We start from the raw sequence: 44,035 nt of genomic DNA on the forward strand, positions 1-44,035 counted from the left end.
GGAAGATTGATGATTATGAGCCCAATCGCTATAGCGATAGAACAACAAGAGCCGTATGACGGGAGACTGTCACGTACGGTTCTGTGAGGGCCTTGGGGTGAAATTCCCCTTGGCTACTCGACTACTTACTGAAATCATGCACCAATTAAAGCATTTTGAGCGGTTCTTTTATCTCGATGAACCTTCGGAAAGGCGAATAAATCCCCAATTTGTGCTACGAAGCACTCCTTCGCGGAAAGCTTTGGTGCGTAAACCTCGCGCGAAGTAGCTGTGATTTTTTAGATTCATTTTTTATCGTTAAAAAAATGAATACCCCTCATGAGAATAAAGATTGGGAAGGGAGGCCATGCTGCTCTCTAAGACAAATAGGCTTTAATAAAAAAAGTGCGAAAACAAATGGAAGACGACATACTCTTTTTTGAAACGCCATCCGATTTTCGGGACTGGTTGGCAGAGCATCACGATAAACGAGAAGTGCAATGGCTGGGTCTCTACAAAGTGAATTCCGGGAAGCCGAGCATCAGGTGGGAAGAGTCTGTGCGCGCGGCACTCTGTTTTGGCTGGATCGACGGGCTGAGAAAGTCGATCGATGAGGAAAGTTATAAGATACGTTTTACGCCGCGCAATCCTGACAGCCACTGGAGCAAGAAAAATATTGAGATGGCAGAGGAGCTAATTGACGAAGGAAAGATGCATCCAGCAGGATTAAAAGCTTTTGAGAACCGCGATGAAAAGAATAGCGGTAGGGCATCATTCGAGCAGGACCACGTGGAGTTGAAACCGGAATATCTGGAGCAGATCAAGCGGAATGAAAAGGCATGGCAGTTTTTTGAAGCCCTGGCACCCTCATACACCAAAAGCTCCATTCACTGGGTGATGAGTGCCAAGAAGGAGGAGACCCGCCAGCGCCGTCTTCGGATATTAATAGAATCATCGGAAAAAGAGGAGAAAATTCCACTTTTGCAGTGGGGAGACCAGTGATATACCTGGACTTATGTTTTACTAGGCTATAACTTGGTTCGACATAAAAACTGTCATTGAGAAGGATTCGGTAACCATCGGTATCCCGACAGTGGTAGGCAATCTCCTAATAGTATGAACAAAAAATCGGAAAGGGAGATCGCCACGTCGACTTCAAGATGGAGCCCACTACTATCAAAGACGCCTCCTCGCGATGACAGCTATAATAATTGTGATCCTTATATCGAACTAACGTTAACTATACTTTACGAACGCTTTTTTTAAGAAGTTGTTCAATGGAATGACTTCCTTGAAGTGATCGATAATGATGTTGGAAAGATGATTCGAATTGAGATAGTTCACCAGGGGTAAATCCGCCATTACATAAAACTGCTTATTCGCGATAGTGGGTACCTTTTCCACCTTGGATTGAAAAGCTTTACCAAGCCGCTTTGCCTTTTCACCTTTTATTTCTTTGAATTTATCCCTGAATGATGGAAGATCTATGATTGCCAGGAACTCTTCGCTCTCTTCTGCAATCAACCTCCTGATACGCTTTAGACTTTGAGTATCAATATTGAGCATGCCTCCGCCAACATGGATCGTATCCGCACTGATACCCAGGTAATAGGCGGGCAGTATCGATTTTTTTCCACCCATAGCAAATCCAGCTTTCATCAGGGTGTTATATGGTGTTTTGTCTTTGGTAAACCGCAAGTCCCTGTTAATGCGGAATAAAGAATCCCTGGGATTAGTAGGAATACCCGGCTCAAACTCTTCTACTTCAGGAATTAGTTCTTGCAGTAGTTGAAAAAAGGGCTCTTTTACATATTTTTCATAGTCATTCTTGTGGAGATGAAACCACTCGCGGTTGTTGTTCTCTTCGAGCTCTGTAAAAAAAGTTTTGTATTCAGCAGTTATCATATTTCACTCCTAACTGTCTCAAATGCTTTTTTTGCCAGTACTTCCCATTCATCCTTGTTTGAAAAATCAATTTCAAACCATCCATTTAGTGTCCCTTTATTTTTAAAGGGATTGAACACATTAATATTTAGATTAGCATTTTGTTGATTAAAGTCCGTTCCAAGTTTCAATACCATTTTTTGTTGTGGAAAGATAAAAGCAAATACCTTTCCATTGTAACTAATCGCTTCCGAACTCATCATTTTACCTCTCATTATTCCTGGATGTTCAATACATAAACGATCACATAGCTGTTTAAAAAAGATTTCTTCCATCTTTATCCTAATTGGTTAGTTCCCATATACCTACAAATACTCAACGCTATCAATATTTTAAGTATTATTTGTAAGCACATGCTGCTAAGTAATTTACTAGAATTAATATGAAGTACAATGGGTGATGTTTTTTTCCTTACAAATAGTCGACCTGTTTACTTATTGAGAAGAATTCATAAATAAGACTCCAAAATAAATATTTGCGTAACTATATGGTTACGTATATATTTGTGTAACCAATCAGTTACTTAAATGATTTGATATGGCACACGATGTATTCCAGGCAATAGCGGACCCCACGCGAAGGGAAATTATCGATCTGTTGGCAACGCAATCCCTGACTGTAAACGAGGTGGCGGAAAATTTTGATATTAGCCGCCCGGCTGTTTCAAAGCATATCAAAATTTTAAACAAATGTGGCCTGCTTGTAGTCCGCCCAAAAGGACGCAAGCGTTTTTGCCGGACCGATCCCCGAAAATTGCAAGAGGTGTTTGAATGGGCACAGCGTTATCGAAAATTCTGGAATCAAAAGCTGGATGCGCTTGAAGCGGCACTTGATGAGGATGAAAAACAATAATGAATAAATGGCAACTGGGAAATGAATAAAATGAATGAAAATCAATTGTTGGCAACCTCCCAAATGATGATATACAGACCGCCAGAGGTAGTTTTTGAGGCCTTGGTAGATCCGGTTATTACCTCTGATTTTTGGTTTACCCACGGCACTGGACGACTGGAGTCAGGCAAAAAAGTGACTTGGAGATGGGACCAATTCGGAGTTGAAGCTTCCATCGAAGTGGAAAAGGTAACGCCGGGCCAGCTCATACGGTTTCGCTGGCCATCAGATGAAGAGAATACCTCTTGGCGAACAGTGGAAATAACGTTCAGCTCTCAGGCAGACGACAGCACGTTCGTTGAGGTATCAGAAAAAGGGTTCGATAAAAGTGATGAACACCTGATCCAAACCATAACCGGTCAAACTGAGGGATGGGCACTGGTCTTATCGGCCTTAAAAGCCTACCTGGAACATGATATAATTCTAAGTGTAATTAGCGATCACCACCCACATGAATAAAAAGAGGGACCTCCCGGTTAAGGTAAGAATTGTCAAAGAGTTTAAGGCATCCCCGCAAAAAGTGTTTGATGCATGGCTGGATCCTGAAATGATCAGTAAATGGATGTTTGGTCCCGATGTGCGTGAAGAGGAGATCCTGAAGCTGAAAAATGACCCGAAGGAGGGAGGCTCATTTTCATATGTGGTAAAGCGCGGGAAAGAGGAGATTGATCACATGGGGACCTACTTTGAGATAGATCGTCCGAATAGGTTGGTATTTAGCTGGGGAGCTGGTACTGATCCTGCCGGTGAAAGCGTGGTTACGATTGAGATCGAGCCTACAGGACAGGGTTGCCGTTTGACCCTGGTTCATGAACTGGCCGAAAAATGGGCGGAATATGCCGACCGGACCAAAGAGGGCTGGAGCTATATGATGGGAAAGCTCAAAGAAATTTTGGCATAGATAAATACAGCAGTAGCAATACAAAATGGATAAAGAACTTATCGTTAGAGATCGGATTAAAATCAACTCTACAGTTGAAAACGTCTGGGAGGTTTTGACCAAAAGCAAATACTACAAACAGTGGGATGATCTTCCCGAAAACTTTTCAGAAGACAGCTTGAGACTTGGAAGTATTATCGAATGGGAAGGGTATTCCAGAATGAAGGTGACCAAATTTGAGGTTTATAAGCATCTTGAAATGGAACTTTATCTACCAAAGGTTGAGTTGGATTCAACCGATTATGATATCTCGTATGTCTATTCATTAACGCCTTTAAATAGAAATACACTTTTAACAATTGAGATTGGAGATTTTTCTCCACTACCGAAGGGGAAAGATTATTTCGATGCAACGATTGAGTTTGTTCAGTCTTCAAAACAGAAAATAAAAGATTTGTCTGAGGGAATAATTGACTCATCAATTTAATCTTCTAAAAAGACCTAATAAAACAGACTATGAAAATATCACTTACCAGCATTCATGTAGATGATCCGATAGAGGCGTTCAAATTTTATACTGAAATCCTGGGTTTCAAAGAGCAGGTATTTATGCCGGAAGCGAGCCTGGCCATTGTGGTTTCTCCCGAGGAGCCCGAGGGAACCGGTTTGCTCCTTGAACCCAGTGACAATCCTGTTGCTCAACAATACAAGGAGGGTTTGTACGAGCAAGGGCTCCCGGCGATCGTTTTCGGGGTGGAAGATATTGAGGCCGAATATGAGCGGTTAAAAAATGCCGGTGTGGCTTTTACCAAAGAGCCTACTAAAACCGATTGGGGTTATGAAGCTATTTTTGATGACAGCTGTGGAAACTACATTCAAATGGCGCAAACTTAAATTCAATCCTGGACTTTCCAGGATTTTTGAAACCTTGCAGGTATCCCTGTAGACAATTATAAAAGGAGTACTCTATGAGTGATTATGGCCAATTCATCGAAACAGGTACCATCCGGTTTGAGCGACTGCTGCCAGGACCTATCGAACGGGTATGGGCCTTCCTGACCGAATCCGATAAGAAAGCTCAATGGCTGGCAGCCGGTGATGTTGAACCCCGGGTGGGTGGCAAAGTGGAATTGAATTTTAAGCACAAAAATCTCTCTCCCAACGACGATCCCATTCCAGAAAAATACAAGCATATGGAAGAAGGCACCGGCTTTACGGGGCGGGTAACACAGTGGGATCCGCCACGACTGTTAAGCTATACCTGGGGTGAGGAGACCGGGGAAGAGTCGGAAGTAACGTTTGAACTAAAGCCTAAAGAAGGTGGTAAGGTGCTTTTAGTGCTAACCCATCGGCGACTGGGTGATGATACCGATATGCTTATAAGTGTAGCTGGCGGTTGGCATACGCATCTCGGCATTCTTTCTGATCGTTTGAGCGGGTGTGAGCCACAGGGGTTCTGGAAAGTACACACTCGGTTGGAGCAGGAATATTCAGAGCGAATTGGAAATTGAGTTTACCCCTAGATCCCCTAAAGGGGACTTGATTCGTGCCTATTTTATAGTTTGTTACCTTTATGCAAGGTAGTAGGCTTTAGTAAAATTTGTAGTTTAAATGTTATGCGAAAACCACATTCATCATGGAAAAACCGAGAATGTTCTACGGAGCGCCTCCATATATTTTCGAAAAGGCCCGCGAGTTGCGTAAATCAATGACAAAAGCAGAAACAAAATTATGGAATCAACTAAACAAAAAGCAGCTTGGTTACAAATTCAGAAGACAGCATCCAATATCAGAATTCATTGCTGATTTTTATTGCCACTCCTCTAAACTGGTCATTGAAGTTGACGGGGGAATTCACTCAAAGAAAGAGCATCAAGAGTACGATATAAAAAGAAGTAACAAACTGAACCGTTTTGGAATAACTGTAATTAGATTTAAAAACCAAGAAATACTGAGGAATGTGCAAACAGTGTTGAAAAGAATAACTACATATTTGGAATGATAAAATCTGTTAACTTTTCTTATACAGTAAGTTACAGAGTTGCTTCTTCATGATAATCTGCCTCATATGTAAGTCCCCTTTAGGGGATTTAGGGATAAACCTGAAAAAAGTACTTATGACCTCGTCCACCCATATACCCCAAAGCCCACTGGCCAACTACATAAAGTTTATGTGGCATAGCGAGGGATATCAGCCGGGGTATGTTAAAGAGCGGGTATTGCCAACCGGTTCGTCGCAGCTCATAATCAACCTGGAAGATACCCGGTTCAGGCACTTTGAGGGGGTCCAACAGGACAAGACACAAGAATATGATCGTGCGATCATTGCCGGCATCCATTCTCATCCTGTATTTTTAGACAGCCGGACCCGCGCCTCAACGATGGGTGTTGTGTTAAAACCGGGTGCACTCCAGGCACTATTTGGATATCCTGCCGATGAATTCCGAGATCAGGTTATCTCATTCGCCAATGTTACCACTGCTGATATCCCGGCACTGCGTCAACAACTGGATGAAGCCACGACATCGAAATTAAAATTCAGCCTGCTCGAATCGTTTCTGAACAATCACCTGGACCGGGAATTCCAGCCAAATCCAGCTGTACTATTTTCCGCCCGCCAGCTGGCACATCCTAACGGACTGCACTCGGTTTCTGAGATATCAGATAAAACAGGGTATAGCCGTCGCAGGTTAACAGAACTGTTTCGCAACGCTGCCGGCTTTACTCCCAAAGAGTTTGCCCGGGTACAACGCTTTCAACGTGCGCTTAAAAAGATCCGTAAACCCCATTTCCCGGACTTACCAGATATAGCTCTGTCAAGCGGATACTATGACCAGGCCCATTTCAATCGGGATTTCAAGGCCCTTTCTGGGTTGACACCCACTCAATACCTTCAAAATCAGACGGATGAAATTAATCACCTGCCTGCTTAATTAGGCGTGCTAAAATGTTGAAATGTTGAGGCGTTGAATTGTTTAAGGGCATCCTACTCACATTGCTTGGTACCGTTTGTTCTGCGGCTGTACCCCAGACTGACGCTCTGCGTCCAACACTTCTAATGTTGTGAGACGCGTTGCGAAAAGAAATCATTATTTGGGATCCGTGTTTGTTGCGGATCGAGTTTCAATGATTTTAGCAGAATTTTCTTCCCATTTTTACAATACCCCGCCTACAGTGTTTTTTAAATTGGGATGAAGTTAAATTGAAATCTATTACCACATCAATCCAAAAGAAGTTACCAATGTCTGATTTAGCAAAAAATACTACTTCAACAGTTGTGCCCGGACTTCGATACCGGGATGCACCAGAAGCCATAGAATGGCTTTGCGACGTATTCGGATTTAAAAAGCACCTCTTGGTGCCGGATGATACCGGCGGTATTGCCCATGCCCAGCTTACGTTTGGCAACGGGATGATCATGCTTGGATCGGTCCGCGGCAACGAGTTTGGTAAGCGCATAAAGCAGCCGGATGAAATCGGGGATGCTGAAACCCAGACTGCCTACGTGATTGTATCTGATGCGGATGCCATTTATGAGCGGGCTAAAGAAGCCGGTGCCAAAATATTGTTGGATATCAAGGATCAGGACTATGGCGGACGTGGGTTTACCTGTCGTGACCTTGAGGGGCACATCTGGAACTTTGGCACTTATGATCCATGGAAGGAGACTAAAGATGAGTGACATTAACGTACGCTATATTGTGGATGATGTAGACGAAGCAATTGAATTTTACACAGGGTTGCTGGACTTCACCGTTCAGATGCACCCGGCGCCCGGGTTTGCTGCGTTGAGACGGGATAAGCTAACATTATACCTAAATGCGCCCGGCACCGGCGGCGGTGGACAAGCCCTGGATGGGAACCATCCCAAACCGGGGGATGGAACCGATTCCAGCTCGAGGTCAAAAACCTGGCGGATGTGATTGAGAAGTTGAAAGGGCAGGGAGCCCAGTTCCGCGGTGAGATGGTGACAGGAAAGGGTGGCAAACAGGTCTTGCTGGAGGACCCGTCCGGGAATCCCATCGAACTTTTTGAGCCGTATGCCAACGGTTGACGTCATTGGTTATCGGTTTATTTGTTAATTGGGATCTGCTGCGGATAACAAATAAACACTTACCCAGTAACAACACTAGTTCGCTTTATGCAGAATCTTCGGCGGTTTCAGGCCCGTATTAATCCTCTTGTTTAGCTCATTAATAAAATGTGCTGACAGCGCTGGCGATTCCCGCTCCTCGTTTTGGTGCACAAAAAAGTGGATATTCCCAAGTTCCTTCTCTGTCCAGTCTGCTAGTCGCTCCGCCCATTCCTCAAGTCGCGTGTAGTCAGTGGGATGGTTGGCACCCACATACCGGATAAATGCCTCATTGCTGGTTAAACGCATATGCAGCAGGTCCCGCCGACCGGCGGTATCCACAATGATGTTTGCGACATTGTGTTTTTCCAGCAGCTGGTACAAATCGTTGGCGGTCTTGGGATCGTTAAACCAGTCGGTATGGCGAAACTCGATCGCCAGCGGCACGGTGTCGGGCCAGGCTTCAATAAAGGCTGCCACCCGATCAAAGTTTTTGGGACTAAAGTTATCTCGCAGTTGCAGAAAAACAGTGCACAGTTTCTCCATAAAGTTGGAGACGCTGTTTAAGAATGCTTCCATGTCCTCCTCTATGTTGGATAACCATTTACGGTGGCTTATCTGTCCATTTACTTTTGGAAAAAAACGGAAATGTGCGGGCACTTTCTCATACCAGCCAGTGATTTGCCGTGGAGAAAAGAAGCGATAAAAAGTGGCGTTGAGTTCAATAGCATTAAACTGGGAGGCATAATATTCCAGCTCATCTTTTGTTCCTCTGGGATATAAATTCTTGAGGTCTTGTTTGTTCCATTTGGCGCATCCAACGTACACTGTCGGTGTTCCTGAAACTGGTTTTTGGGAAAGAATGCCAGCAGTTTCGGGATGGTCTTTCGGCAGGGAAAAATCGATTTCATCCGGATTATCTACACTTCCAAAATTCATGGCGTTACCTCTCTTATTATGTTGGTTTACCAGGAATGGATTTACAAACTGCAATAATCCAGGCTGGTACATATGTCGCAATCGGCCTGTGATATTGCCGTATTTACACCACGCAATAATTCTTCTCAAGCAATATACTTCCTTTGAAATGATTAAACTAGAAGTAGATATAGTAAAAACAGGGATTTACAATAACACTCTTTAATTATTAATGGAGAAATAGAGTATGATGAATGCGAAAATGAAACTCCCACCCGTCGTATCGCATGAAGAGTGGCAGGAAGCTCGAAATGAACTACTCAAAAAGGAAAAAGAGCTCACACGGCAGCGCGACAAGCTCAATGCCGAGCGCCGAAGATTACCAATGGTTGAGATAGAAAAGGAATACCAGTTTGAAGGTCCGGAAGGCCAGGTTTCATTGAAAGATCTTTTTAACGGGCGACGCCAGCTTATTCTCTATCACTTTATGTTTGGTCCCGATGATGAGCAGGGATGCAGCGGGTGCTCAATGATTGTTGATAATATGGGGCACCCGGCGCACTTGCTTGCCAGGGATACTTTCAGGATGCTCGTCTCGCGTGCACCGTTGAATAAACTGCTCACTTACAAAAAGCGGATGGGCTGGGAAATCCCTTGGTACTCCTCGTTTGAAAGTGATTTTAATTATGATTTTGGAGTTACAACAGACCGGGGGGAAACTTTCAAATTGAGTGTTTTCTTTAAAGATGGAGATCGCATATTCCATACCTACTCTGCTGACGGACGTGGTGTGGAATATTACGGCAGCAACTGGAGCTATCTCGATTTGACACCGCTGGGACGACAGGAGGATTGGGAGGATTCACCTAAAGGATATCCACAGTCTCCGCCATATGTGTGGTGGCGCCGTCATGACCAATATGAATAGGCGTTCAGTTGGTGAAACGTTCAGTGGCCAAAAGGTCTTGAAGGTTAAAGGTCAAAAGTCGAAGGGCAAAGGTTAAGAGGGGTCGAGTCCTTTGAATGAATAGCGACCCCCTTGAACAACTGTAACACAAGGTAGGTACAGAGTGTGCGCGAAGATTGAGTCATTTTGCTCGTGGTTCTCTTTGTACTTAGCAATAAGTGATAACTGGAAAGGAGATTTATCATGTTTAAAGAGACAAAAGCATTCAGCAGTTTTTCTGTTGATGACATAGAGAAGGCCAAAGACTTTTACGGGAAAACGCTGGGTTTAAAAGTGATGGAAGAGGAAATGGGGATCATTGCACTGCATCTTTCAGGCGGGGTCCGTATTATCATTTATCCCAAGCCAAATCACACGCCGGCCACGTTTACCGTTCTAAATTTCCAGGTCGAGAATATAGAGTCTGCCGTGGATCAGCTTATTGATAAGGGCATCACCTTTGAGCAATATGACGGTGAGCTTCAAACCGATGAAAAGGGCATTTCCCGTGGAGAAGGACCGCTTATTGCATGGTTTAAAGATCCAGCCGGCAATATCTTGTCAGTCATAGAGGCGGAGTAGGTATGCCCGAGATCGGAGTATACCGGACGACTGTAGATGACGATCGGAAAGCGAAGGCTATTTTGGATACTATTTGCCGGGAGCTGGAGGCCATGGATGCAAGCTTTGACCTTGAGGACTGCGACAATGTTCTACGCGTGGAAATGGGTAACAGAAGGATAGGTGAAGTGCAAATAAGTCAGATTCTCCAGCTTCACGGATACCAGATGGAGGCCTTGCCGGTAGATGAGATGTAACTATTTGCCAAACCTGTGGAATTATTTCCCTGTATAGCATTGATCTAATCAATAATCTATTTCAATCTAAACCAATTACCATGAGAAAAGTAATTTTGTCAATGATGACTTCTGTGGACGGGTTCATTGAGGGACCAGGCTGTGATATCAGCTGGCACGTTTGGGATGAGGAGATGTCGGAATATATGATGGACTTTTTCCAAAGGGTGGACACCTTTTTGTATGGGCGTAAATCCTATGAGCTGATGATTGATTACTGGCCCTCCGAAACGGGTCCCTTTACCGATGTTATGAACATTACGTCCAAAGTGGTGTTTTCTCGGACCCTGGAAAAGGTGACCTGGAAGGAATCCCGGAAATCCTTTAATCCTGCCCATCCCGGTTCCAAGTGTGAAATGTGAAATTCGCTGATTATACATACAGGATAATCGGCCACCACAGAAGCTTTCTGAAGGTGGCGAGATTACCATGCCGCTGGACGATGCCTTTTGGGATGCCTATTTTGACATGCTGAAAGATAAATTCGGCATACAGTGGATGGTCAACTATGCTTATGATGAGGAGCGGTAGGTTATTTATAGGAAAGCACAAAGTGCTTACCAGTTTTTAAGTTGTTAGCTAAATTAGCTTACAGAAGCGGCAATAGCTCAGCGGTAGTCCCGAAGGCTTTCGGGATCCCAAGGAGGGGGTCGCGGGTTCAAATCCCGTTTGCCGCTCAAATCTATTCAAATAAACCTATGAGAGAAGGGGATACCCACGCTCCTGTCGAACCAAACTCAAGCAAGGGAGGAGCCGATATCACTCCACAATCGAACCACAAATATAATCAGGAATGATACCCGTGGCGCTGATTTGCAGCTCAGCGTTTTCCTTGCGGGTGTTACCAGAGAAGACAAGCATCGTTTTAAGTCCAAACTTGTTACCGCCAAGAATGTCCGTGTGAAGCGTATCGCCCACCATCAGAATTTCATAGCGGTGGATGTCCGGCTCTTCTTCCAGCAAGTGCTCATAGGCGTGCATGAACATCTGGGAGTCCGGCTTTCCGAACTCGATAAACTCCTTCTCCAGCATATTCTGCACTAATTCGGCAATGCCGCCCGTGGCCACCGCCACATCATTCTTGGAGACAGGGTAGTATTTGTCGGTGTTGGCAACGATGACCGGCACATTTTTGCGACGCAAAAAGTTGACCGTGGTATTGATATCAAAATTCCAGTCAAAGCCCTCGTCATCCAGGAATACAAAAGCAGTGATATCATCAGCATCATCCAGGTTGATATCGCGGGCCGGAATCTTCTGAAGTCCCGACTGCAGGATATACTCGGCAGAGTTCTCCGTGCCAAGATATCCGATTTTTCCCTCTGTGATCTTGTTCTCCAGGAACTGCCGCGCCAGCATGCCGGAGGTGATAATTTCCTCCTTCTTGATATTGGTTAGCCCCAAGTCGGCAAACACCTCTGCCTGCTGGGCCTGGCTGCGGGAGGCGTCGTTGGTCAGCACCCGTAGCAGGATCCCCTCATCCCGCAAAAATGAAATAGTATCCTCGACGCCCTCAATCAATCCTTTGTGGTTTTTAAGAACGCCGTAGGAGTCAAGAAAAACGGCTTTATACTGTTTGGCTATGGAGTTGAAATGTCGCATGGTCAAAATTAAAGGTTTAATGTAGTAAGAAGGGGTTCGGGATCAAACTTGTCCTCTATGTTGGGCAGGTACTCCTCATATGCTTCCTTCTGGAGCTTGGTGGCAAACAGGTCGTGAAAGAAATATTTCCCGTATTTCACTACATAATTCAGGATGAAGAAGCGGTATATTTCTTTTAGCAGCCTAATTTCCAGTTCTGTAAGGGGAAACTCCTCGTGGTAGCTCTTAAGGAAAATCTGGAACCGTTTCTCCATCAAAGGGTCCAGGTTGTAGCTGAATATCGTCCGGTCTCCCACGTCAGAGACGATACGGGCAAAGAAATAGAAATCCATCATCCGGGAGCTCATGCGGAACCAGTCGTAGTCCCAGCGGGAGAACAGCTCAAAATCGGCTGTAACCGAGAAGTTGCCGATGTTCCAATCCACAAATACCGGGATTGTATCCAATTCATCGTTGGCCCCAAGCTCGTCCAGGTTTTGCAGGAAGATGTTGCAGTGTTTCCTGATCAGGTCTTGCTGCATCCGGTACTCATATTGTCCCTCTTCGGTCTCCAGGATTTCCAACAGGTGCTCAATATCAACCTCCAGCGTCTTAGAAGAGGGGGGCAGTGTATTGCGGATGGTATGGCAGGCTTTGTGGAATTTGGCAAACTGCCTGGCCAGCTTCCGTATCTGATCCTCATTAAGTCTCTTTGGAAGCTTCTCCCTGATCTGTATCGGGCGGTAAAAGACGACCCATACGTCGATTACATCATCCACGTGGCGGTGCACATAAAGAGAGTTCTCCTTCATCAACGAACGCGAGAGGAAGTGGTCGAACGGCACCGGCAGATTGTTGGAAAGGGAGTTGATAATCGTATGATCTTCAACAAAGTGCTCATACTTGCCAAAATAGGAGAGCTTGCCGATGATATGGTTACCGTCCTCAAACGTAATCTGGTAGACGTGGTTCGTTGATACCTTGGCGCTGATGTCAGTGATATCCTTAATCTCCCGTGTATCGTCATACTCCTGCCAGGCTTCCCGCACAAAATCATCAAAATCAATAAACTTCATATGTATACTGCATTAAATGATTTCAAAATATCGTTTCAGCTCCCAGTCGGTAACCGCCCTGGCAAACTGTCGTTGTTCCCATTCCCGGGTTTTAATAAAGTGATCTGTAAAAGCTTCCCCAAATAATTCTTTGGGTATGTCTGATGACTTCATTGCGGCGGTTGCCTCTGGCAGCGTTGTGGGCAGTGGGAGGGAGGTTTCATTGTCATACTCATTACCCCGTGTAGGTTCCACATGCAGCGAAAGTTCATTTTTGATGCCATACAGGCCGGAAGCCAGGCAGGCTGCCATGGTGAGATAGGGATTCGCATCGGCGCCCGGCACCCTCGTCTCCAGGCGCATACCACCGGGAGCATGATTGATGACCCTCAGTGCGGTGGTCCTGTTTTCTACGCCCCAACTTACTGTGGTGGAGGCCCAGGAGCCCTCCACAAACCGTTTGTAGCTGTTGACGGTTGGGGCATACATCGGCAGGATGTAGGGAAGGCAGTGCAGCTGTCCCGCCAGGTAGTGCTCCAAAAGGGAGCTCATTTTGTGGCGTGCGCTGTCGTCATAAAAAAGGTTGTTCTTTTGGGGTTCGTCCCACAGACTCTGGTGAATGTGCCCTCCGCATCCCGGGAACTTCGTGCTCCATTTGGCCATGAAAGTAGCCAGAATTTCATGGCGGTAGGCGATCTCTTTGACCCCGGTCTTGAAGAGAACAGCCCGGTCGGCAGCTTCCAGTATATCGGAATACTCAATGCATGCTTCGTAGACGCCGTCGCCGGTTTCGGTGTGGATCGCTTCGATGGGAACGTCAAACTGGTGGAGAAGGTCGTAGAGATCGTTAAAGAACTCCTGGTTCTGGGAAGACCGCAACACAGAGTAGCCGAACATACCGGGCGTCAGTGGGGTGGGATTTGTATAGTTTTTGTCCTTGAGTGACTGGGGGGTCTCCCGGAAGTTGAACCATTCAAACTCATTGGCAAACTGGGGATTATACCCCAACTGCAGGGCCTGCTCCCTGACATTCTTCAGCAGCGTACGTGGACAGACGCCACTCATATTATCCGAGTTGCTGAAATCCGCCAGGAAGAAGGGGACCTCCTCGTTCCATGGGATCTTGCGGAAGGTGCCGAGATCGATTGTGGCCATGGCATCCGGGTAGCCGGTGTGCCAGCCGGTGACTTCGGAATTGTCGTAAACCGCATCGTTCATGTCCCACCCAAACACGACGTTGCAGAACCCAACGTTTTCGTCCAGTCCTTTCTGGAACTTGGATTTGGTGATTGTTTTGCCGCGTAGCACCCCGTCGATGTCGGTGACGACGAACTTAATTTTGTTTGACTCCGAGAACTTGACCGCTTTCAGGACCTCTTCTTCTCTCATTACAGTACGTTGATAAAAATTGATTTGAAATAAATTAGGCTGTTAAATGTAAAAAAAGGAGGGGACTAATGAGATAACGAATTGGTTCTGCGAAGTAAAATGTACATTCTTACTCAATGTTGGGGACGTGCCCAAAAATAATCGTCTATTTGAGCTAAGTTGAAGTAATGAAGTAGTTCACTGATTTTTGTACTACCAAAAACTTTGGATCACAGTAGGTTCTGGCCTTAAGTCGGACCTTGATGATCATAGCTCAGTACCGTTTTTAATTTCCATGTATCCTCTACAAGGAGCCACACATGAGTAAATTTTGCCGTACTGGTCAAGTATAAATCCTTATTGGGCTCTTTAATATAGAATCGGTGAGTACCTTTTTGAATTGCTCCATATACCTGGCCCATATTCTTCAGGGGGAAAACTGTTAAACTACCAGAAACTAATTTTCGGATAGGTTTTCGTTTTGGGTTGGAACAAATATTCTCCCTTGTAGCCTTGAAAAAATCCGTTCTGTTTTGCACTCCACTTACATCATGATAGAACTCAAAATCTTTTGAAATTATATTTTCTAATACCTTATAGTTGCAACGGTTAAATCCCTGGTTAAATAAAAGGCTATCCTTATCAGCCAGCGTTTTGAACAATTCAGATGATTCCTTCACCTGGGCTCGGATAGGTTGAATGCAAGCAGCTGTTATTAAGATTATGAATAAAACAACGTTTGTATATGAGATGGAAAAAGACGTAAATATCCTCATGGTGACAACCGATAATGAAATTTGAGTTTGCCACCGTGGATACGGTTAATGCTCCCATTGGGTTACAGCATGAATAATCAATTTACTATGGACTCCAGGCTGGTGGCCATAAGTAGCGATTTCATTCATCAAGTGAAACTTCTCTTAGCGGATTACCTCATCGATGTAAAAAGCTCCGTCTTTGACCAGAGCTCTGCGAATCCGCTGTATAACTATTTTCCCGGCTCCGGATGACGTGATCATACACGAAAGCAAACGTAATGCCTAAGGCTTTTCAGCGTGCTTGGATATCGAGTCACTCGTTATCAAGTAGATTTCGCTCCAGCGGTATCTTGACTTTGGCTGCTCATGATTTCAAACCAATTTATATTTCTGGTTAAATACATAACTATCGCCAGGACGACGAATAATCCAACACTACCCAAAAGTAACGCGTAGTCCTGCATTTGCAGTAATATATAGAGATATCCATACAGGATACTTAAGGTCCCGCAAATGATTCCTGTTTTGAGCTTGTCTGATAATACGCTGTAGGAATAGACGGTAATCAACACGATAATGGCAGCCGATGCAATGAGATATGCGAGTCCGAAAACGAGATATTCTGTGATAGATAGCAAGAGGGTGTAAAAGATTAGCAACGCAAAACCAATCAAGAGATATTGCAGTGGATGAATGATTTTTTTACTAAGCAATTCAATCATGAAAAACGTTAAAAAGGTCAATGAAATGAACATAATGGCATATTTGGCTGTGCGCATGGTTTTCTGATACTCATCCACCGAAAGCAGTAGGTCAACTCCAAAAGTGACGTTGGATACCTCCAGGTTTGGTCCCAGCCATTGTTGTGGGAAATTTCGGTTAAGGTGCAGCACATTCCATTTCGCATTAAATCCGGATTCGTTTACTTCTCTGTCAATGGGCAGGAAATTACCAGTGAAACTTGGGTTGGACCAGCCGGAAGAAAGCTGAACATTTGTTTGTTTCCCGACAGGAGAGAAGAGTAGTCCTGAGCTTCCATTTAAATTCAGTTCGAGATCAAAATGATATTCTTTTCCGGCTTCAAGGTCGGGTGAAATGGATATGCCGGATTCCAGCACATCATTTATTTCTATGCCAGGATTTGCAAGGTACTCTTTGTTGCTCAAGTTTATGTTCACGAACTCTTTGATGCCCGTCATATCAGAAATTCCTATAGAGACGAGAGCTTCCTCAAGTAAAAAATCTTCCGAGGGTACATTGAAACCACCCAGATCAATGGACGGGAAATTCCCGGAAATTGACAAAATACTGTTATATACAATGACTTTATAAATGCCCCGATAACGTACTTCAGGGATTATTGATCCTTTTATATTCAAATTTTCAGGCAAAAAATGAGCGTATCGTATGGTCTGTTCAGCTCTATCATCACTTTTGTAATAATATTTGTAAGGAACACTTATCACCGGACCTGTAATGGTCTGTTCATCCCCCCATTTTTCACTGATTTCATCCACTACTGAATCTCTTCGATTTTCTCGTTCCGAAATTAGATCCTGTATCAAAAATGAGGGGATAAGCAGGACAAGCGTCAGGAATGCGATGATGAATAACCGGGTACCTATTGAGTTTTTTAGATTTTTCATAATAAGCAATTGTTAGCAAGGTGATTTATTATCATAAAGTACTTTGTAGTTCAAAGTATAGGGGTAAAAAAATTCCGAACTGTTAATATTCTACTTTTGTGAGTTTATTATTTCTTCCAGCACCTTAAGATGCTGATCGAACGCTTTTTTCCCCTCCTTAGTCATATAATACTTCGTGTTGGGTTTTCGGTCGATAAAAGACTTTTCCACACCAATAAATTCTTCCTTTTCCAATGTTTTCAAGTGGCTTGCCAGGTTCCCGTCGGTCACATCCAGGTACTCCTTCAGTGAAGTAAAATCGAGACTGTCATTTACAGCCAAAGCCGACATGATGCCAAGTCGCACTCGACTTTCAAACGCTTTATGTAAATCGTCGATAGATATTTTCACCTTTTATCACCGCTCGTACCTGAAATGCATGAAAATTCCATAAACAATATGAACCGCTCCAAAACCAATAGCCCACAAAAGTAAGCCATATTCGATAAACCAAGCCCCCATCAACCCCAGTCCCATCTGGGTCAAACCCAAAAACTTCATTTCATCATAGGTAAACTTGCTGGCATTATATATTGCAAGGCCATAAAACAGCAGCGTTAAGGGTGCAATTAATCCGATAAGTCCATTTGACAATAATATGACTATCAAAACTCCACCTGCCAATAAAGGAATGGCCATATTAACCAAGAGCCTCCGTGATGTAGCGTTCCATAGTTTTTCGCCCCTTTTGCCGGCCTTTTTGTAGGAAAGAAAAATTGCGGTGCCTATAGCCAGTATCAATACTGAAATGGCTAAAACAACGACGTTCAGTAAGTTGGATGGAAAACCGCCTGATGGTATTATGGCATCCGGGTTAAACCCCAAAAAGTGATAGGCGATCCAGGCACCTGCCAATGCGTAGATACCAGCCATGATGCCTGCCCAACCAGAGAGCGACAGAAACTTGGAGGAACGCTCCATCATTGAGCGAATCTCAGCGATATCCCGAATATAATCCTGTTCTTCTTTCATACAAAGTACTTTTTATTTCAAAGTTAAGTTAAAAAGTATAACCATACAATAGGTGCCAGAATTATTTATTTAATTTCAAAGAGGTGCCTGGAAAGTTTCCCTGCTGCCCGATGTTTAAGCTTTGGACAGGTCCTTAGCCGAATTCATTCAGCCATTGCTGAGCGGTAAGTTGATCTACTTCATCAAAATAATTTTGGGAAAAATCCTCTGAAGTGTTTTCACCGCTGCCGACTTCCCAGAGATACTTTATTAATACACTGCCAATTGCATGGATGGCATCGTGGCGATCTAATCCTTCTTGGACTAATCGATTTAACGTCTTTTTAACAGGGTATCCATCACCAAGAGCAATTTGATTTTCTACTACGGCATGAATGGTTGAATGAAGATACACATTTGGCATTTCTTCTCCAGCCTGGTCGTGATAGTCTAAAACCAAATCTATACGTTCCGACTCGTAAATAGCCAACCATTCGTCGGGGTCAGGTGAGTGCATAGGGTTATACTTGGTAATCATAATGGCTAAGTTATGTTTGGAATATAACTACCTTGTGCTTAACGGGCAGTAATTGTTTGTAAGTAACGAACTTTAAAGCGAGGCTTTTCCGGTTGAAGCGTTGGTCATTCAGTCCGGCAACAAATTACGATACCCGTTGCCCACGCTAAGCGGCACATCTTAAGATGTGAACACCGATTGAATTTACCCAAAAGGTGTTTTGCTTTATCTGCATGGCCCTCGGGCCAGTTTGGTTGGGGGGACATATCATCAATCACATAGATACCACCCACCTTAAGCAATGCAAGTGTCTCATCAAGCAGGCTATATTTACCTGGCCAGGCATCGGCGAAGATCAGGTCGTATGTGTCGGGTTGCTCTCGCGTGATGAAGTCTCCACCATCACAGTTGTGGAACGTGACACGTTTGTCCCGGTCAAAATGACGTCGGGCAATTTCAAGGACCTCCTGGTCATTATCAACTGAGTCGAGCAAAGCTGACTGATTCATACCTAAAAGAAGCCAAGATGTGGCAAGTCCCGTACCTGTTCCCAATTCAAGAAAATGCCCATCAGGTTTGGCGGCAGCAAGTGTTGACAATAATGACCCAATCTTCCGGTCAGAGGACATAGAAAAACCACTATTCTCGGTGTCAAGCTCAATGGCCTCGAGATTCTCAGGGATTGTATGGAACGTATTATCATTCATATTTATAGCTTTATTACCGGATTGAAAGATCGTAATCTAAGTGATTTTGAGATGTATATTTACTCAGCCCGGTTGCAACCAGATGTTGCACTGCCCGAATGAAACATTCTGCCAGCTAATATAGAACGTAGCATTCTCACTGATATTCAGGGTGCCTTGTCCCGATGCACTGCATCCCCCGATAGCGGGACAGTTAATTTGTCCCTGTATACTATATTTTTGTGTCCCCAGCGGGATGCCGCTGACTTCAAAGGAATTGTTATTGGGGGTAAAGGTTTTATTTCCAATTGTTATTTGTATAGGCAGACCGCAACCATAATTATCACCTGTGTATATAATTCGGGCCGTAGTGGTTGTATTGCTTATGACATTTTCCTTCTCATTGGAACTCTCCCTTACAGGTTCTGGTTCGGAAGGGGGCTTGCTGCCACTATTTCCTTGATTCCATCCAATGGCAATAGCTTCAAGGCGCGCACTTTTGGGAGGATGAGTTGAACTTCCGCTTTTGGAGCTGAACTTACTAATGGCAGCCTGGGCATCGGACAATGAAGCTCCCAATTTTGCTGCAACGAACCCAGAAAATTTATCTGCTTGTAACTCCAGGTTAGGACGGCTGCCGCCGGAAATGATGGTATGTCCATTCAGATGATGACCGATCTCGTGAGCCAATATGCTTATCCCCGACCAGTCGGTTCCGGTAGCATTTTTTATGTTGAGGATAAAGTTCTGGCTGTAGAGGATAAGCCGGCTCCCATTTTTTATCGTTGCAAGCGCATTGGGAACATTTGCTGATTTAATATCAAAATTTTGTTCAAGACCAACAATCTTTACGATTCTCCCAACTATTTCTTCGGCTTCATCGGTAGAATTAAAACTATAAACATCGTCTACAATTTTTTCCCCATAGTAACTGCATGAATTGTCAAGTGAAATGTTCAATTTCTCTTGTGCAGATATAGTTGAAGGGTATATAAACAGTATAAGTATCGTTATTTGGATTATTGATTTCATAACAGCGCAAATTTGATGAATTTTCGAAAAAGCCTCATGAATACTTAATGCTTCTGTAATATTTAGTATTCTCAATTTAATCCAATCTTGAAAAATTGCAACCCCTGGATGACATTGACCAATTTTTTTGTAAAAAAATTAAGGTACTTATATTGAATGATTTATATAATAAATATGCGCTTGAAGCCTCCGATTGTCTGTTTTTTAAAACGTACAACCGACAAGAGGATTTATTGCTTTTTAATGGGTGTCATTAATAGTGTTGAAGTCGCAAAAGAAAGTTGGCTATGCCTCTTTTGTACCTATTATTACAGGTTGATAAAAATCTGACTCCACACGTTTCACCTTTGTAAATCCCACCTCTTTCATGAGCTTAATTATTTTTGAGATGGTTACCGCATAGTATTTTGTACGAAATATGTGGGTTTTGGCCTCATCTTTCCCGTCATCTATGGTTAAATAGAGGGATAGATCGTAAATATCGCCCGCAAACTCCCATAGTTGAAACAGGATATATTTTACGCCCTGAACAATATGAACCTTATAGGGCTTGATTAGGAGACTGGTTGTATCCTCTTTCTCATAATCTCTAACGGTGAAGAGGCAGCCACCGCCAGGCTTTAAGCAGTGATAAAACTCATTGAGAGCTTGTTTGATCTTGTGATCGGAAAGAAGGTGCGGGAGTGAGTTGTCACAGCAAATCAACACATCAAACAAGGAAGAGTAATGAGAAGAGACCTCCAGCATGTTACATATGGAATAGGGGATATCCAATCCCCGCTTTTCAGCTTCCTCCCGGGCTCGTTCTATTGCTTTTGGAGAAAGGTCTGAGCCTTTAACGTCATACCCCTTTTGGGCAAGCCCGATCACCTGCGTACCGATGCCACACGCAACGTCTACTATTGATGTAACCTGACTACCCCAATTCAATTTAATAATATCGTCAAGCGCTGTTGCCTGCCGAGTAATACTTTTCTCCCAATCTGCAAATATCAAATGGTAGTAGGGAGTCAGCTCATCATAAAAAGTTTTCATCATGTCACATTTTTGCTGTAAACAAAGCGCAGGGGATAAGGTGTTAGTTAATTATAAAACAAGATTAACTATAAAATGAGAAGTCAGCAAGCATGACAGCCTTTCGTGTGCCTTCCGGCATAGCGTTCCAGAGGTTGTACTTATTCGAATTTTTGCAGGAATGGGGTGGTTACCTGGGCGATCTGTTCTGCCTGGGTGAGCCATGGAGCATGTCCACCTCCGACAACGTGAAGTTTAGCATTGGGCAATATATCTGCCATGCGTTGGCCCACCTTCGGAGAACCAAAAGGATCGCTTCTCCCCCAGAACAGCATGGTGGGTTGCTCTAATTGCTTGAGTTGCTTTGCCGTCAACCTCATGTCGGGGCGACTGCCGCCCAGTCTCAGGAGAGTGTTGAGCGTGGAGAGAAAGGTCTTCCGAAACCCGGGGAGTTGCTCTGTTGCCAACAACAGATCGGCTAGCTCGGGAGTAAACGGATACTCATTGACCATCCTACTTAACTCCTCCACCTGCTTTTCTGAGGGCGGTTGAAGCCAGGTTAATAATCTCCCGATCGGTTTGACCGAAAGTAGCCGCATCTGAAGCGGTGCTGAGGTATCAAGGACCACGGCAGGGCATCCTATATGAACCATTGCAGCCACTCGCTCCGGGCGGTCCAGGGCCAGCCAGCTGGTCCAGAGGGATCCCATCGAATTGGCTATGAATGCCGGTTGATCCAGTTTAAGTTGATCAATGACCTCTTCAAGGAAAAGGACGGCATTGCGCCGTAGATTTTCGGTAAGTTCATTGGTGGTATCGGTCAGACCATAGGCGGGCAAATCAACAGCGAACACCTGTAAACCGGTTAATTCTGCCATTAGGGGAGCCCACATTGCTGCCGGTGTTCCGATCCCGTTAACCATTACCACTGCTGGACCTTCTCCTGATACCAATACGTGGGCACGTCCACTGATAGAGGGAACTTCAATGAATCGTGATTTTGTTTCAACTTCGTAACGGTTGAGCATCCGCTGCTGAGCTTCGACAAAATTTTGTTTAGTATCCGCCATAATGGAGTATCCCCTTAAACTCGCCTCATCCCACAACTTGCATTTATGTAATGAAAAATCTATCGATTATATAAAGGTGAAGAACTAAAAGCTTCTTGGCAAGCACAAATACCAGCCTGCAGCAAACTTGAAGTACTATAATCTATGACTTAACCAAAATGTAGCAGGTTAAAACCATAAAGGTATAAGAATCTAAGGTCTACCGAACTCAACTGCGTTAATCTTCAGCTGATCGTCTTCGCTGCAAACGACGACCACGATTGCCTCACTGTATATGTCGCCCCCTATGGAAACGTAGACCCAACCAAGTTCTCCTGCCTGTTTGCTGGGCCAAGATTCCATGTATTCGCCCACGATGATTTTACCGTTATTCAAATCGGGCGTCATGATCATTTCAAACTTGTCACTCATCTCCTCTAATGTAGTACTGTGTTGATAATTCAAGGACGTCATGGCATAAGCAGAAACATAGTCTCGTGAAGCTAATTTTTTTGCAAATTTGGCGGTAAAATTTTTCTGCTGTTGTACAGTTGATTCCATAATTCTGCTGCCTTTTAGGCACCTGGCAATCCTGTGCTTCTTGGCAGGCGCCGGTGTGTTGAATATCGTTTACAAAAAGTAATCCTGATAATTATAAAGAATTTTTATGTAACTCGAGCGCAGGGGATAGATCCATGCTGTGATAACACGGCTAGATTATCCCAGAGCGTCATTGATAAATGGTACGATCATAAGATATCCTGACACCGCTCCCCAAAATTTATTGCTATATGCCCTCACATATAAGCAAAAGGCTGGGTGGGAAGAGGACGTGGGAGGGGCCCGCAGGGCGGGGGAATATAATTAACGTCAGTTCGAGATAAACAGTCATTACGATTTGCTTTTGAACCACTAACCTTCCAGCTGCCAAAAAATCAGTCGCTGACCGGTATTTAGCAACATCTGGTAGTCCGGCTACTCTTCCACCCATTGCTCGCTTCCGTCCGCTCAGCGGCGGAAGCCCCTCTGACGCTCCGAGTCTCTGTGGCCACCATAGGTATACTGGACGCGGAGCGTCCCAACAGGTCCCAACGCAGAGCATAGGGACCAAGCCTGGGGTTATTAATAAGAAATCTTATATCGAACTAATGATAAGTTAAAAAGCGCTACTCGATACGTTAGACGCAGGGCGTCTTCTCGGTACTGCCACGGAGTGAAAGTACTGAACACTTTGGTCGAAGTAATCTCATAAAAAGCATCCAGGTCAATTCATCAGCAGGAGCGGGCAGTTGATCTGGTAGAGCACGGTTTCCAGGGTGTGTTTAAGCAAAGGTTGGTTTTTGGGAATGATGAGCAGACCGGTGCGGCGACGGTTTACCGAATGTGTGAACCCCCACATATCAGGATTCTTTAACATCACAACCTCAACCTTGACCGGGGCTCTGTGCACCTGCTGTTCCAGTTCCTTAATACGCTCGTTTGCAGCTCCCGGTTTATTGCCGAGGGCCAGGATTGTTAATTTACTCTCGTTTTTTTCTGCAAGCGCAAGGGCCAGCCTGATGCACCGCTGGCTTTCTTTCGACCCGTCATAGACGGAGGTGATTGTTTTTCCCAGCGTTAGTCCCTTCTTGAGGATCAATATAGGCTTATCGGCGTTTCGAATAATGGTTTTGGCCGTAGAACCCAGCTTTCTCTTTTCCGGGAATGAGATACCGCGTCTTCCTATCGTGATAAGGTCGGCATCCTCAGCTGCCTGCAGGATTTCATCTTCAACACGCCCCTGAACCGTTCGCCAGGAATGGGAAATTTTATTTCTGTGACTAATGGCTTTAAGCTGCCGGCGGAGCCGATGTGCCAACATCTCAATTTGTTTCTGCAGGTACTGCTCCTCAAGGGTGTGGGTGTCGCCGGTAAGTTCATTCACGGTAGAGACAAAAGGCAGGCGGCTGACCTTGTGCCAGTTCTCCTCCTGTACAAAAAGACCATGAATTTGGGCCTCCATCTTTTTGGCAAGACCTGCAGCCGCTCTCAGGGCGGCACGGCTGTGGGAGGAGGGATCAATAGCTACCAGGATTCGCCTGAGTTTTATCGCATCGTTTGGATTGTGTACCATAATTATGTACGATCATTTCCTGTAGATACAAATGCTTTCCTGTTATCGGCAAGCTGATCCAGCTGTTGCCTGATCTGGTGGTTGATAGTTCCCTCGGGATAGTTATCCTGTTCATCAGCTTTACCCATCTCGAGGCCTGTCAGCAGCTCCATAGCTTCTTCAATGGTTGAAATCGAATAGATATGGAAATTATTCTCTTCAACGGCCCCTAGAATATCATTCCGGAGCATCAGGTTTTTCTCGTTGGTTTCAGGAATAAGTACACCCTGGTCGCCCGTAAGACCACGCTGTTGACAGATATCGAAAAAGCCTTCAATCTTTTCATTTACTCCACCTATAGGCTGAATTTTGCCATGTTGGTTGACCGAACCTGTGATGCCAAAGCTTTGTTTGATCGGGATCTTACCGATAGCTGAGAGCAGGGCGCAGAGTTCGGCCGCTGAGGCACTATCACCGTCAATATTTGAGTAGGATTGTTCGAAAACCAAACTTGCAGACATCGATAACGGTTGTTCAGTGGCGTAGCGTTCGCCCAGGTAGCCTTTCAGAATGAGCACACCCTTGGAGTGGATGGGACCACTCATATCAACTTCCCGCTCAATATTGATGATTTCGCCTTTGCCCAGTTCCACCCGCGCTGTAATCCGGTTGGGACGTCCAAACATCAGGTTGCCGATGGTCACAACCGAAAGGCCGTTGACCTGTCCCACACTTTCCCCCTCGGTATCGATATAGATGTAGTCGCGATTGATGGATTCTTGAACCTTGTCACGCAGCCGGGCAGATCGATAAATCTTCTGCTCAATGGCTTTTTCGACATCCTCAAATTTCACTACCTCATGCCCGTTTTTACCCGCCCAGTAATCTGATTCTATAAGCAGGTCCTTGACCTCTTCCGTCTTGGTGGAAAGTTTTTCGTTGTCGCCGACCATCCGGGAGCTTTGTTCAATTATTTTGGCTACAGCTTGTTTATCAAAATGGCGAAGATCGTTTTCCTTGATAAGACCGGCCAGAAAGCGAACGTATTGTTTATGCCCTTCTTCGTTGCGCTCTATTTCATCCTCAAAATCAGCTTCGACTTTAAACAGTTTTTGAAACTCCGGATCAAACTGGCAGAGAAGATAGTACAGCATCCGCTGTCCGAAAAGGATTACTTTTACATCGATGTCGATGGGGGCGGGCTCCAGGGAAACAGTGCTGATCATGCTGTAGGATTCACCCAGAGATTCAATCTTCAGCTCCCCGGACTTCAATGCTCGTTTAAGCCCTTCCCATGCAAAAGGTTCAAGCAGAACCTCGCGCACATTAAGTATAAGATATCCACCGTTGGCTTTGTGCAGAGCCCCGGGCTTTATCATGTTAAAATTTGTCGTCAACGCCCCCATCTTCGACTGGTACTCAACGCGGCCCACCAGGTTTTTATAGCTGGGATTGTCTTCATAGATGACGGGCGCGCCTTCAGTCTCGCTGTTGTCAACCAAGAGGTTCACACGATAGCGGTCAAGCACCGGGCTGGTCGATGAAGAGAGGGGGCTTTGCTGCATCTGCTGTTGACCACCGCCGCCCATCATCTGGGCAAGCTTGTTTTGTCCCTGTTGCCCCTGGCTGCCCAAGATACCATGTACGTTTTCAATGACATCGATTTCAACATCATCCAGGAACGACTGCACTTTCTCCAGGTCCTCAAATTGTTCACGGACCTCATTAAACAGGTCTTTAACTGCAAAAGTGGCAATCTCCTTGTCCAACTCTTTCTTCTTTTCCCGCATTTTCCGTTTATTGGCGGGCATTTTTCTGATGATATCCTGCAGTTCTTGTTGCAGCTCCCTGGTTGTCTCCTGCAGTTCTTCTCTTTTTTCTTCGGGAAGACTCCTTATATCTTCTTCATTCATCAGTTCCCCGTCGTCATCAATAGGGGCAAATGAAAAGCCCGCCGGCGTACGCATCAGTGAAAGTCCTTTTTCCCGGGCTTTATTCTGTAGTTCCTCAAATGTCTGATCCTGTTGTTGCTGAACCTCATCCTGCAGGGCCTGTTGCCTGTTTTGATATTCTTCTGTTTCAAAAGCCGACTTAAGGGTAGGGGGCAGCTCATCTATTAATTTTACCATCTGCTTCTTTAGCTCGGTCCCTCGACCGGCTGGCAATGTCAGCAGCTTCGGCTTGTACCGATCATCAAAGTTGTTGATATAGCAGATGTCATCCGGCGTAGCACCGTTTTTCGACTTTTCGTTAAGCAGTTGCTGGATATGGCTGCGCTTGTCGGTCTGGTTGGGACCAAGGGCGAAGATGTTGTAGCCCTCCTTGTCGATCTCCATACCAAATTCCATCGACGAGGTAAGCCGCTCCTGGCCCAATACGGTGGTCAGGTTGGAAACCTCTTCAGTAGTTTTAAAATCAAATTGATCGGTTTCGCAAGCTTGACGTAATGATGTCTTATCAAGTTGTCTCACAATAAATGATTTTTTTATCCTCCTGAACTCATGTATATCATGAACTTAGATTAAGGTTCCACCATTCACTTGGAACTAGTTTATTGGGTATTTTCGCGTACCTTTAGGCAGGGTATGATAGTTAGGACGGGTTTACGAAAGGTATCCCCACACATTATCATACCACCCGGTGGCCCTACTTGAAATCGTAAAGTATTTATACTTCCTGTTTGTGCAGATCTTAGGGCCACCAAGTGGTTATAATGTGAGATTATTTCTGTGTTAATGACCTCGGTTTTATGTTTTGATTCATGTGGAAGATATTGTCGGGGTCATACTGGGTTTTCAGGTCCACCAGCCGGCGATAATTGGAACCATACGCCTCCGACACCCGGTCACTCTCATCAGCGGTCATGAAATTAATGTAGGCGCCCCCGGATGCGTAATCGCGGGTGGCCACGAAGAAGTCCCGCGCCCAGCCCACACATTTCTGATCTTCAATCGGTTCTTCCCAGCGCCCGTGCACGTTGACCACAAACCTGGCGTCGCGGGCAGCGTAGGCGGTGGCCTCAACAGGGACCTGGTTGGCTACCCCCGACAGCATGCCCAGGAATATTTCAGTTTGCAGTGTTGGCATTGTACCGGAGTACCTGATTATGGAATCGATAAGTCCATCGTTGATTTCAGTAAAGTTGTGTGATTTCCAGTAATTGCGCGATCCGGGTGTCAGAAGGGGATCAAATGCCTGCTGCCACTGCACATAGGGCTGCGGCCCCACATGCTCACCCACCGGGTTGCCAAATTTACGGAGATACTTGACCAAATTTTCTCCCTTGCTTACATCGCCGTTGTAGAAAACAGGGAGTACCACAACCATTTTATGGTGAACCTCCTCAGGCAGGAAGGGCAGGGGTGGGGCATAACGAATGACAACCCAGGCATTGAGCTCCAGCGGAGCAGACTTCGTAAACTCGCGGTACTGGTTGAGCACTTTCCGGGCCTGTTCAAAAGGAAATACAATCAGCCCTGCAAAGATTTCAGGACCGACATCGTAAAGCTTGTATTCAAACCGGGTCACCACGCCAAAATTGCCTCCTCCACCACGTATAGCCCAGAAAAGATCAGGGTTTTTGCTCTTGCTAACCGTGAGCTGGTCCCCATTGGCAGTCACAATATCGGCTGAAACCAGGTTGTCGATAGTTAGCCCATACTGGCGGGTTAGCCACCCAAAACCGCCTCCCAGGGTAAGGCCCGCAATACCGGTAGTGGAGTTAATGCCGGTGGGAGTAGCAAGACCATGGGCCTGGGTCGCCTTGTCAAAGGCGCCCAGTGTAGCACCGGGCTCGACAACTGCTCTTTTCCTGGCTGCATCTACCTGTATGTTGCGCATCCGGGAGAAGTCGATGGTAAGCCCGTTTTCAGCGATCGAGTTTCCCGCAATGTGGTGCCCACCACCCCGTGCTGACAGCTCAAGCCCTTTTTCCTTCGCAAAATGGATAACATGAGGTACGTCCTCCGCTGATTCGCACTGTACGATGATGGCAGGTTTCCGGTCTATCATACCGTTCCATATAGCACGTGCCTTGTCATATTCCGGATCCTCTGGCAATATGATCCGGCCCTTGATATTACGCTTTAGTGTATCGATCTGACTTTTTTCTACTTGTAACATGGTAATCCCAATATTTTAAGGTTGGATAGGAAACAGCAGCAACAGCCGGAGAGAATCAATAAATGAATCTACAACATAATTCAATTAAAACAATGTGTTACAGGATTTATTTTTGTTAAGAATGGCATGGTAGTGCTGTTTCTAAATAGAGTTATTATTTGGAGAAAGAGTTATATTCAGAAGGTTTCTGAATCGGAATGGCGACTAAGGCAAACCCTGCTCTTGAAATAACAATCCAGTCTTTTGAACTGTCACCGCTGATATCATTGATATCGAGTAATCCTTTAAGTCATTCACCTTGCGTTGCTATAGGAATACCTCCACCCACCGGGGGCTATAAAGCCAGCTGACAGGTATTTATCTGGTTGCTTTTTAGTTGGCCAAATGGATAAAATCAGAATGTTAATCTAAATGCAAAATGAGGTTGTCATGAAAGCAATTGTATATACACAGTACGGTCCGCCGGATGTTCTGAAGGTCAAGGAGCTGGAGAAGCCTGTTCCCGGTGACCTTGAGATCCTGGTAAAAGTACATGCCACTACCGTAACATCCGGCGACTGGCGGGCGCGGAGCCTGGACCTGCCCCCAGGATTTGGACCACTCGGCAGGGTAATGTTTGGGATACGGGGACCACGGCAGCCGATCCTTGGGACCGAGCTTGCCGGGGAGGTCGAAGCTGTGGGTGAAAAGGTTGCCAAATTCAATCCCGGTGACAAAGTGTTCGCATATAGTGGTGCCTCTATGGGTAGTTATGCCCAATACAAATGTATTGCGGAAGATGGGGCCGTGGAACATAAACCCCAAAACCCCAGCTATGAAGAAGCGGCGGCGCTCTCATTTGGAGGTACAACGGCACTGCATTTCTTTCGTAAAGCAGAACTCAAGAGTGGAGAGACAGTGCTGATTAATGGCGCCTCTGGGGGCGTAGGCACAGCGGCTGTTCAGCTTGCCAAGCATTTTGGAGCTGAAGTAACAGGTGTATGTAGTTCGGCAAATACAGAGCTGGTTAAATCGTTGGGAGCCAAGCATGTAATCGACTATAACAAAGAAGATTTCATCCAAAACGATAAGACTTACGACGTCATTATGGATACCGCTGGTACGGCTCCATACTCCAAGAGTAAAACGTCGTTGAAGGAGGGAGGCCGACTCCTCTTGGTATTGGGTGGGTTCGGAGACATGCTTCGAGTTCCCTGGGTATCAATGACAAGCGGCAGGAAGATCATTGCTGGTCCGGCGGAGGAGCGACCGGAAGATTTGCACTACCTTGCAGAGCTGGCGGAGGCTGGTGAGTTCAAACCGGTGATAGACCGCAGCTATCCGTTTGAAAAGATGGTGGAGGCCCACAGGTATGTCGATAACGGGCACAAAAAAGGTAATGTGGTGATAACGGTGGCATAAAGGTCAAAGGTTCTAAAGTCGAAGGTTGAAGTGTTGACTATTAATCAAGATATGACCTAACCTTCTATTTTATTTGAGTCGTAACCAAAAATGTCGAAATCCTTTTTATATAATTTTACTACTTTTTCCCAAATCTCAGGCGTATAATATTCTTCACATTTTTGACTTCTTTTAGTCTTGTTATATTGAGTTAGAATTGGATCTACGTTAAGCTCTTTACAAATTTTTTGAAAGTCCTGTTGCAGATTTTCAAACCGACCAATAAAATTAACTTGCGGTTCGTCATTTTCACATAAGAAATGATGTTGAGGTAAGAGATGAATATAACTCCATATATTTTCAGCATTCAGCCAATTCAATACAAAACTTTCAAATGATTTATAAGAAGCTATATTTTCTCGTGCCCATTTTCGATCCTTTTTATTGATTCCACCATTTTTTAAAAAAGTGTAGGCCGAAACAAGCCGTGTAAATGGGTTCCTTACAAAGCTAAAAGAGTAGTACGAATAAAAATCATATAAGCCAAAAATCCTTTTATACTCAATAACCGTTTTATGACTACCTCCAAGATTGCCAAAAAGTGCTCTACTAACTGCCAAACCAGCAGTTTTAGGAACGTGCACAAATATGCACTTCAATTCATCGTAGCCTGAGAGGCTATGTTTATCTTTTGAGTTTCGAAGTTGATCAAAATAAACTTTATTTTTCCAATGAGATAATTGATAGAGAATCGGAGGCGGTACCCAGGAAAGTATTCTTTCTTTCATTTTGATTCTAGGCTAGGCGATGCATAGTAAATTCTCATCATTTTTTTTCGATTTTTTACCTCAACCTTCTTCAATCTATTCTTTATTCTTAGTTATAGTGTGTAGATATGAAAGCTAAAAATTGTTCCCTGATTTTTCCCGTGGGGGCTGATGTTGAAACATTGAGTTGTTGAAGTGTTGAATTGTTAATAAAGGGTCTAAGGTCAAAAAGTCGAAGATTTGATTTTTAATTCTCCTCTCCGCTCTAACGTAAATTTAATGGAAATGAAGACGTAAAGATTATCGACCTTTGGCTGACCCACTCTGATTTGTAGAACAGGTTCGAGATCAAGGGTTTTCCCAAGATGTTTATTGTTTGGTATCGTCGCTCTGCAGTGATACCCTAGCTGACGCTCCGTGTCCAAGATTTCTATGTAATTAGATACGGAGCTTCGGATAGCCGGGAGAATGATCTGTTGCCTGTGCTACGAAGCATGCCTTCGTATAAAGCTTCGGTATGTAAACCTTGTGCGGAGTAGTACCGGTTATTTTTGGGGTTCGTTTTTGTTCATACAAAAACGAACAATCTCCGTTAAATCAAAGACTCAATAACTTCCACCGTCTCCGTTTGTTGGTCAGCAAGCTTCTCTCTTTGGTGTATGACTTCCCCTTCTTTATTCAGGACAGTAATCATGTTTGAATGGGTAAAATCAGTAGGACTAATCCGTTTGTATTTCACGCCAAGTAGGGCAGCAATCTCCAAGACATCACCCTGATCGCCATTTAAAAGTGTCCAGGTCTCCTCGTTAAGATCATTTTCCGTTGCAAACGTATTAAGACGTTCGGGAGTATCCCGCTCGGGGTCTATGGAAATGATAACAAAGTTGGCATTCGCCAAGGCATCTCCAGAAAGTTGATCCCGGATCCGCTTCATATCGGCCAGGATACGGGGGCAGGCATACTCACAATGTGTATAGACCATCGCAACTATCTGCACTTTCCCACGCAGGCTGCTAAGCTCAAGCTCTTTTCCATGTCTGTTTTTCCAGACACTGCTGACGTTATAGATTGATTCATCCGTGGGTTCACTAGACCCCATATCCATATTGGCGTGGGCCGAATGATCGTGGCTCTCTGTTTCATTCGTCTTTGCTTGCTTTTGCCCCTCACTTGAACATGCGATGAGGGTGATACTGATGGCAAGAAGAAATATTGAGCGTGGTGCTTTCTTCATAATGTAGGACTGTTATCATGTTTAATGACATAATACATGTGAGTTCAAAAAATCACAGCTTTTCTTCCTGATAGAAGTGTTCCTTTTTGTGTGAACAAATCCGCCGGCAGGCGGACTAAAGAACTACCATCGTGCTCCAACAAACTGCAAGTTGTCAGACTCAACTCCTCTCTCCAATCGCTAAACCCATTGATATGGAGGTATTGGACGCAGAGCGTCAATCTGAGATACCGCCGCAGAGCGAACGGTACAAAGCAATGTAAGGAAGAATCCAATCAACAATTCAACGACTCAACAACTTTCAACCTTACACTTTCCGACCTTAGACTTTCTGACCTTAGACCCTTCAAGCCTTATTCAATATCATGGGCACACCTGAAGCCCAGGTTGCTTACAGAGAAATCGGCCTCCAGGCTACCTCGGAATGCATAGCGCAAAAAGGCCGCGTAGTTCTCTTTATCCACGTCCGAAGCAGCGGAGCTGCCAGCCGCACAATAGAACTGTTTGAGCTCTCCCTGGTCGCTGCGTGATTCCCCGCTTATAAACACCGTATTGAAATCCTGCACCCACTCCCATATTAACCCGTGCATATCATAAATACCGTGATAGTTGGGAGTATTTTGTCCAACGGCGGGCAGAGTGTCGGGGTTGGGGCGACTATACCAGTCGAGAATCTGCTGGACAAACTCCTTGTCGCGGCTGGCCAGCGGCTTTCGTTTGCTTGCCGAGGCCACATACTCCCATTCATCCAGTGTGGGGAGGCGCTTGCCCCTCCATTTGGCGTAGGCCCTGGCGGCGAACCAAGAGATATTCGTCACCGGACTGTCCCTGATCTTATCGCTGTTTGGACCAAGATCAAGGTCGTCGGCCCAGTGTTTGAGGTATCCTTTATCCGCAAATACCGATTTAATATTGGAGCGCCGCCATTTGGGATTGGCTTCCACAAACCCCAGGAATTCGCCATTGGTCACGGGATGCTTGTCAAGGTAGAACGTTTCAACCGTTACGCTGTCTTTGGAAGAGCTATAGAACGGCATATAGGTGCCTTGTTCAATACGAACCATACCGTCCGTTTGGGCCAGGACGGGACCACAAAACAGGAACAACAGTAGTGCCGGTGCCAGATGAGTTACATACTTCATAAGGAGGTAGTGGTTATTTTCAACGAGTCTCTGAGCCTTGCTCCCTGACTTGCTGCACTTGTTGAGGCGTAACTTCACCGCCGCCATTATCAAATTCATTCATCACAAACGTTATGACGTTGGCCACCTCTTCATTGGTCAGGTTTTGCCGGGGCATAACGCCGTTATAGGTTTCCCCATTCACCGTAATTTGTCCAGAGAGGCCATGAACCACGGCACTGATGCCTCGTTCAGGATTTCCCTGCAGGTAATCGGATTCAGCAACAGGAGGGAAAGCGCCCTCGATACCCGAGCCGTCGGCCATGTGACACGCCTGGCATACCGACATGTAGGTCTCCCGGCCAAATTCTATGCGTTCCTCAAGCGTACTCGCAGTAGGTATCGTACGCTGTTCTTCGGGAAGCTCCTGGATGGCACCACCCTCCGGTTGATACACGCGGTCGAGCTGCTGGCCGGTATAGACGTTGCCGTTTTCTTCCCCGGAAACGGCAAGGGTGGCCAATGCACCTTTATTGAACGCACGGAATATCGCGTGATCCACCAGGATGTAGTTGCCCGGGGCTTCGGTCGTGAATTCAACCATTGCGGCCCCGCCGGCCGGCACCGAAGTAGTCTGTACATTTTCCTGCACGCGGTCGCCGCCTTCGTAATGTACCTTGTCAAATATCTCCCCGATCACATGGAAAGAGGAGGTGAGGTTGGGACCACCGTTGCCAACAAACAGGCGTACCTTGTCGCCCCGCTCAGCGGTGATGGCATTGTCACTCATCATTGATCCGACCGAACCGTTGAACACCACATACTCCGGGTTTTCATCAATCGCCTTTTCCATATCGAACGGCTGAACGCCGCGCTCCCCGTAATCGCCCTCGGTATAAAACTCGCTCTGCATCACGTAATACTCTTTATCCACTTCGGGGAGGCCATCGTGGGGTTCCACCAGGATAAGTCCATACATGCCGTTGGCGATATGCATTCCCACCGGGGCCGTGGCACAGTGATACACATACAGGCCTGGATTCAGCGCCCGGAAGGTAAAGACTGTTTCACGTCCGGGGGCTGTAAAGGTTGATTCAGCTCCTCCACCCGGACCGTTGACCGCATGGAGGTCGATATTGTGGGGCAGCTTGTTGTCGGGATGATTTTGCAGGTGGAACTCCACCATGTCACCCTCGCGAACCCGTATAAACTTGCCGGGCACCGAGCCCCCGAACGTCCACATGGTGTATTGTACGCCATCCGAAAGGCGCATCTCCTGCTCCACGACCTCCAGGTTTACCGTAAGCTTTGTGGCATGATCCCGTTCAATAGGCGGGGGGACCTCCGGCGGAAGTGTCAGCACGGCTTCCTCCTCACCGACAATTTCGGCCTCTTCCGGGTTAAACTCTTGGTCACCTGCGCAACTGTTCAGTGTAACCATTACCATTATTGCGACCAGCGTTTTCCCAAACACATCTCTTGGTAACCTCATCTCTCATCCCATTAAATTAACGATGACAACCCAAGTTAAATGATAGATAACTTTTTGAAAAGGGGTTTCTCCGGAGAAGTGGTTTGTTTGATGAGAGTATTAGCTTCAGCCGTTGTTACGCAAATCTCTTTTCTCTTATTCGATAGTGAAGTTGAAGAAAAGTGGCACCCAAAAATTTAAATATATGATCTGTCCGTAATTCATTATTCTCGTCGAGATAAACATGAATGGTTTCCTTGATAGCTTTCACATACTTTACGTAAGCTTTTTCACTTGAAGAATAAACAAGAAGGTAGAATCCACCATCTCCAAACTCGTTTCCTGAAGAATGCAATTTAAGCGATCCATCCTCCATATTTTCTGGCCAGAGAACCACTGTTGCGTTTCCATTTGGAAGAGGGAAAACTACTTTGACGCACTCATATCCTAAATTTGGTGGAGTGCAAGAAGTATAAGCACCTGCATAAATTACGTTTCCTGTTTTAACAACTTTCCGTAGCCATCCAACATATTGGATAGCCTTATTTGATTCTTTTTTTAGAGCAATTATCTCAGATGTAATTCCCCGCGATGAGTCAAGTGCAGAAACAGGCAGATTCAGTTGCTGTATGCGCCTACTGAACAATGTCGAAAGCAACCAGCCGAAGGGTTTGGCAGGAGTTGACCATTCTGACCAAATATCAAGTTCAAATCTGCTTGTACTTTCATAGAATTCAATGATCCTTGGGTGAACTTTTTCGGAACTAAACTGAGTACTATTTAGGTGTGAAAAGTCATCTACTAAGCCTTCTTCTGAACCTGTTTCAATGATCAGGTTGTTCTTATTAGCAAATTCTTCAAAATATGATTCCCCAATTATCTTGGGTTCGCCAATTGGACCGTCAAGCCAAGTTTCTTTTTGAGGATCGATGTTGTACCGCGAAGATTTCACCCAAAGTTGAGTTAGCCAATCTGACAGATAGCCTCTTTTTTTATCTATCCAGGGAGTTGAAAAATCAGACATGATTTTTTAAGGATTAGTTTGCATGACGATCTTACGCTTAAGGATCAGGCGCTGGAATATTTAAAATTAATTATAAAATGAAAGGGTAACTAATAAATGGGAGGTGGGCAAGAATAGGCTAGGGCTGTCCACTTAATACACGGTTTCCGCTATTACAAGATTCCTACTTCTTATTTGAATTAAAGAACACATTAAATTTATGTCCATCTGGGTCGGAAAATACACATACATAATACCCGTTTTCATCATATAAATCCTTATTGTCCTTTTGTGGGTTGAATAAAATTGCTCCACCCGCTTTTTTCACTTCTTCTACCCACTTGTCGACTTCATCCTTGCTTTCAGCTGAAAGTGTAAACATCACTTCATTTCCTTCACTCAAGTCTGCTATTTCCCCTTCGACACTGGACTCAAATCGATCTTTTTCAAAAAAATGGATTACAAAATTGTCATCACCTATCACAAAACTTGCTAGTTCTTTTGTAGAAGGTGGACAATTTGGCTTAAAACCTAATCTGAGGTAAAATTCCCACGTCTTTTCCACATCGTTAACAGCTAAATTAGCCCAAATTTTTTTGGTATCCATTTTCTTCTTTTTTGATCTGAATATTTGTTTCAGCTTGTTGCCAATATTGGCATAACGCCAATGCAATTGACGTTATCCTTGCTTCATAACAAAACCTGACATCTGTAGTATATTGACTGGATATGTCACTCGCACGGTGGAAATACGACATTATCACAGGGCAATTCTGACAATAACAATGACCAGGGAGTATAACTGCAAAGCCATATAACAACCTTGTCCATAAGCGGTACACGAATTAACGTAGTTATGAATTTTGAATTTGGATCTGGCAAAAAGAAGAAATGAAGTATCCCATTATGGAGGCCATTGGGAAGGACCTTTAACCTTGGATCAACATTTTAAACCTTTCAACATCTAAACACTTAAACACTTTATTGAGTGGCCCATCCAAGCGCAGACCAAATAAAAAAAGGGTGCCTAAAAGACACCCTTTTCAATATTGTTAATCAAAGGAAGCATCAGATATCAAACCGGACACCTGTCCCGAGCACAAGCTGATCCGCGTCACTAAGTACATACTTCAACTCGGCAAACAGGTCGCCAAAGTCGAGCCCGTACTCAAGTCCACCGCCAATATTTAATCCAAACTCGGAATCACTTCCAGATACGTTAAATCCCTGGTTGTTCGATTGATCAAAGGAGATATTGGTAATATTGATTCCTCCCAGGCCATACAGCAAGAGCGCATCCTGGTTGTGAAAGATATAATTACCATTAAAATTCAGTTCCCACACGGTTTGCTTAAAACCACTCTCTTCATGCGGAAAGTAGAATCCGAAATCAGCCCCAGCCCTGAACTCTTCGTTAATAGTGTAAATACCGTCCACTTTAAGGCCAAAGTTGTTGTCTACCTGGTCAATTCCAGAAACCCCGGTCCCCAAGATGATACCGCCTCCGATTTTAATATCATCAGATTGGGCGTAAGCTGTTGACGCCGAAAAAACTAAAAAAGATAAAAGTATAGCTCTTGAAATAAGTTTCATTTGATCTGTATTCGATTTTAAAGTTTATAGGTTGATGAATTATAGCATCTACTTTGTTATGCGGATTTTATCTCAATAATGGGTCAAGTTGACCAATATTAAAATAAGGAGTCGAATATAGGACCCTTCTGATAATAAAGGAACATTTAATCACAATATTAGTTTAGAAGGATTCTTTGGTGGATAAATAGAAGAAAAACCACCATTTCGGGATATATGAAATAAAATCACTTGCAAATTTTTCGAGGCTTACCATGAGGATCTCTGTGCTCACCATTATATTTTTTTGTTTGTTGACGTTTCTTTCCGCATGCTCCGATTCCCCCATTTCACCCGATGCATCCGATCAAGAGCTGGATCGAATTATTGATGAGGGACTGGAAGCCTGGCGGAAACCGGGAGCCATCCAGGAAGGGGCCGCCTGTGCCAACTGCCACGCCCCCGATGCACTCGACCTGGCCTATTTTGATTTCAGCAGCAACACCCTTAAGCGAAGAGCAGAGCCACATGTCAGCCAGTTTTCTTCGCAACTTTCAGCAAATGATTTTAAAAAAATAAAGAAGCTGGTGGAAGCCCAGCGGATCAAATACGGCATACAACCCAAGGATCCAATGGAGTTCCGTCCACTGCAGCCCGGTGGAGAGGTCCTCCCGGGAAACACCGCTGCTGAACGGGACCATGCCTTTGGCCGTCAGCTAAGAGATATGGAGTTTGCTGCCACCACCGATACGGTACTTTCACTTGAAGATGCAAAGCAGCACCGTGACGCCTGGCTCCAGGTAAATCCACGGAGGCTTAAGATCGGGATCCCTTTTAACCGCTGGTCGGAAGATCCGCACCACGGAACCGAACACGCAACCATGGCCGACTGGCTGCCTGATCTGCCGCGTATCCCCAGGGAGGGACGGGCCGGGGAGTGGTATGCCTTGCAGGACGCCTATCTTGATAACCCCACCGATGAGAACTTTTGGGAGATGTACAGCAATGTGCACCGGTACACCCAGTCTATTTTTGACGGACGAAGTGAGCATTTCTTTCACCGGAAGTACCGCTCTGTTCTTATGGCCCAGCATATATTTCGAAAAGAACTGATGGGGCAGGAAGAGTTCCCGGATCGCCCGAGCCTGGCGTGGTTTCCCACCCGCAGCGACGACATTGATAATCCTATCTGGGATATCGGCCTGACCGCCCACGGACTTCGAAACGGGCCCGATGACGAGGAAGACTTTGAGATGCCGCCCGACGTGTTGCTGCGCTCCAAACCCTCGGGCAGCATTAAAGAGCAGATGGACGACATCCGGGTGCCGTGGTTCTACGCGGGCTGGCTGTTCGACCAGGGGCTGCAACACTCGGGCGGCAGTTCTGCCACCACGCAAGCCCGCTATTTTACCCTGCATATGCATATCGATGACGGCTATCCCATCCACAACGCGTTTGCTATCACACGCAAGCTGATCGTGGAAAATTTTGATACCGAGATACATCAGGAAGAGAAGCCGATAAATGCCAACTACGAGAATTTCAGTAACCGGGCACACCGCCACCAACCGGGTAATGAAAACGCCAGGGAGATCTACAGGCTGATGACGCTGAACAGTTACCGCATGATGGCGCTGTTTGTGCAGGACTATATAGCCAATAAAGGCATCCCCTCAGGATCAGAGGAGGCTGAGGAGCGGGTTGCCCACTGGCAGGAGACACTGGATCATTTTGAACGCTTTACCGAAGAAGTACAGGGACCCAACCATACCTACAATTTGCAGCTAATTTCGGATGTGAGAATAGCGATACTGGAGGGGTAGGATCGGTTGACTTTGCCTGATCTGATAATTTCCTTTCACATGATATATGTTGAGATCGCATAATATCAACCCTTTGAGAATAACGTATTTAACGTCAGTTCGACATAGGAACCTGGGCAGTGCGTTAATAGAGCGTTGAAAGCTTTAGCTCTTACCAATGAGCCTATGATAAATAGGCTGACACTCTTTTAGCAATTCTTTCAGATGCTCCGGGAACGGTTCGGTTTTGGGAGTATAGGGCTTAAACCCTGTTGAGCGGTGGACGTTGTGATACCAGTGATCGGCCCATACGCCGTCTTCGGGACGGGCGCCGGCTTCCCACGAAAGCATCGCCTCATCAAAGGGTATGCCGAGGCCGTGGCAGATCTCTGTTAGTTTGCCCTTTGGATCCATCAACACCTGTTTGGAGTCTATAACCATCGGCTGTTGCCCGATACTTTGCAAATACTCCAAAAGTTCCAAGTGCTTTGCATAGCCCACATCCCGCATGGCAGGTTGATTGACCTGTTTTGCATAGGAGGGCAACATGTCGCGGGGATCCCTGGTCAGAATTAGATTAATCGTATCTTTCATGAAGCTCCAGTCCAGGTCCACCAAGTGATGAGTCATATGCTTGAAAAAGACCACCGGCGTCTCATAATCCCCGAGAATCACCTCCCTTACCACACGTTCCCCATCGTTGTGCTGATCGGCAATGACATCTTCGGCTCCGGGATGATACTCATCCGCATCTGTGGAGGTGAGGTAGTGGGCATACAAAGGTTCATCAACTACCGTAGTGTCCTTACGTTGGGCAAAAGAGTACATCAGGGCTGTGGAGATATTGCGCGGCCCACTCCACAAGCAGATTCGTTTCGTCTTATCCATCCGCCTTCCCCTCTGCTACCGCTTTGTGGATTGCGTCTCGGTAAAGCCCTTGCAGTTTTTTCACCATCGGACCCGGTACAGACTCGGTAATCGTACGGCCGTCTACTTTTGTTACGGGCGTCAAGCCCCCAAAGCTACCGGTAACAAAGGCTTCATCGGCACCATAAACATCGAACAGGGAGAAGTTCTTCTGGAAACAGGGGATACCCGCTTCTTTGCCTACCTCAATGATTTTGCCCCGCGTAATGCCGTTCATGCAATATTGCCCGGTGGAGGTCCAGACCTCTCCATCCTTGACAATAAAGAAGTTGGTGGCATTACAGGTCGAAACGAAGCCGTTGACATCAAGCATGAGCGCCTCATCGGCACCCGCTTCGTGGGCCTGTATCAGGGCCTGTACTTCGTGCAGTTTGCTGTGGCAGTTGAGGCGGGGATCCAGGTAATCGGGGGAGCCGCGGCGGATCGTGCTGGTAAACAGGGTAACGCCGCGATCCCGGCTTTCGGGGTCCGCTTTTTTATGCTCCGCAATGATGACGATGTTGGGCCCGGATATCGTCAGCCTTGGATCCTGGCTCGGTGTCTTTTTTATGCCACGGGTAACCATGACCCGAACGTGAACGTGATCATGCATATCATTGGCTTCAATCGTTTGCCATATATTCCCCGTTAACTCATTGCGGCTCATGCCGATATCAAGTCCAATAGTTGCCGCGCCGGTCCAAAGCCGATCCAGATGCTCGTCGAGGAATACCAGCACGCCCTCGTGCAGGCGCAGGGCCTCCCAGACGCCGTCACCCACCAGGTAACCACTGTCGAACACTGATATCTTGGCCTCATCGCGTGGTTTTAGTTCTCCGTTTATATAAATAAGTACATCTTCATTACGGGGATCTTCCAGTGCGTTATGCGTCCCGTGTGTTGCTTCTTTACTCATTAAACCAATCAATTTGTTTATCCAGAAAGATTTTTAGGCTGCCCAGCTATATACGGAATAGATCTGAACAATTATAACACTACATTATTGAAATTTCATAGTTGGTAATCCTGTAGTTCCAGCAAACTAGTTACATTGGTTTTAATGTGTGTAATGAATACCGGAAGAAAAACTCAAAATTATTGCTGAGCATAATCTATAAGCTCTGCGTTAACTGTAGGGCACTAAACATGCTGATACCGAAAAGATAAGAGTTCAAATTACTATGGATAAGCAACGCCTGCTATTTTCTGTGTTGAGTTTACTGCTATTGGCTTCCTGTTCCGATACCATCTTTTCAGGGGTAGGAGGAGATGCGAACCTTGAGATAACCACTGATCAAATAGAATATACCCCAAAAGACACCGTCAAAGTTACTTTTGTGAATGATACTCCGGAGGATTTATTCCTATTGAGCTCCGGTTGCTCGGCTTTCGACGGACCTTTGCCCAATATGGTAATTGAAAAACAGCGAGGACATGTTTGGGAAAATGCTACTGACTATGGCTGTACGGCAGTCTATCAACCGCCAATAAATATTGAAGCTGGCACGAGTTATTCCGTGAAGTTCAGAGTGGGAGTGACGAATGCGCCCCAGGAGGAGGGGACCTACCGTTATCTTTTCGACCTCCGCTTGATTAATGAAAATGGAGATCCGGGAGAAAAGCTGCCCGCCCGTTATCGTTACTCCAACGAGTTTAAAGTATTAAAATAAAAAACCGGGCCGGCACCATAAGTTGGCATCGGCCCGGTGAATGTGTATTTGTCAAGTTTACTACTGAACCTGGATTACGTCTGCAGAACCCGGGATAAGTGCATTTTGAGTAGCCCATAGGCTTCCATCTTTACCAACGGTTATGGCCGTCAGTATCGGGATGCCGGTAGCCACTTCACTGCATGATACCGCTTCGACATCACATTCATTGATGGTGCCACCAGCACCGCCCATGAGCACCTCAACGGCAAACCAGCTCTGTTCATCCAGCTCGGCAACAAGCAGGTTCCCTTCGTCGTCAAATGCCAGGTCTATAATGGAGGTGAATCCGCCTTCAAACACCTTCACGCAGTCAGGACTAGAACTACATACGGCCCCGGTAGCATCCGGTGATATCTTCCAAATATTAGATGCACCGGTCGGTGCAGGAAAGCCTTTCAGTTCTCCCACATAGTAGTAACCATCCGGTCCGACGGCTATGCTGGTCGGCACTGCCTGGGCGGGTATCTGGTCGGGAAGTCCGCATATTTGTGCCTGGTTGGGATTGGGGCAGCCCACAAGCTCTTTGACATTGGCCGTGGAAACCAGCTCGTCAGGGAAGAGTGCAACGACCTCAACATGCCCCTGGTTGTTGATACGGAGCAGATCATTCCCCCCGGCATCAGCAACAAGAGCAGACTGTCCGCCCAGCGACTGCACGTCGAATGGGTTAGAGTCTACGCCCGCACCATCCGGGTCATTGGCCTCTTCGAATGCAAACAAGTTTGCAACCATCTGGGTTTTGCCTTGGTGAGTACGGTACAGCGCCTGTCCAGAGTCCATCGTTGGTTCCGGCGCACCACCGGTGCTTGCCCAAATCGCATTTCGCCCGACAGGGCCTACATCTGTAACTCCGGGAAGGGCGATACCTGATCCACTCAACGTTCTAATACCGGCCCCCGCATCCGCCACTAAGATATCACCATTTGGAGCCGTGGCTAATCCAAAAAGCGGACTGGTAAATCCATCCCCATCAAGGAAGGTATCATTCTTGTTTTTAACAGCGTTTCCCTGGAAAGTAGTCAGGGGAGTGTAACTGTTTGCAACAGCAATTTGGTCCTCCTGTTTGACATCCGTGCTGGTTTCAGTACAGGAGGTTAGCACTAGTGCAAGACAGGTTAATATAACCGGGACCATTACCCAACCATTTCCCGAAACACAATCATCATAATGAATTATATATTTCATAAATCCCTCTCATTTTAGTTATCGGTTTGATGTGTGTGGGGTACAAACCGACCACGTAGATGATATTTTGGCCCGTAACTCTTTGATTTTTAAAAGTTTAAGACATTTCGAATGAATATCAAACAGGCTGGAATATTTTGTTTTCAGCCCTGGGGTTCCCGAATAGATTGCTGAGGTATGGGCAAAGCACTGGGTTATGCTATAGTTTCGCGGTGGAGCAGAAAAGTTACCTATGTCTTTTTGTCCTATTAATCTGTATTGTATGCAAGGTAAAACTAATCTTTTCAAACATATACCTGGAGGGTGCCATGCAAATCTTAAATTTAAAAAGAATATTCAGAGCAGAGCGAGGAACTGCATTACTTTTGATGATACTGTTTTTTGCCGTTTCAACGGTCAATGCCCAAAACCAGCAGCAAAGTAACGTAGTTGAAGATTTTCTAAATATCTATAATATGACCTCAGACAAGGCTTCCCAGCTGGCGGACGCCATTCCCGCAGACAAGTTCAGCTGGAGACCTGCAGAAGGTATCCGTTCGGTGCAGGAATCGGTATTACATATGGCCGGGGCCAATTACTTTTTCAGTTCCATGATGGGAGCGACTATACCAGAAGGGATTGATCCCCGCTCATTCGAGAAAACGGAAATGAGCAAGGAAGAGGTTATCTCAACACTAAAAAAATCGGTCGCTTTTGTTCAGGAAGCCGTCACCAATATGCCTGAAAAAGAGTTCGATATCAAGATCGACATGTTTGGTAATGAAGTAAGGAAACGACAGGTCATGTTCCTTTTGGGAGACCATGCCGCCGAACATTTGGGACAGCTTATTGCCTATGCCCGCATGAATGGCGTAGCGCCACCCTGGAGCCAGCAGGCCCGGTAACGTTACTTGGTGAAATTGAGTGGTTATTCCCCTGACTACTAACGCAGAAATACTTCTGCCTCGGGGGGGGACTTTGCCGGTTTTTAGCGGTTGAGATATCTTTCAGAAATTGCTCATGAAATTCATTGGGAAAAACACTTTTTTTCTCTTGAATTGGAAGAACAACTGCTTTAAATAAAGTAAATATGGAGCAAATTGAGTGGAAGGATTTTGAGAAAGTTGAGCTGAGAGTAGGCACCATTGTAAAGGCTGAGGAGTTCCCCGAGGCCCGGGAGCCAGCGTATATCCTGGAAGTAGATTTTGGAGAAGAGATCGGGATAAAGAAGTCGAGTGCCCAGGTAACGGACCTTTATACACCTGAGGAGTTGGAAGGCAAACAAGTTGTGGGTGTAGTAAACTTTCCACCGAAGCAGATCGGGCCGATCATGTCGGAGTGTTTAATCACAGGATTTCACCGGGAGGGCGGGGCCGTAGTGCTAGTGTCATTACCACTAAATAAAAGGGGTAAATGTGATTGGGTTTTTGTATTTTTCGAATAAAACATCATGGATAAACTCACCTTTCCCGACCTCTCTCAACAAGTCAAAGATCAACTCCTTAC

At 45.5% G+C, this 44,035-nt stretch carries 48 protein-coding genes and 2 pseudogenes; 21 read left to right on the forward strand and 29 right to left on the reverse strand.

Annotated elements, in window-relative coordinates; translation table 11 throughout:
- The first annotated feature begins 396 nt into the window (after positions 1 to 396).
- The gene (locus NC796_RS22450) at positions 397 to 981 is read left to right on the forward strand and encodes a YdeI/OmpD-associated family protein (protein WP_310687973.1); all 585 of its coding nucleotides are present in this window, start codon (positions 397 to 399) and stop codon (positions 979 to 981) included.
- Between the two features lie 234 nt (positions 982 to 1,215).
- On the opposite strand, the gene NC796_RS22455 is transcribed toward NC796_RS22450, so the two are convergent.
- Both NC796_RS22455 and NC796_RS22460 read right to left on the reverse strand, forming a co-directional pair.
- Positions 1,216 to 1,884, reverse strand: a complete 669-nt coding sequence (locus NC796_RS22455) for a DUF2461 domain-containing protein (RefSeq protein ID WP_310687975.1) — start codon at positions 1,882 to 1,884, stop codon at positions 1,216 to 1,218.
- A complete protein-coding gene (locus tag NC796_RS22460) occupies positions 1,881 to 2,198 on the reverse strand; it encodes a hypothetical protein (protein ID WP_310687977.1) in 318 nt (105 codons plus the stop codon). Before NC796_RS22460 ends, NC796_RS22455 begins: the two co-directional genes overlap by 4 nt.
- 262 nt (positions 2,199 to 2,460) lie before the next feature.
- On the opposite strand from NC796_RS22460, the gene NC796_RS22465 reads away from it, so the two are divergent.
- The 10 genes and pseudogenes from NC796_RS22465 to NC796_RS22510 all read left to right on the forward strand — a co-directional run bounded on the left by NC796_RS22465 (position 2,461) and on the right by NC796_RS22510 (position 7,748).
- Positions 2,461 to 2,775, forward strand: a complete 315-nt coding sequence (locus NC796_RS22465) for a metalloregulator ArsR/SmtB family transcription factor (protein ID WP_310687979.1) — start codon at positions 2,461 to 2,463, stop codon at positions 2,773 to 2,775.
- Between the two features lie 30 nt (positions 2,776 to 2,805).
- Positions 2,806 to 3,273 carry an SRPBCC family protein gene (locus tag NC796_RS22470; protein ID WP_310687982.1) on the forward strand — a complete coding sequence of 156 codons (468 nt, stop codon included), beginning with the start codon at positions 2,806 to 2,808 and terminating at the stop codon, positions 3,271 to 3,273.
- Entirely contained in the window at positions 3,266 to 3,715 is a 450-nt protein-coding gene (locus tag NC796_RS22475) for an SRPBCC domain-containing protein (RefSeq protein ID WP_310687985.1), read from the forward strand. Before NC796_RS22470 ends, NC796_RS22475 begins: the two co-directional genes overlap by 8 nt.
- Positions 3,716 to 3,740: 25 nt before the next feature.
- Positions 3,741 to 4,181, forward strand: coding sequence for a hypothetical protein (locus NC796_RS22480; RefSeq protein WP_310687987.1), 441 nt, complete (start codon positions 3,741 to 3,743; stop codon positions 4,179 to 4,181).
- Positions 4,182 to 4,210: 29 nt separating this feature from the next.
- Positions 4,211 to 4,588: a VOC family protein gene (locus tag NC796_RS22485; RefSeq protein ID WP_310687989.1), complete on the forward strand. Its 378-nt coding sequence runs from the start codon at positions 4,211 to 4,213 to the stop codon at positions 4,586 to 4,588.
- 74 nt (positions 4,589 to 4,662) lie between these two features.
- Positions 4,663 to 5,205, forward strand: coding sequence for an SRPBCC family protein (locus NC796_RS22490; RefSeq protein WP_310687991.1), 543 nt, complete (start codon positions 4,663 to 4,665; stop codon positions 5,203 to 5,205).
- 125 nt (positions 5,206 to 5,330) lie between these two features.
- Positions 5,331 to 5,696 carry an endonuclease domain-containing protein gene (locus tag NC796_RS22495; protein WP_310687993.1) on the forward strand — a complete coding sequence of 122 codons (366 nt, stop codon included), beginning with the start codon at positions 5,331 to 5,333 and terminating at the stop codon, positions 5,694 to 5,696.
- A 115-nt stretch (positions 5,697 to 5,811) separates the two neighbouring features.
- The gene (locus NC796_RS22500) at positions 5,812 to 6,627 is read left to right on the forward strand and encodes a helix-turn-helix domain-containing protein (RefSeq protein ID WP_310687995.1); all 816 of its coding nucleotides are present in this window, start codon (positions 5,812 to 5,814) and stop codon (positions 6,625 to 6,627) included.
- Between the two features lie 308 nt (positions 6,628 to 6,935).
- Positions 6,936 to 7,376 carry a VOC family protein gene (locus NC796_RS22505; RefSeq protein WP_310687997.1) on the forward strand — a complete coding sequence of 147 codons (441 nt, stop codon included), beginning with the start codon at positions 6,936 to 6,938 and terminating at the stop codon, positions 7,374 to 7,376.
- A pseudogene (locus NC796_RS22510) lies at positions 7,369 to 7,748 on the forward strand (VOC family protein). Before NC796_RS22505 ends, NC796_RS22510 begins: the two are co-directional and overlap by 8 nt.
- Positions 7,749 to 7,823: 75 nt before the next feature.
- Here NC796_RS22510 and NC796_RS22520 read toward each other — a convergent pair.
- Positions 7,824 to 8,705: a DUF72 domain-containing protein gene (locus tag NC796_RS22520; RefSeq protein ID WP_310688002.1), complete on the reverse strand. Its 882-nt coding sequence runs from the start codon at positions 8,703 to 8,705 to the stop codon at positions 7,824 to 7,826.
- A gap of 241 nt (positions 8,706 to 8,946) precedes the next feature.
- Between NC796_RS22520 and NC796_RS22525 the strand changes: the two genes are divergently transcribed.
- From NC796_RS22525 to NC796_RS26910, 5 genes and pseudogenes are all read left to right on the forward strand, one after another.
- Positions 8,947 to 9,612 carry a DUF899 domain-containing protein gene (locus NC796_RS22525; protein WP_409070409.1) on the forward strand — a complete coding sequence of 222 codons (666 nt, stop codon included), beginning with the start codon at positions 8,947 to 8,949 and terminating at the stop codon, positions 9,610 to 9,612.
- Positions 9,613 to 9,834: 222 nt separating this feature from the next.
- Positions 9,835 to 10,212 carry a VOC family protein gene (locus NC796_RS22530; RefSeq protein ID WP_310688006.1) on the forward strand — a complete coding sequence of 126 codons (378 nt, stop codon included), beginning with the start codon at positions 9,835 to 9,837 and terminating at the stop codon, positions 10,210 to 10,212.
- Between the two features lie 2 nt (positions 10,213 to 10,214).
- The gene (locus NC796_RS22535) at positions 10,215 to 10,448 is read left to right on the forward strand and encodes a hypothetical protein (protein WP_310688007.1); all 234 of its coding nucleotides are present in this window, start codon (positions 10,215 to 10,217) and stop codon (positions 10,446 to 10,448) included.
- Between the two features lie 80 nt (positions 10,449 to 10,528).
- Positions 10,529 to 10,849 (forward strand): dihydrofolate reductase family protein, encoded by a 321-nt coding sequence (locus NC796_RS22540; protein ID WP_310688009.1) that lies wholly within the window; start codon positions 10,529 to 10,531, stop codon positions 10,847 to 10,849.
- Positions 10,850 to 10,892: 43 nt separating this feature from the next.
- Positions 10,893 to 11,018 (forward strand): annotated as a pseudogene (locus tag NC796_RS26910) (VOC family protein); the annotation flags it as partial.
- 228 nt (positions 11,019 to 11,246) lie between these two features.
- On the opposite strand, the gene NC796_RS22545 reads toward NC796_RS26910, so the two are convergent.
- The 16 genes from NC796_RS22545 to NC796_RS22620 all read right to left on the reverse strand — a co-directional run bounded on the left by NC796_RS22545 (position 11,247) and on the right by NC796_RS22620 (position 28,397).
- Positions 11,247 to 12,089, reverse strand: coding sequence for an HAD-IIA family hydrolase (locus NC796_RS22545; RefSeq protein ID WP_310688014.1), 843 nt, complete (start codon positions 12,087 to 12,089; stop codon positions 11,247 to 11,249).
- 8 nt (positions 12,090 to 12,097) lie between these two features.
- Positions 12,098 to 13,144 (reverse strand): hypothetical protein, encoded by a 1,047-nt coding sequence (locus NC796_RS22550; RefSeq protein WP_310688016.1) that lies wholly within the window; start codon positions 13,142 to 13,144, stop codon positions 12,098 to 12,100.
- A gap of 12 nt (positions 13,145 to 13,156) precedes the next feature.
- Positions 13,157 to 14,512: a glutamine synthetase family protein gene (locus NC796_RS22555; RefSeq protein WP_310688018.1), complete on the reverse strand. Its 1,356-nt coding sequence runs from the start codon at positions 14,510 to 14,512 to the stop codon at positions 13,157 to 13,159.
- Positions 14,513 to 14,739: 227 nt separating this feature from the next.
- Positions 14,740 to 15,267 (reverse strand): nuclear transport factor 2 family protein, encoded by a 528-nt coding sequence (locus tag NC796_RS22560; protein WP_310688019.1) that lies wholly within the window; start codon positions 15,265 to 15,267, stop codon positions 14,740 to 14,742.
- A gap of 305 nt (positions 15,268 to 15,572) precedes the next feature.
- Entirely contained in the window at positions 15,573 to 16,895 is a 1,323-nt protein-coding gene (creD, locus tag NC796_RS22565; RefSeq protein ID WP_310688022.1) for a cell envelope integrity protein CreD, read from the reverse strand.
- A gap of 90 nt (positions 16,896 to 16,985) precedes the next feature.
- Positions 16,986 to 17,285: a transcriptional regulator gene (locus NC796_RS22570; protein WP_310688023.1), complete on the reverse strand. Its 300-nt coding sequence runs from the start codon at positions 17,283 to 17,285 to the stop codon at positions 16,986 to 16,988.
- 6 nt (positions 17,286 to 17,291) lie between these two features.
- Entirely contained in the window at positions 17,292 to 17,906 is a 615-nt protein-coding gene (locus tag NC796_RS22575) for a hypothetical protein (RefSeq protein ID WP_310688025.1), read from the reverse strand.
- 133 nt (positions 17,907 to 18,039) lie between these two features.
- On the reverse strand, positions 18,040 to 18,423 hold the full coding sequence (locus NC796_RS22580) for a DUF1841 family protein (protein ID WP_310688027.1): 384 nt from the start codon (positions 18,421 to 18,423) through the stop codon (positions 18,040 to 18,042).
- A gap of 104 nt (positions 18,424 to 18,527) precedes the next feature.
- On the reverse strand, positions 18,528 to 19,109 hold the full coding sequence (locus NC796_RS22585) for a methyltransferase domain-containing protein (RefSeq protein ID WP_310688029.1): 582 nt from the start codon (positions 19,107 to 19,109) through the stop codon (positions 18,528 to 18,530).
- Positions 19,110 to 19,172: 63 nt separating this feature from the next.
- The gene (locus NC796_RS22590) at positions 19,173 to 20,120 is read right to left on the reverse strand and encodes a hypothetical protein (protein WP_310688031.1); all 948 of its coding nucleotides are present in this window, start codon (positions 20,118 to 20,120) and stop codon (positions 19,173 to 19,175) included.
- A gap of 285 nt (positions 20,121 to 20,405) precedes the next feature.
- Positions 20,406 to 21,158, reverse strand: a complete 753-nt coding sequence (locus NC796_RS22595) for a class I SAM-dependent methyltransferase (protein WP_310688033.1) — start codon at positions 21,156 to 21,158, stop codon at positions 20,406 to 20,408.
- A gap of 137 nt (positions 21,159 to 21,295) precedes the next feature.
- Entirely contained in the window at positions 21,296 to 22,204 is a 909-nt protein-coding gene (locus NC796_RS22600; protein ID WP_310688035.1) for an alpha/beta hydrolase, read from the reverse strand.
- Between the two features lie 192 nt (positions 22,205 to 22,396).
- Complete coding sequence (locus NC796_RS22605) at positions 22,397 to 22,744, reverse strand: hypothetical protein (RefSeq protein ID WP_310688038.1); 348 nt, start codon at positions 22,742 to 22,744, stop codon at positions 22,397 to 22,399.
- Positions 22,745 to 23,447: 703 nt separating this feature from the next.
- Complete coding sequence (locus NC796_RS22610) at positions 23,448 to 24,296, reverse strand: universal stress protein (RefSeq protein ID WP_310688040.1); 849 nt, start codon at positions 24,294 to 24,296, stop codon at positions 23,448 to 23,450.
- 2 nt (positions 24,297 to 24,298) lie between these two features.
- Positions 24,299 to 26,746: an ATP-binding protein gene (locus NC796_RS22615; protein WP_310688042.1), complete on the reverse strand. Its 2,448-nt coding sequence runs from the start codon at positions 26,744 to 26,746 to the stop codon at positions 24,299 to 24,301.
- A 250-nt stretch (positions 26,747 to 26,996) separates the two neighbouring features.
- Positions 26,997 to 28,397, reverse strand: a complete 1,401-nt coding sequence (locus NC796_RS22620) for an FAD-binding oxidoreductase (RefSeq protein WP_310688044.1) — start codon at positions 28,395 to 28,397, stop codon at positions 26,997 to 26,999.
- 429 nt (positions 28,398 to 28,826) lie between these two features.
- On the opposite strand from NC796_RS22620, the gene NC796_RS22625 reads away from it, so the two are divergent.
- Complete coding sequence (locus tag NC796_RS22625) at positions 28,827 to 29,798, forward strand: NAD(P)-dependent alcohol dehydrogenase (protein ID WP_310688046.1); 972 nt, start codon at positions 28,827 to 28,829, stop codon at positions 29,796 to 29,798.
- Between the two features lie 56 nt (positions 29,799 to 29,854).
- On the opposite strand, the gene NC796_RS22630 is transcribed toward NC796_RS22625, so the two are convergent.
- The 7 genes from NC796_RS22630 to NC796_RS22660 all read right to left on the reverse strand — a co-directional run bounded on the left by NC796_RS22630 (position 29,855) and on the right by NC796_RS22660 (position 36,966).
- Positions 29,855 to 30,565 (reverse strand): sulfotransferase family protein, encoded by a 711-nt coding sequence (locus tag NC796_RS22630; protein WP_310688049.1) that lies wholly within the window; start codon positions 30,563 to 30,565, stop codon positions 29,855 to 29,857.
- A gap of 571 nt (positions 30,566 to 31,136) precedes the next feature.
- Complete coding sequence (locus NC796_RS22635) at positions 31,137 to 31,778, reverse strand: SCO family protein (RefSeq protein ID WP_310688051.1); 642 nt, start codon at positions 31,776 to 31,778, stop codon at positions 31,137 to 31,139.
- Positions 31,779 to 32,131: 353 nt separating this feature from the next.
- Positions 32,132 to 32,920, reverse strand: coding sequence for a formylglycine-generating enzyme family protein (locus tag NC796_RS22640; RefSeq protein ID WP_310688052.1), 789 nt, complete (start codon positions 32,918 to 32,920; stop codon positions 32,132 to 32,134).
- Positions 32,921 to 32,939: 19 nt separating this feature from the next.
- Positions 32,940 to 34,391, reverse strand: coding sequence for a copper-containing nitrite reductase (nirK, locus tag NC796_RS22645; protein WP_310688054.1), 1,452 nt, complete (start codon positions 34,389 to 34,391; stop codon positions 32,940 to 32,942).
- Positions 34,392 to 34,506: 115 nt separating this feature from the next.
- The gene (locus NC796_RS22650; RefSeq protein WP_310688055.1) at positions 34,507 to 35,394 is read right to left on the reverse strand and encodes a hypothetical protein; all 888 of its coding nucleotides are present in this window, start codon (positions 35,392 to 35,394) and stop codon (positions 34,507 to 34,509) included.
- A 163-nt stretch (positions 35,395 to 35,557) separates the two neighbouring features.
- Positions 35,558 to 35,980, reverse strand: a complete 423-nt coding sequence (locus NC796_RS22655; protein WP_310688057.1) for a VOC family protein — start codon at positions 35,978 to 35,980, stop codon at positions 35,558 to 35,560.
- Positions 35,981 to 36,441: 461 nt separating this feature from the next.
- The gene (locus NC796_RS22660) at positions 36,442 to 36,966 is read right to left on the reverse strand and encodes an outer membrane beta-barrel protein (protein WP_310688059.1); all 525 of its coding nucleotides are present in this window, start codon (positions 36,964 to 36,966) and stop codon (positions 36,442 to 36,444) included.
- 254 nt (positions 36,967 to 37,220) lie between these two features.
- Here NC796_RS22660 and NC796_RS22665 point away from each other — a divergent pair, with 254 nt between their 5' ends.
- The gene (locus NC796_RS22665) at positions 37,221 to 38,768 is read left to right on the forward strand and encodes a hypothetical protein (protein WP_310688061.1); all 1,548 of its coding nucleotides are present in this window, start codon (positions 37,221 to 37,223) and stop codon (positions 38,766 to 38,768) included.
- Positions 38,769 to 38,912: 144 nt separating this feature from the next.
- On the opposite strand, the gene NC796_RS22670 is transcribed toward NC796_RS22665, so the two are convergent.
- On the reverse strand, positions 38,913 to 39,635 hold the full coding sequence (locus NC796_RS22670; RefSeq protein ID WP_310688062.1) for a sulfotransferase family protein: 723 nt from the start codon (positions 39,633 to 39,635) through the stop codon (positions 38,913 to 38,915).
- Positions 39,628 to 40,569 carry an aminotransferase class IV gene (locus NC796_RS22675; RefSeq protein ID WP_310688064.1) on the reverse strand — a complete coding sequence of 314 codons (942 nt, stop codon included), beginning with the start codon at positions 40,567 to 40,569 and terminating at the stop codon, positions 39,628 to 39,630. Before NC796_RS22675 ends, NC796_RS22670 begins: the two co-directional genes overlap by 8 nt.
- 265 nt (positions 40,570 to 40,834) lie before the next feature.
- On the opposite strand from NC796_RS22675, the gene NC796_RS22680 reads away from it, so the two are divergent.
- Complete coding sequence (locus NC796_RS22680; RefSeq protein WP_310688067.1) at positions 40,835 to 41,323, forward strand: hypothetical protein; 489 nt, start codon at positions 40,835 to 40,837, stop codon at positions 41,321 to 41,323.
- 60 nt (positions 41,324 to 41,383) lie between these two features.
- Here the strand turns inward: NC796_RS22680 and NC796_RS22685 are convergent, their stop codons facing one another.
- Complete coding sequence (locus tag NC796_RS22685; RefSeq protein WP_310688069.1) at positions 41,384 to 42,550, reverse strand: ScyD/ScyE family protein; 1,167 nt, start codon at positions 42,548 to 42,550, stop codon at positions 41,384 to 41,386.
- A gap of 368 nt (positions 42,551 to 42,918) precedes the next feature.
- On the opposite strand from NC796_RS22685, the gene NC796_RS22690 reads away from it, so the two are divergent.
- On the forward strand, positions 42,919 to 43,434 hold the full coding sequence (locus tag NC796_RS22690) for a DinB family protein (protein WP_310688072.1): 516 nt from the start codon (positions 42,919 to 42,921) through the stop codon (positions 43,432 to 43,434).
- A 185-nt stretch (positions 43,435 to 43,619) separates the two neighbouring features.
- Entirely contained in the window at positions 43,620 to 43,973 is a 354-nt protein-coding gene (locus tag NC796_RS22695) for a tRNA-binding protein (RefSeq protein WP_310688071.1), read from the forward strand.
- Positions 43,974 to 44,035 lie beyond the last annotated feature (62 nt).

The sequence above is a fragment of the Aliifodinibius sp. S!AR15-10 genome (assembly GCF_031569985.1).
Lineage (GTDB): Bacteria > Bacteroidota > Rhodothermia > Balneolales > Balneolaceae > JAMQKA01.

Bases quoted from the DNA above. Each gene is read 5' to 3' on its own strand.
- NC796_RS22450 (WP_310687973.1), top strand. From the start codon at position 397: ATGGAAGACGACATACTCTTTTTTGAAACGCCATCCGATTTTCGGGAC.
- NC796_RS22455 (WP_310687975.1), bottom strand. From the start codon at position 1,884: ATGATAACTGCTGAATACAAAACTTTTTTTACAGAGCTCGAAGAGAAC.
- NC796_RS22460 (WP_310687977.1), bottom strand. From the start codon at position 2,198: ATGGAAGAAATCTTTTTTAAACAGCTATGTGATCGTTTATGTATTGAA.
- NC796_RS22465 (WP_310687979.1), top strand. From the start codon at position 2,461: ATGGCACACGATGTATTCCAGGCAATAGCGGACCCCACGCGAAGGGAA.
- NC796_RS22470 (WP_310687982.1), top strand. From the start codon at position 2,806: ATGAATGAAAATCAATTGTTGGCAACCTCCCAAATGATGATATACAGA.
- NC796_RS22475 (WP_310687985.1), top strand. From the start codon at position 3,266: ATGAATAAAAAGAGGGACCTCCCGGTTAAGGTAAGAATTGTCAAAGAG.
- NC796_RS22480 (WP_310687987.1), top strand. From the start codon at position 3,741: ATGGATAAAGAACTTATCGTTAGAGATCGGATTAAAATCAACTCTACA.
- NC796_RS22485 (WP_310687989.1), top strand. From the start codon at position 4,211: ATGAAAATATCACTTACCAGCATTCATGTAGATGATCCGATAGAGGCG.
- NC796_RS22490 (WP_310687991.1), top strand. From the start codon at position 4,663: ATGAGTGATTATGGCCAATTCATCGAAACAGGTACCATCCGGTTTGAG.
- NC796_RS22495 (WP_310687993.1), top strand. From the start codon at position 5,331: ATGGAAAAACCGAGAATGTTCTACGGAGCGCCTCCATATATTTTCGAA.
- NC796_RS22500 (WP_310687995.1), top strand. From the start codon at position 5,812: ATGACCTCGTCCACCCATATACCCCAAAGCCCACTGGCCAACTACATA.
- NC796_RS22505 (WP_310687997.1), top strand. From the start codon at position 6,936: ATGTCTGATTTAGCAAAAAATACTACTTCAACAGTTGTGCCCGGACTT.
- NC796_RS22520 (WP_310688002.1), bottom strand. From the start codon at position 8,705: ATGAATTTTGGAAGTGTAGATAATCCGGATGAAATCGATTTTTCCCTG.
- NC796_RS22525 (WP_409070409.1), top strand. From the start codon at position 8,947: ATGAAACTCCCACCCGTCGTATCGCATGAAGAGTGGCAGGAAGCTCGA.
- NC796_RS22530 (WP_310688006.1), top strand. From the start codon at position 9,835: ATGTTTAAAGAGACAAAAGCATTCAGCAGTTTTTCTGTTGATGACATA.
- NC796_RS22535 (WP_310688007.1), top strand. From the start codon at position 10,215: ATGCCCGAGATCGGAGTATACCGGACGACTGTAGATGACGATCGGAAA.
- NC796_RS22540 (WP_310688009.1), top strand. From the start codon at position 10,529: ATGAGAAAAGTAATTTTGTCAATGATGACTTCTGTGGACGGGTTCATT.
- NC796_RS22545 (WP_310688014.1), bottom strand. From the start codon at position 12,089: ATGCGACATTTCAACTCCATAGCCAAACAGTATAAAGCCGTTTTTCTT.
- NC796_RS22550 (WP_310688016.1), bottom strand. From the start codon at position 13,144: ATGAAGTTTATTGATTTTGATGATTTTGTGCGGGAAGCCTGGCAGGAG.
- NC796_RS22555 (WP_310688018.1), bottom strand. From the start codon at position 14,512: ATGAGAGAAGAAGAGGTCCTGAAAGCGGTCAAGTTCTCGGAGTCAAAC.
- NC796_RS22560 (WP_310688019.1), bottom strand. From the start codon at position 15,267: ATGAGGATATTTACGTCTTTTTCCATCTCATATACAAACGTTGTTTTA.
- creD (WP_310688022.1), bottom strand. From the start codon at position 16,895: ATGAAAAATCTAAAAAACTCAATAGGTACCCGGTTATTCATCATCGCA.
- NC796_RS22575 (WP_310688025.1), bottom strand. From the start codon at position 17,906: ATGAAAGAAGAACAGGATTATATTCGGGATATCGCTGAGATTCGCTCA.
- NC796_RS22580 (WP_310688027.1), bottom strand. From the start codon at position 18,423: ATGATTACCAAGTATAACCCTATGCACTCACCTGACCCCGACGAATGG.
- NC796_RS22585 (WP_310688029.1), bottom strand. From the start codon at position 19,109: ATGAATGATAATACGTTCCATACAATCCCTGAGAATCTCGAGGCCATT.
- NC796_RS22590 (WP_310688031.1), bottom strand. From the start codon at position 20,120: ATGAAATCAATAATCCAAATAACGATACTTATACTGTTTATATACCCT.
- NC796_RS22595 (WP_310688033.1), bottom strand. From the start codon at position 21,158: ATGATGAAAACTTTTTATGATGAGCTGACTCCCTACTACCATTTGATA.
- NC796_RS22600 (WP_310688035.1), bottom strand. From the start codon at position 22,204: ATGGCGGATACTAAACAAAATTTTGTCGAAGCTCAGCAGCGGATGCTC.
- NC796_RS22605 (WP_310688038.1), bottom strand. From the start codon at position 22,744: ATGGAATCAACTGTACAACAGCAGAAAAATTTTACCGCCAAATTTGCA.
- NC796_RS22610 (WP_310688040.1), bottom strand. From the start codon at position 24,296: ATGGTACACAATCCAAACGATGCGATAAAACTCAGGCGAATCCTGGTA.
- NC796_RS22620 (WP_310688044.1), bottom strand. From the start codon at position 28,397: ATGTTACAAGTAGAAAAAAGTCAGATCGATACACTAAAGCGTAATATC.
- NC796_RS22625 (WP_310688046.1), top strand. From the start codon at position 28,827: ATGAAAGCAATTGTATATACACAGTACGGTCCGCCGGATGTTCTGAAG.
- NC796_RS22630 (WP_310688049.1), bottom strand. From the start codon at position 30,565: ATGAAAGAAAGAATACTTTCCTGGGTACCGCCTCCGATTCTCTATCAA.
- NC796_RS22635 (WP_310688051.1), bottom strand. From the start codon at position 31,778: ATGAAGAAAGCACCACGCTCAATATTTCTTCTTGCCATCAGTATCACC.
- NC796_RS22640 (WP_310688052.1), bottom strand. From the start codon at position 32,920: ATGAAGTATGTAACTCATCTGGCACCGGCACTACTGTTGTTCCTGTTT.
- nirK (WP_310688054.1), bottom strand. From the start codon at position 34,391: ATGAGGTTACCAAGAGATGTGTTTGGGAAAACGCTGGTCGCAATAATG.
- NC796_RS22650 (WP_310688055.1), bottom strand. From the start codon at position 35,394: ATGTCTGATTTTTCAACTCCCTGGATAGATAAAAAAAGAGGCTATCTG.
- NC796_RS22655 (WP_310688057.1), bottom strand. From the start codon at position 35,980: ATGGATACCAAAAAAATTTGGGCTAATTTAGCTGTTAACGATGTGGAA.
- NC796_RS22660 (WP_310688059.1), bottom strand. From the start codon at position 36,966: ATGAAACTTATTTCAAGAGCTATACTTTTATCTTTTTTAGTTTTTTCG.
- NC796_RS22665 (WP_310688061.1), top strand. From the start codon at position 37,221: ATGAGGATCTCTGTGCTCACCATTATATTTTTTTGTTTGTTGACGTTT.
- NC796_RS22670 (WP_310688062.1), bottom strand. From the start codon at position 39,635: ATGGATAAGACGAAACGAATCTGCTTGTGGAGTGGGCCGCGCAATATC.
- NC796_RS22675 (WP_310688064.1), bottom strand. From the start codon at position 40,569: ATGAGTAAAGAAGCAACACACGGGACGCATAACGCACTGGAAGATCCC.
- NC796_RS22680 (WP_310688067.1), top strand. From the start codon at position 40,835: ATGGATAAGCAACGCCTGCTATTTTCTGTGTTGAGTTTACTGCTATTG.
- NC796_RS22685 (WP_310688069.1), bottom strand. From the start codon at position 42,550: ATGAAATATATAATTCATTATGATGATTGTGTTTCGGGAAATGGTTGG.
- NC796_RS22690 (WP_310688072.1), top strand. From the start codon at position 42,919: ATGATACTGTTTTTTGCCGTTTCAACGGTCAATGCCCAAAACCAGCAG.
- NC796_RS22695 (WP_310688071.1), top strand. From the start codon at position 43,620: ATGGAGCAAATTGAGTGGAAGGATTTTGAGAAAGTTGAGCTGAGAGTA.